At 58.8% G+C, this 57671-nt stretch carries 48 protein-coding genes and 10 pseudogenes (1 of these 58 running past the window's edge); 37 read left to right on the plus strand and 21 right to left on the minus strand.

Annotated elements, in window-relative coordinates; all coding sequences use genetic code 11:
• Window positions 1–164: 164 nt before the first annotated feature.
• On the minus strand, window positions 165–2231 hold the full coding sequence (locus NKH12_RS03685) for a carbamoyltransferase family protein (RefSeq protein ID WP_352951989.1): 2067 nt from the start codon (window positions 2229–2231) through the stop codon (window positions 165–167).
• A gap of 1013 nt (window positions 2232–3244) precedes the next feature.
• Between NKH12_RS03685 and nadE the strand changes: the two are divergent.
• The 4 genes and pseudogenes from nadE to NKH12_RS03705 all read left to right on the plus strand — a co-directional run.
• Window positions 3245–3576, plus strand: a pseudogene (gene nadE, locus NKH12_RS03690) (NAD(+) synthase); the annotation flags it as partial.
• 404 nt (window positions 3577–3980) lie between these two features.
• Window positions 3981–5063, plus strand: a complete 1083-nt coding sequence (locus NKH12_RS03695; protein ID WP_352951948.1) for a sensor histidine kinase — start codon at window positions 3981–3983, stop codon at window positions 5061–5063.
• Between the two features lie 503 nt (window positions 5064–5566).
• A complete protein-coding gene (locus tag NKH12_RS03700; RefSeq protein WP_352468513.1) occupies window positions 5567–5668 on the plus strand; it encodes a hypothetical protein in 102 nt (33 codons plus the stop codon).
• Between the two features lie 56 nt (window positions 5669–5724).
• Complete coding sequence (locus NKH12_RS03705; RefSeq protein WP_352951949.1) at window positions 5725–5982, plus strand: aminopeptidase; 258 nt, start codon at window positions 5725–5727, stop codon at window positions 5980–5982.
• Between the two features lie 2 nt (window positions 5983–5984).
• On the opposite strand, the pseudogene NKH12_RS03710 reads toward NKH12_RS03705, so the two are convergent.
• Window positions 5985–6294, minus strand: a pseudogene (locus NKH12_RS03710) (integrase); the annotation flags it as partial.
• A 191-nt stretch (window positions 6295–6485) separates the two neighbouring features.
• Between NKH12_RS03710 and NKH12_RS03715 the strand changes: the two are divergent.
• Complete coding sequence (locus NKH12_RS03715) at window positions 6486–8147, plus strand: tannase/feruloyl esterase family alpha/beta hydrolase (protein ID WP_352457362.1); 1662 nt, start codon at window positions 6486–6488, stop codon at window positions 8145–8147.
• A 246-nt stretch (window positions 8148–8393) separates the two neighbouring features.
• On the opposite strand, the pseudogene NKH12_RS03720 reads toward NKH12_RS03715, so the two are convergent.
• Window positions 8394–9517 (minus strand): annotated as a pseudogene (locus tag NKH12_RS03720) (site-specific integrase).
• A 536-nt stretch (window positions 9518–10053) separates the two neighbouring features.
• Here NKH12_RS03720 and NKH12_RS03725 point away from each other — a divergent pair.
• On the plus strand, window positions 10054–11022 hold the full coding sequence (locus tag NKH12_RS03725) for a glycosyltransferase family 10 domain-containing protein (protein WP_352453731.1): 969 nt from the start codon (window positions 10054–10056) through the stop codon (window positions 11020–11022).
• Window positions 11023–11160: 138 nt separating this feature from the next.
• Here NKH12_RS03725 and NKH12_RS03730 read toward each other — a convergent pair whose 3' ends face one another.
• The 8 genes and pseudogenes from NKH12_RS03730 to NKH12_RS03765 form a co-directional block, all read right to left on the minus strand.
• Complete coding sequence (locus NKH12_RS03730) at window positions 11161–11517, minus strand: hypothetical protein (RefSeq protein WP_352457361.1); 357 nt, start codon at window positions 11515–11517, stop codon at window positions 11161–11163.
• 266 nt (window positions 11518–11783) lie between these two features.
• Window positions 11784–11939, minus strand: a pseudogene (locus NKH12_RS03735) (ATP-binding protein); the annotation flags it as partial.
• Window positions 11940–12010: 71 nt separating this feature from the next.
• A pseudogene (locus tag NKH12_RS03740) lies at window positions 12011–12297 on the minus strand (transposase); the annotation flags it as partial.
• 106 nt (window positions 12298–12403) lie between these two features.
• The gene (locus NKH12_RS03745; protein WP_502895560.1) at window positions 12404–13426 is read right to left on the minus strand and encodes a transketolase family protein; all 1023 of its coding nucleotides are present in this window, start codon (window positions 13424–13426) and stop codon (window positions 12404–12406) included.
• Window positions 13423–14262 carry a transketolase gene (locus tag NKH12_RS03750; RefSeq protein ID WP_352453734.1) on the minus strand — a complete coding sequence of 280 codons (840 nt, stop codon included), beginning with the start codon at window positions 14260–14262 and terminating at the stop codon, window positions 13423–13425. Before NKH12_RS03750 ends, NKH12_RS03745 begins: the two co-directional genes overlap by 4 nt.
• 19 nt (window positions 14263–14281) lie before the next feature.
• Window positions 14282–15034, minus strand: a complete 753-nt coding sequence (locus NKH12_RS03755; RefSeq protein ID WP_352884914.1) for an SDR family NAD(P)-dependent oxidoreductase — start codon at window positions 15032–15034, stop codon at window positions 14282–14284.
• Between the two features lie 35 nt (window positions 15035–15069).
• Window positions 15070–15838 (minus strand): annotated as a pseudogene (locus NKH12_RS03760) (amidohydrolase family protein).
• Complete coding sequence (locus tag NKH12_RS03765; RefSeq protein ID WP_352951950.1) at window positions 15729–16196, minus strand: ATP-binding cassette domain-containing protein; 468 nt, start codon at window positions 16194–16196, stop codon at window positions 15729–15731. The pseudogene NKH12_RS03760 and the gene NKH12_RS03765 overlap by 110 nt, the downstream one beginning before the upstream one ends.
• A gap of 122 nt (window positions 16197–16318) precedes the next feature.
• Between NKH12_RS03765 and NKH12_RS03770 the strand changes: the two genes are divergently transcribed.
• A complete protein-coding gene (locus tag NKH12_RS03770) occupies window positions 16319–17290 on the plus strand; it encodes a LysR substrate-binding domain-containing protein (protein ID WP_352457357.1) in 972 nt (323 codons plus the stop codon).
• Window positions 17291–17492: 202 nt separating this feature from the next.
• Here the strand turns inward: NKH12_RS03770 and NKH12_RS03775 are convergent.
• Window positions 17493–18474, minus strand: a pseudogene (locus NKH12_RS03775) (IS5 family transposase).
• 12 nt (window positions 18475–18486) lie between these two features.
• Here NKH12_RS03775 and NKH12_RS30540 point away from each other — a divergent pair.
• The 6 genes and pseudogenes from NKH12_RS30540 (at window position 18487) to NKH12_RS03805 (ending at window position 24104) form a co-directional block, all read left to right on the plus strand.
• Window positions 18487–19056 (plus strand): hypothetical protein, encoded by a 570-nt coding sequence (locus tag NKH12_RS30540; RefSeq protein WP_502910753.1) that lies wholly within the window; start codon window positions 18487–18489, stop codon window positions 19054–19056.
• Between the two features lie 231 nt (window positions 19057–19287).
• Window positions 19288–19845 (plus strand): annotated as a pseudogene (locus NKH12_RS03785) (DUF1403 family protein); the annotation flags it as partial.
• 5 nt (window positions 19846–19850) lie between these two features.
• Window positions 19851–20536 (plus strand): annotated as a pseudogene (gene scpB, locus NKH12_RS03790) (SMC-Scp complex subunit ScpB).
• 504 nt (window positions 20537–21040) lie between these two features.
• Entirely contained in the window at window positions 21041–21187 is a 147-nt protein-coding gene (locus NKH12_RS03795) for a helix-turn-helix domain-containing protein (protein WP_352884855.1), read from the plus strand.
• Between the two features lie 985 nt (window positions 21188–22172).
• The gene (locus NKH12_RS03800) at window positions 22173–23315 is read left to right on the plus strand and encodes a hypothetical protein (protein ID WP_352884856.1); all 1143 of its coding nucleotides are present in this window, start codon (window positions 22173–22175) and stop codon (window positions 23313–23315) included.
• Window positions 23316–23393: 78 nt separating this feature from the next.
• Complete coding sequence (locus NKH12_RS03805) at window positions 23394–24104, plus strand: hypothetical protein (protein WP_352951951.1); 711 nt, start codon at window positions 23394–23396, stop codon at window positions 24102–24104.
• A gap of 7 nt (window positions 24105–24111) precedes the next feature.
• On the opposite strand, the gene NKH12_RS03810 is transcribed toward NKH12_RS03805, so the two are convergent.
• Together NKH12_RS03810 and NKH12_RS03815 are read right to left on the minus strand one after the other, a co-directional pair.
• Window positions 24112–24942 carry a hypothetical protein gene (locus NKH12_RS03810; protein ID WP_352951952.1) on the minus strand — a complete coding sequence of 277 codons (831 nt, stop codon included), beginning with the start codon at window positions 24940–24942 and terminating at the stop codon, window positions 24112–24114.
• An 81-nt stretch (window positions 24943–25023) separates the two neighbouring features.
• Window positions 25024–25401, minus strand: coding sequence for a hypothetical protein (locus tag NKH12_RS03815; protein ID WP_352951953.1), 378 nt, complete (start codon window positions 25399–25401; stop codon window positions 25024–25026).
• 133 nt (window positions 25402–25534) lie between these two features.
• On the opposite strand from NKH12_RS03815, the gene NKH12_RS03820 reads away from it, so the two are divergent.
• From NKH12_RS03820 to NKH12_RS03840, 5 genes are read left to right on the plus strand one after another with little or no spacing between them, the layout of a single operon-like run.
• Window positions 25535–25831: a hypothetical protein gene (locus NKH12_RS03820; protein WP_352951954.1), complete on the plus strand. Its 297-nt coding sequence runs from the start codon at window positions 25535–25537 to the stop codon at window positions 25829–25831.
• Window positions 25821–26411 (plus strand): type II toxin-antitoxin system VapC family toxin, encoded by a 591-nt coding sequence (locus NKH12_RS03825; RefSeq protein ID WP_352951955.1) that lies wholly within the window; start codon window positions 25821–25823, stop codon window positions 26409–26411. The genes NKH12_RS03820 and NKH12_RS03825 overlap by 11 nt, the downstream gene beginning before the upstream one ends.
• Window positions 26408–27787, plus strand: coding sequence for a hypothetical protein (locus tag NKH12_RS03830; protein WP_352951956.1), 1380 nt, complete (start codon window positions 26408–26410; stop codon window positions 27785–27787). Before NKH12_RS03825 ends, NKH12_RS03830 begins: the two co-directional genes overlap by 4 nt.
• Window positions 27777–29438 carry an AAA family ATPase gene (locus tag NKH12_RS03835; protein ID WP_352508300.1) on the plus strand — a complete coding sequence of 554 codons (1662 nt, stop codon included), beginning with the start codon at window positions 27777–27779 and terminating at the stop codon, window positions 29436–29438. The genes NKH12_RS03830 and NKH12_RS03835 overlap by 11 nt, the downstream gene beginning before the upstream one ends.
• A 44-nt stretch (window positions 29439–29482) precedes the next feature.
• Window positions 29483–30286: an HNH endonuclease gene (locus NKH12_RS03840; protein WP_352935546.1), complete on the plus strand. Its 804-nt coding sequence runs from the start codon at window positions 29483–29485 to the stop codon at window positions 30284–30286.
• Between the two features lie 622 nt (window positions 30287–30908).
• On the opposite strand, the gene NKH12_RS03845 is transcribed toward NKH12_RS03840, so the two are convergent.
• The 3 genes from NKH12_RS03845 to NKH12_RS03855 are packed head-to-tail and all read right to left on the minus strand — an operon-like array spanning window position 30909 to window position 34571.
• On the minus strand, window positions 30909–33518 hold the full coding sequence (locus NKH12_RS03845; protein ID WP_352951957.1) for a DEAD/DEAH box helicase: 2610 nt from the start codon (window positions 33516–33518) through the stop codon (window positions 30909–30911).
• Complete coding sequence (locus NKH12_RS03850; RefSeq protein WP_352951958.1) at window positions 33515–34150, minus strand: Hachiman antiphage defense system protein HamA; 636 nt, start codon at window positions 34148–34150, stop codon at window positions 33515–33517. The genes NKH12_RS03845 and NKH12_RS03850 overlap by 4 nt, the downstream gene beginning before the upstream one ends.
• 1 nt (window position 34151) lies before the next feature.
• Entirely contained in the window at window positions 34152–34571 is a 420-nt protein-coding gene (locus NKH12_RS03855; RefSeq protein WP_352951959.1) for a Hachiman antiphage defense system protein HamA, read from the minus strand.
• 253 nt (window positions 34572–34824) lie between these two features.
• Here NKH12_RS03855 and NKH12_RS03860 point away from each other — a divergent pair, with 253 nt between their 5' ends.
• Genes NKH12_RS03860 through NKH12_RS03870 form a run of 3 tightly spaced genes read left to right on the plus strand, consistent with a single transcriptional unit; the run spans window position 34825 to window position 39335 of the window.
• On the plus strand, window positions 34825–36033 hold the full coding sequence (locus NKH12_RS03860) for a T6SS phospholipase effector Tle1-like catalytic domain-containing protein (protein WP_352508305.1): 1209 nt from the start codon (window positions 34825–34827) through the stop codon (window positions 36031–36033).
• A 48-nt stretch (window positions 36034–36081) separates the two neighbouring features.
• Window positions 36082–38016 (plus strand): gluzincin family metallopeptidase, encoded by a 1935-nt coding sequence (locus NKH12_RS03865; RefSeq protein ID WP_352619023.1) that lies wholly within the window; start codon window positions 36082–36084, stop codon window positions 38014–38016.
• The gene (locus tag NKH12_RS03870; RefSeq protein WP_352951960.1) at window positions 37998–39335 is read left to right on the plus strand and encodes a ComEC/Rec2 family competence protein; all 1338 of its coding nucleotides are present in this window, start codon (window positions 37998–38000) and stop codon (window positions 39333–39335) included. Before NKH12_RS03865 ends, NKH12_RS03870 begins: the two co-directional genes overlap by 19 nt.
• A 155-nt stretch (window positions 39336–39490) precedes the next feature.
• On the opposite strand, the gene NKH12_RS03875 is transcribed toward NKH12_RS03870, so the two are convergent.
• Window positions 39491–41446, minus strand: coding sequence for a hypothetical protein (locus NKH12_RS03875; RefSeq protein ID WP_352619027.1), 1956 nt, complete (start codon window positions 41444–41446; stop codon window positions 39491–39493).
• A gap of 300 nt (window positions 41447–41746) precedes the next feature.
• Between NKH12_RS03875 and NKH12_RS03880 the strand changes: the two genes are divergently transcribed.
• Window positions 41747–42028 carry a hypothetical protein gene (locus tag NKH12_RS03880; protein ID WP_352686003.1) on the plus strand — a complete coding sequence of 94 codons (282 nt, stop codon included), beginning with the start codon at window positions 41747–41749 and terminating at the stop codon, window positions 42026–42028.
• A gap of 7 nt (window positions 42029–42035) precedes the next feature.
• Here NKH12_RS03880 and NKH12_RS03885 read toward each other — a convergent pair whose 3' ends face one another.
• Complete coding sequence (locus NKH12_RS03885; RefSeq protein WP_352457909.1) at window positions 42036–42287, minus strand: DUF6074 family protein; 252 nt, start codon at window positions 42285–42287, stop codon at window positions 42036–42038.
• A gap of 75 nt (window positions 42288–42362) precedes the next feature.
• Between NKH12_RS03885 and NKH12_RS03890 the strand changes: the two are divergent.
• From NKH12_RS03890 to NKH12_RS03935, 10 genes and pseudogenes are all read left to right on the plus strand, one after another.
• Window positions 42363–42560, plus strand: a pseudogene (locus NKH12_RS03890) (transposase); the annotation flags it as partial.
• Window positions 42561–43203: 643 nt separating this feature from the next.
• The gene (locus NKH12_RS03895; RefSeq protein WP_352643113.1) at window positions 43204–43401 is read left to right on the plus strand and encodes a hypothetical protein; all 198 of its coding nucleotides are present in this window, start codon (window positions 43204–43206) and stop codon (window positions 43399–43401) included.
• Window positions 43402–44066: 665 nt separating this feature from the next.
• Complete coding sequence (locus NKH12_RS03900; RefSeq protein WP_352457911.1) at window positions 44067–44294, plus strand: hypothetical protein; 228 nt, start codon at window positions 44067–44069, stop codon at window positions 44292–44294.
• Between the two features lie 274 nt (window positions 44295–44568).
• Window positions 44569–44787: a hypothetical protein gene (locus NKH12_RS03905; RefSeq protein WP_352457912.1), complete on the plus strand. Its 219-nt coding sequence runs from the start codon at window positions 44569–44571 to the stop codon at window positions 44785–44787.
• Between the two features lie 183 nt (window positions 44788–44970).
• Window positions 44971–45222, plus strand: coding sequence for a DUF982 domain-containing protein (locus NKH12_RS03910; protein WP_352884863.1), 252 nt, complete (start codon window positions 44971–44973; stop codon window positions 45220–45222).
• 223 nt (window positions 45223–45445) lie between these two features.
• Complete coding sequence (locus tag NKH12_RS03915; protein WP_352479083.1) at window positions 45446–45691, plus strand: DUF982 domain-containing protein; 246 nt, start codon at window positions 45446–45448, stop codon at window positions 45689–45691.
• A gap of 8 nt (window positions 45692–45699) precedes the next feature.
• Window positions 45700–45945: a DUF982 domain-containing protein gene (locus NKH12_RS03920; protein WP_352638187.1), complete on the plus strand. Its 246-nt coding sequence runs from the start codon at window positions 45700–45702 to the stop codon at window positions 45943–45945.
• Window positions 45946–46084: 139 nt separating this feature from the next.
• The gene (locus NKH12_RS03925; protein ID WP_352951990.1) at window positions 46085–46186 is read left to right on the plus strand and encodes a DUF982 domain-containing protein; all 102 of its coding nucleotides are present in this window, start codon (window positions 46085–46087) and stop codon (window positions 46184–46186) included.
• Between the two features lie 536 nt (window positions 46187–46722).
• A complete protein-coding gene (gene ligD / locus NKH12_RS03930; protein WP_352884865.1) occupies window positions 46723–48621 on the plus strand; it encodes a DNA ligase D in 1899 nt (632 codons plus the stop codon).
• A gap of 107 nt (window positions 48622–48728) precedes the next feature.
• Entirely contained in the window at window positions 48729–50393 is a 1665-nt protein-coding gene (locus NKH12_RS03935; protein WP_352951991.1) for a DNA polymerase/3'-5' exonuclease PolX, read from the plus strand.
• 21 nt (window positions 50394–50414) lie between these two features.
• On the opposite strand, the gene NKH12_RS03940 is transcribed toward NKH12_RS03935, so the two are convergent.
• Window positions 50415–51053, minus strand: coding sequence for a hypothetical protein (locus NKH12_RS03940; RefSeq protein ID WP_352884866.1), 639 nt, complete (start codon window positions 51051–51053; stop codon window positions 50415–50417).
• Between the two features lie 374 nt (window positions 51054–51427).
• On the opposite strand from NKH12_RS03940, the gene NKH12_RS03945 reads away from it, so the two are divergent.
• The 5 genes from NKH12_RS03945 (at window position 51428) to NKH12_RS03965 (ending at window position 56957) form a co-directional block, all read left to right on the plus strand.
• Window positions 51428–51742: an alpha/beta fold hydrolase gene (locus tag NKH12_RS03945; RefSeq protein ID WP_352467863.1), complete on the plus strand. Its 315-nt coding sequence runs from the start codon at window positions 51428–51430 to the stop codon at window positions 51740–51742.
• Between the two features lie 1170 nt (window positions 51743–52912).
• Window positions 52913–53782 carry an MBL fold metallo-hydrolase gene (locus tag NKH12_RS03950; RefSeq protein ID WP_352951961.1) on the plus strand — a complete coding sequence of 290 codons (870 nt, stop codon included), beginning with the start codon at window positions 52913–52915 and terminating at the stop codon, window positions 53780–53782.
• Window positions 53783–54136: 354 nt separating this feature from the next.
• Window positions 54137–54589 (plus strand): YidB family protein, encoded by a 453-nt coding sequence (locus tag NKH12_RS03955; RefSeq protein ID WP_352503351.1) that lies wholly within the window; start codon window positions 54137–54139, stop codon window positions 54587–54589.
• 526 nt (window positions 54590–55115) lie between these two features.
• Window positions 55116–55412, plus strand: coding sequence for a hypothetical protein (locus NKH12_RS03960; protein WP_352884868.1), 297 nt, complete (start codon window positions 55116–55118; stop codon window positions 55410–55412).
• Between the two features lie 624 nt (window positions 55413–56036).
• Window positions 56037–56957 (plus strand): ArsR/SmtB family transcription factor, encoded by a 921-nt coding sequence (locus NKH12_RS03965; protein ID WP_352884870.1) that lies wholly within the window; start codon window positions 56037–56039, stop codon window positions 56955–56957.
• A 233-nt stretch (window positions 56958–57190) separates the two neighbouring features.
• Here the strand turns inward: NKH12_RS03965 and NKH12_RS03970 are convergent, their stop codons facing one another.
• Window positions 57191–57671: the 3' portion of a glycoside hydrolase family protein gene (locus NKH12_RS03970; RefSeq protein ID WP_352884871.1), read on the minus strand. 443 nt of this gene lie beyond the right edge of the window; only the last 481 of its 924 coding nucleotides appear in the window; its start codon lies beyond the right edge, outside the window; it ends in the stop codon at window positions 57191–57193.

Raw genomic sequence — 57671 nt, forward strand, 5'->3', positions numbered from 1 at the left:
AAAAACCCGCCCCCCCCGGGGGTTTTTTGTGCGGGTGTGGGGGGCCCCAAAGTTTTATGCCTAAAAAAAACCGTTTTTTACAGGCGGCCCCCGGCCCGGGTTGTCGGGGCCCGGCGGCGTCGATGAACACCTTTATTCGCCGAGCTTGGATAGCGGCACCTCTATCACGCTGAGAGCCTGTTATGCTGGTCCAGCGTTTGATCCCAGTCTTGATCCATGCGAGCAGCTTGTGAGGGATGCAATCGAACGAGGCGCTGCTCCCACAGCCGTCGCAGGCCCTCCATCAGAGCTTCACGCTTAGCCTGATCCGGCGCAATTGTATTGAGGAGATCTCCCAACACGGCTTCGCCCTCAATCCGCATCAGCAGATTAAACAAGTCGTGTGAAATTCGTACACTGTCACTGCTGAAGTGGGTCGTGCTGATCTCGCAGTGAGTCTCCCGACGATCTGGCGCTTTGTAAGCGCGGGTTTGATGGAGGGACACATAGGGCGGCAACGAAACCGCAAGCGCAGTCCAATCCTGCAGCGTTGCAGCCCGCTTTTTTACCAGGAAGGGCCCGACCACAAGTCCATCCAGCTCTGTCGTCAGAAAGGTGGCAATCGCGTCTGCAACCGAATCCACGATCGGTTCGGCATTGTTGTTAAAGGACGTATTGAGCAGAATTGGAGTGCCTGTGCGCTTCTTGAACGCATTGATGACCTCCCAGTACGCGGGATTGGCGTTGCGCGATACTGTTTGCAGGCGAGCGGTACCGTCGACGTGCGTGATGGCACCGAGCAAGGCGCGCTTTGAGTCACGCACGCGAACGACGAAATTCATGAATGGAAATTCGTGCCTACCGTCCGGGAGGTCGAAAAATTCGCTCGCATCCTCCTCCAGCACAGATGGCGCGAAGGGCCGATAGCCTTCGCGCTTCTTGACCATCGCATTGATCCGGTCCTTGTTTGCGGCGGGCCGAGGGTCGGCAAGAATGCTGCGGTTGCCCAGCGCACGTGGCCCAAACTCCGAACGACCCTGCACCCAGCCGATCACGGCGCCGTTGGCGATCCAGTCGGCTGCACTGCTTGCCACGTCATCAGAGCGTTCAACCTCGAGATGTCCGGCCCATGCATTCAGTTCCTGTTGCACGGCGCGCTCGCTCCCGAGATCAGGACCCCAATAGACCTCCTGCAGTCGCTCACACGGCGCGGGGCGGCCCATCTCGTTAGAGACTATCAGCGCAGCTCCCAATGCGCAGCCAGCGTCGTGAGACGCGGGTTGCACGAAAATGTCTTCGAAAAGCCCTGAATACAGCAGCTTACCGTTCATCGTGCAGTTGTGGGCCACCCCCCCCGCCAGGCACAACCGCTTCATGCCGGTGGCCTCACGGTGATGCCGGAGAATGTGGAACACGATCCGCTCAAGCGCTTCCTGCAGTGACGCACTCACATCTCGATGCTGCTGGGTGAAGGGCATTCCCTTTCGCCTGACCTCGATATTGCGGAGCAACGCCGGACCGATGCGGTCGAGGTGAACACGGTAGCCACCGCCGTTGGCGGAGAGCTCGTAGAACTGCTCGAAGAGCTCGCGATAGGGAGCGGGGTCGCCGTAGGGCGCGAGTCCCATTACCTTATACTCGTCGAACAAGCCGTAGCCGAGATAGCGGATCGTCTCGAGATAAAACAGCCCAAGAGAATTGTTCTCGGGGAAAGCCTCGAGTTGCGTAATTTCTGTGCCAGACCCTACCGCCAAGAGGCCCGATAGGAAATCACCAGAGCCATCAATCGCTAGAATGAGACTTTGTTCGAAGCCCGACATTGCAAAGGCGCTCACGGCGTGCGCCTGATGATGACTTACGAATGAAATACGCGAACTGTCCAACTTAGTGCCGAACTCACGCGTTAACAGATCCTGCACCAACGTTTTAGCATCCAACGGAATGGAGAGAATGTCCGGGTGGGATGCGGACATACCTTCAAGCATGGCGTTGGCATAGGGCTCGCTGGCGTAGAGCGCGACACGATCAATGTCGTTGAGCTGAACCCCCGCCGCTGACAGACAGTATTGAATCGAACGAATTGGGAGCTTGTTGGAGTGTTTCATCCGATTGAGGCGTTCCTCTTCGACGGCTGCTATCACCCGTCCGTCTCGGACGAGCACCGCGGCGCCATCGTGCATAAAGGCGTTCCGAAGCTCGAATCGGTTTTCATGGACTTGGTCAAGTCCGCCGCTAATTCCTAGACACAGCATTTCTTTCTCCACATAGTGACGGGCAAGCCAAATTGGCCTGCCTCAGACCGTTTCCAACTAAATAGGCCGCGTTGTCGCTTGCAGCTGCAACCGCCTGTCAGGCATCACCGGCATCAAAGAACGCCTCATAAGGGTCCGCCTGAATCAACATGAGATGCTTCGATCGTGGCGCCTGCCGTTCCATGACGCCGAGAGCTTGGCTGGATCATCGAATCTTGAGCGGCTGCTGACTTGCATGCCGGCGATGCCGTTTTCATCTGCAGCACGAACTTGTGACGCGGGCTGCCTATATCCTTGCGAAGGGGCGGCTGTTGACGAATAATGCCGCGCCGTGAACTGGCCCGATTTCATTCCCCGAAAGACCGTCGCACAGGCGACTGACATGTGCTGCACTGTCCGCCTGCTTCCCGGTCGCACATCCGATAACGCCTTCGCTTGTGCAGGAGGCCGTATCGCGTCATTCGTCGGCCAAACATGGCACCGACTGGAAGCCCGGCAATACCGCGTAGATGTAAAGTGCGCTGATGTTGTATGGTAGCGCTGCCGGCCGGGTCTCCAATCCGCTGCCCAAACGAGCGGACTGCCTGCGGCAAAAAGCCCGCCACAAGCAGAATCGCGCTGGGCAGCTGGCTCGCCTGCAAGACTTCGCAGCTCAGGAACATTGGGGACGACTAGCGTCGAACCGCCGACATGATCGGCCAGTTGCAACTCACTTCTCGGCACGACCTCCACTGCACGTCAGGGCGCATGGAAGATTTTCTCCTTTGGATGGGTGACCGGTGCGGACGTGCTTTTGTCCATGCAAGATTTCCGAAGAGTTATGAAATCGTTTGTTTCGATCAAAGTCATCCACGCTATGAATAGCTGCCGGACATGCGCTTCAAAGGGGCTTCAGGCTTCCCGGATGGCTACTCCGATTCGAAGCGCGTGGCATTCCATGCGCTCTATGACAACATTTTTCAGCAAAGGGTATGAGAGCAAACCCACACTTCTTTTTCAGAAGTCGCTTCGAAGCAGCCGAGGCCTTGATGGGCTTCTTCACCAAGTTCGGCGATGGTGCCGCAGACATTCTTCCTCTTTCCGGGCTGAACAAGCGCAGAGTTCGCGCCTTGGCAGTGTGTCTGGGCGCTCCGTCTGATCTTGTTGAAAAGATCCCGACCGCCGACCTGGAGAACCTCGTGCCGGTCTCACATACGATGAGATTGACGACTTCCTCGAAGGCCAAGAGATCAACGAAGCGGCGCACAGGCGTATACTTCATGCGCATTCCAGCACAGCCCATAAGCGAGCGCTTCCCGTCACAACGATTGCCATGACGGGTTCGATATTTAGGCATCGGCAATAGCGTCTCAACATACACGATCGATGGGCTTGCCGCAGTTAGGCAGCTAGCGGCCTGAATTACCGCTGGAGCGAAGCGCTGCTCTTTCAGCCCGCATGCGGTCATGAGGTTGACAGTGTCGGCACGTATCGCCGAGGCCGGCACGCGAACTCATTCTCCCTGAATGCCTGCTCTATCGATCTTCCGCAGCGTACCCACTTGACCGGTCGCTTCGACATTCCAGGCACCTGGATTGTAGCCGATCCTTGCCGCTCTCCTTCGGCCGGTCGCAATGCTAGACGTGCGGCCGTTACGCTATGCAGAGCTGGTTGTCAGATGCGTGATGCGAAACGTGAGATGCAGCTCCAGTTTTGGCGATGGCGGGCTCGCCGCATTGTTGATATCATCCGCACAGAACAGGCGCGCAAATGACATCGGATTCAGAGAAGGCTGAGGCGGTCGAGCAGTTACTTGATACACCTGACCTTGCAACCGCACTGGAAAGCGAACAGTTCAAGAAATTCCTCGACCAGGTGCCGATCGCCATAGCCGTTTCGGACCTTGCCGGTGAAGAGCGCGTGGTCTACGCCAATCCGGAATTCGAGAAACTGTCAGGCCTGACAGCCGCCAGGCTCACACGAGCAAACTGGGCAGCCCTTTTGGGCAAAGGCCTCCATCAGCAAAAGGACAGGCCGCTTGCCGAGGCCGTGGTCGAGGGAACCGATTTGGTCGGCACCTTCAAGCTGGAGCGCGGAGAGGACAAACCCGCGATCGTCGACGTTTATTCGAACGTGATCGAAGACGACAACGGCAAGGTGTGCTTCCGACTGGTGGCCCTGGTCGACGTATCCGCCCATGGCGAGGCGGGAGATGAGCGCTCGGCGGAGGAGCGTGTCAGCGAGAAAGACACGCTGCTGCGCGAACTGCAGCACCGGGTGAAGAACAACCTGCAGATGATCACCGCGCTGATCCGGCTGGAAAGCCGCAACGCGACCGAGGCCGACCGGAGACGGTTTGAGCGGCTCGCCGGTCGCGTCGACGCTCTGGCGATCCTCTACCAGACGCTAACGGCCGACGAGCCGAAGGAGGAGGTCGACCTTGGCGTCTATCTCAGCCAGATCGCGTCCGCGGTCATGAGCTCGCATGCGGTCGAGGGAATCCGGCTGGATATGAAGGTGGATACATATCCGGTGTCAATAAACGTCGCCATGCCGGCCGGGCTGGTCGTAAACGAATTGCTGACCAATTCACTAAAGCATGCGTTCCGGGGCCGCGATGGCGGCACGATAACACTGCACAGCGTCGTCGATGGCGACGGCTGCCGGGTTATAGTGGCGGACGACGGAATCGGCCTGCCGGAAGGCGAGGTGTGGCCCAAGCCAGGCAAGCTCGGCGCGCTGATCGCGCGATCGCTGACCGAGAACGCCAGGGCGCAGCTAGCTGTCGAGTCCAGCGCCAACAAAGGGACGAAGGTGACCATCGTTTTCAAGCGGTCGGCGGCAGCAAGCTGAACGGTTGCTGTCGACTAGCAGGCTGGCGGCTGGCTTCATGTCGCGGCTTTGAGCAGGTGGCTGCAAATAGGCTAGGTCGCCCTTCACGGCCTGCTTCACATGGTCGAGGTCTTCCATTATGCTCCAGGCTTGCTGCTTCTGATTTCGGCGGCCAGTCCATCCCCACCTAGCGGAAGGCACTCCCGCCTGATTGCGTTGCGGCTTGAGTCTTGACGGCGGGGGCTACCTGACGCCTTCGCGCTCATCACGCGCGGGCCGGCAATTCAGCAGCGAGTCATCGCTTGGCCAATCTTGCCGAGGACGAAGGTCTAACCTACAAATAAAATTGGTCCGACTGTTCGTGGCCGGAGGTAACCGCGAATTTGCGCTATCGGGACAGGAGAGCAGTGCTGTAGGCAAACCGCGATGCGTGCATTCGTTCGATTGGTTCTACGATTATCCTGACGCCTGGGGTGACCAGTTGCACCAGTATTTCCTACTACGCGCAATCTTTGCAGGGTCATGTGCAGATCATCGCGGCCCGCCAAGACATCGGAAAACTGATCGACGATCCTTCAACCCCTGAGATATTGCGCGCCCGAATGGCATCGGCGGCCGCCATATAATAGTTTGCGGCAAAGACGGCCGCGATCGAACGGCTGAGGACGCGCTCGCCAACAGATTGCGCGACAGACGATGGGGTGGATACCGCGGATACGACGCCTGGTTCGATGCTCAGATCAACAACGCGAAGCTCGCCGCGACTTCCGTCTACAGCGATTCGGTTCAAAGGCTTGGCGCGTTGGACAAAGCTCGCCGCGCCGAAGCGCGATGCATAGAAGCCGGGATAGTCGCCCGAACACAAGTCGAACAAGCGGAGTGGTCGACCGTTTCGTCCTCCCCGGGGACCAGCCGGTTGCTCTGGCCTGGGGCGACCTGATGGGTCTTGCGGAGCACCGTCTCCAGCATGGCGATCAGGTCTTTGGGAAGTATGGCCTCATTCTGCACAGACGGTTTTGCGTGGCTGTTACGGATGCCGGCGGGCACGGTGGCGATATGGCGGTCCTTTCGATCGAGCGGCTCGCCACGCTGCGTATAATTCCACGCCAGGGAGGAGAGACGGCGCTCGATCGTCGCCACAGAGTTTGGTTTCTTGTCTCCTGTAACCTTTCTGGATGCACATGTAGAGGCCGACGGTCTGCGGATCAGGCGGCAACACCTCGAGGTGCTGCCGGCGCGCCCAGGCGCAAAAAATCCGCTCTCGACCGAGCGGCGTCAGACCGGTATTCTTATGGATGTTCATCCGGTCCCCCTGGAGTCACTGAAGCTTCGACAATCTCAGCTTTCCCGGTTCGGACCGGATGGACAACCTAGTGAAAGCTCACAACTAGCTACCAATGCGATCAGCTTTCGGGCTATCGGGCGCATCCAGGGAGGATGGGTATGTTCTTGGCTAACGGGCTCAAGCTGCGGGACCGCGGGTGCACGCTGGCACTGATGTTGGCGATCATATGTGTATGTGCGCCTGCACTGGCGGCAAACGCGTCGGATCAGGCGTGCCGGTCCATCGCCAAGCTCAAAATTCCAAGCGTGATCTTTACCGAGGCTAGCCTTCAAAAGCCGCAGGAGATCCCCGCAGATCCCTTCACTGCATTCACCGGCGCCTCGCCTCAGGCGGTAAAAGTGGGCGGGCACTGCCTTGTCCGAGGTGTTATCGGGAAACGCCAGGGGGTCGATGGTCAATCATATGGCACCCGGTTTGAGGTGCGTCTTCCGACGACCTGGAACGACATGTTCCTTTTCCAGGGCGGCGGCGCAGTTGATGGCTTCCTGGCGCCGGCCGTCGGGACCATTCCTTGCCGGAACTCGACCGCGGCTCCCGGGCTCTTGCGCGGCTACACTGTTGTAAGCATGGATGGCGGGCACCCAAGCCCCGATCCGGCTTTCGGGGTCGATCAAGCCGCACGCATTGATTTTGCGTACGCCTCCATTGGCAAAGTCACTTCGGTCTCGAAGCAGGTGATTGCCAAGTTCTATGGGGCGGCTCCGAAAAAGTCGGTGTTCATGGGATGCTCGAATGGCGGTCGTGAGGCGTTGATAGCGGCTCAGCGATATCCGCTCGAGTTCGACGGCATTGTTGCAGGTAGCCCGGGTTTTCGTCTCAGTGCCGCCAACATTGCCGAAGCCTGGGATACTCGCCAGTACATGAGCATCGCTCCCAAGGATGAGGCCGGCCATCCTATTCTATCCCGCGCCTTCTCCCAGCAGGATCTGAACATCGTCGCCAAGGCGGTTCTCGCTGCCTGTGATGCCCGCGATGGCATTGAGGATGGCGTCATCAACGCCTGGCAGCAGTGCCGGTTCGACCCAAAGGTCCTGTCCTGCCAAGGCGATAAGACGGACAGCTGCCTCACGGCTGGTCAAGTGCAGTCCATGAGCCGCGCGTTCGCGGGTCCGGAAAGCTCCGATGGCGAAAAGCTTTACAGCGATTGGCCATATGATACGGGCGTTGCGGGCGCGGACTGGAGAATGTGGAAGCTGGGCAATTCCCCCACTTCCCAGTCGGATGCAAATAACATCGTTCTGGGAGCCCGCTCGCTTCAATACTACTTCATGACGCCCCCGGCGCCGAATTTTGACCCCCTGAAGTTCGACTTCGACAAGGATCCGGCACGCGTTGCGGATACGGCCAAGCTCAATGATGCGACCGGCACGTATCTCGCCAGCTTCGCTGCCCACGGTGGAAAGCTGCTCTTGTTTCAGGGACTTTCCGATCCGGTCTTCTCAGCCAACGATCTGGTGCGCTGGTACAAGCAAGTCGTCGAGGTCACAAGCGGCGGCGATTTGGAAGCGACTCGCCGTTTCGTGCGCATGTTCATAATCCCGGGGATGACCCACTGCGGCGATGGCCAAGCCTTCGACGACTTTGATCCTTTGGCCGCCATCGAGGGCTGGATAAACCAAGACAAGGCTCCGGATTCTCTCGCGGCTGGCAGCAAGGCATTCCCCGGCAAGCACCAGCCGATCTGCGCTTATCCCACTCAAGCTGCCTATGGCGGTAAGGGAAATCCCGATGAGATCGCGAGCTATTCGTGTCGGGGATAAGAGACCTCGTCATTTGTTCGCTTCAATCTGCGCGCATTCCCGGAACAGGTCTCCCGGACCAAGGATCGGTTGGAAAAGCTAAACCCGGAATTTGTGGGCCGTGCCATAACGCAGTTGATGATCATGCCTGACTACGAAGCGTCGGCCGCCGATAGTCTGGACACAGCGCTCGCTGTGCTCGATGAGGTAATTGTTATCGCCTGAGATCTGACTGACCGCCTCATCCCAGCGGACAAAACGGGGGCATCAGAGCCCGGACGCCTTGGTGAGATTTACGCGGAAACGATCGCGCCGGCGCTGATAATTTCGCGTCATCTCCGCGGAGGCATGGCCGAGCTGTTTTTGCACATAGCGTTCGTCGACCTCGGCCGACGAGGCGAGGCCGGCGCGCAGTGAGTGGCCGGCGAATTTCTTGGCCCGTTCGCCCTCCGACAGATCGCCGCGCACGCCGGCGGCGAGCGCCGTGCGCTTGACCAGGCGTGCGACCTCCTGGTCGTTCAAGCGATCGGCACCGACGGCTCTGCCTTGACCAGCAACGCGCCGAAACAGCGGTCCGTGCGCAATGCGCGCCAGTCTTAGCCAGGTCTGCAGAGCGACCACAGGGCAGGTGACGTCGGAGGAGCCGCGGCCGATTTCGACCTCGCGCCAGCCGGTTTTGCCGCGCAATGTGACAAGCAGACCCTTATCGGCAAAAATCTCGACCCAGCCGCGGCCGTCCTCGGTCTGATCCCTGCCGACGTCGAGGCCCACGATTTCGGATCGGCGAAGGCCGCCGGCGAAACCCAAAAGCAGCATGGCGCGGTCGCGCAGACCACGCAGCGTGCCGCGATCGAGGGTCTCGAACATGCGATCAGATCCTCGGGCAGGATCGCTTCCTTCTGCCGGGGAGGGGAGGCGTGGGTGTTGCGAACGCCAGCCATCACCGTGGCGATATGCCGGTCCTTGCGGTCCAGCGGCTGGCCGCGCTGGGCAAAATTCCAGGAGAGCGACGAAAGCCGGCGCTCGATGGTTGAAACGGTGTTGGGCTTTTTGTCGCCAGTGGCCGTACCTGACGCGCAGGCGGCGATATAGAGCCCGACGACCTCAGGATCGGGCGGGAACATCTCGATGCCTTGGCGCCGGCACCAGCTCGAAAAATGCTTCCAGTCGGCTGCGTAGGCGCGGCGCGTGTTGGCCGAACTCGCCGCCTCGATATAATCGCGCGCGCGGCCGGCGAGCGCCTCAAGCTGCGCAGGCAGGCTGGGATTGGCAATGGCTGGAAGGGGAGGGGACGAGGCTAGGTCGGCATCGCCCATCTGCATGACGATATCGATGATGTCGGGCAAAGCCGCGGCGCTTTGTGTATGAAGCTTGTCCGAAATTCGTAGCATATTTCGGACATCTTGACCGTCACTTCGTCCGAAATCGGACCACAGATTTCGGACAAAGCCCCGGCATCAACCCGCCAATATCTCGATCTGCCGTCGCCGCTGCAAACGTCGCCTGTGAGAGGCGAGCCGCCTCTAAACTGGTCGTATATCCCGATTAATAATAAGAATGTAGTCAACTTCCATATTTTAGAGGGCACGCATGCTGCCACTCAACCGGCCTGATCACCACACAAAGTGAGGAAGAACCTGGTTAGGTGCAAAGCGACAATTGCCTCGACAGCGGGTCCCGGAAGGTTTATGCTCCCCAATCTTACCGCAATCCGAAATGGCGATTGAGTACCTTCACGAGTGAAGGGATTCCCGCGGTCTTAGAGATGAGTTGTCGAATGGCGCGAAGTCGCACAGAATCGCGAAGTCGCACAGAATCGTGTGTTTGATACCGATCAGGATCGCGAGCTATTTCAGGTGCAGAGAGGTCTTGCGCCCGATGCACGAGTTGCTCCCGGTCCAACGGAAGTGAATGGGGTGGAACTGCTTTGTCGACCAAATTGTTGACGGAACGTCCGGCGCCCATTGTTGCTACATGTCTGGATTCTTGGGGCGTTTTGGATGATGCAATCCACCATCTCACTCCAAAGGGCAGTGGAATCTGGAACAATGTCGCTTTTGTACGCAGGACATCCTTCGCGCCCGATTGGCATATTGTCTTTAACTCTGCTTCTATTTTTGGGCTCCCTGTTGATATCGAGGCGAGTCCAAACAGGACAATTTTTGCAATCGGCGAACCGCCGACGAAAGCTCATCGCGCATTTCATGAAGGGCAGGGGAAAAATACCATCGTCCTGACGTCTGACGCAGAGCTGGCTGCTCGGCAGAATGCAGAGCGCCGATTCGTTTTGTCTCCACCTATCACTCGGTCTTGGTCTGTAACAAAGACATATGACCAACTTCTGGTCAGCGAAGTCGTGGACAAGCCGCTTCGGCTCTCATGGATTACCAGTAACATCGCCCTGCTTAAAGGGCATCGATATCGGCTGGCGTTTCTGGAACGGCTGAGAGAGGAGCTCGACTTTGACCTGTTCGGCCGAGGTTTTCGGCTGATTGGAGATAAATGGGACGCACTCGCACCGTACCGTTACAGTATAGCTTTCGAGAATACTCGTGCTGATTACTATTTTACAGAGAAGCTTATGGACTGCTTCGTTGCTGAAACAATGCCGATCTATTACGGCAGCCCGGCAATCACGAGGTTCTTCCCTTCCGACTCAATGGTTCTGATTGACCCAGAGGACAAGAACGTAATCCAAAAAATTCAAGAAATCATCGACTCGGACCTCTGGAAGGAGCGTCGCGGCGCAATACAAGAGGCGAAGCGGTTGGTTCTTGAGAAATACAATACGTTTGCTTATCTCGCGGGCTTCATCGAAAGCGTTCACGATAAACCCTTACCGCCGGAAGTTATACACATCGGTTCGCCTGCGGTCGATTTTGGGACAGACGAATGAAGTACTCCAACGCTCGCTTCGCGTGCCCGGCGGTTGGTGGTCTGGCGAGATCGGTACGGAGCGCTCGGCGGAGAATGCCTACCTGCGCAGACGGGCCGGCACGGGCGCACGAGGTCATGCGCCCCCGGCTGCCGCTGATCAGACGAACTGGGGAAGGCCAGGAACGGAATTGAGGACCTCGTCCACGAGTTCGTCGCCGGCATGTTCCTTGGCGAAGGCGATCGTCTCGTTGGCGATGGCGGCGATCTTTAGAATGCTGAGACCATCACTCATCAATTGCTGGCCGAGCCCCATGAGGCCGCCTCCGCCCTCTGGGTCGTTGCCATGATACTTCGCCACTAATTCCGAAGCTCCGGGAATGGCCGCGATCATGCGCGCAACGGGACCGTCGGCCGCGTGGCGTTGCAGGAAACCCAGCATTAACCCAACGGCCTTCTCTGCGAGAGCCGGGCCGATGCCGGCACCAGTGGCGATGCGCGATAAGAATTCTTCCATGGCAGGGTTCGTCTCTCTTTAATGAGGTTTACACGGGGCCGGTCCGGCGCCCAAAGCGCCCTTGGCCGAACCACAATTGAACTCCACAAAAATAGGCCGGCGGAAGTGCTATTGCAACTGCGCGTGAAACCGCCTCTGTCAACGCAAGCTGCGTCGGACGTGCGTATTTCGCAAAAACGGGACAGTCGTTCCGCTAAATCGCGGACAGCAGTTTCACTAATTCGCGGACAGCAGGATGGGGTCGGCGCTCGGTTGCCTGGTTGAAGTCATTTGCGATTGATTTCGCCGTTTTCGGCGCCGGTCAAGGGCGGCGGTGTTTTTTGCTTTCTCATGCTGTCGCCTTCGAGGGTGATGCGATGGGCGTTGTGGATGATCCGGTCGAGAATGGCGTCGGCTATTGTCGGCTCCGCGAATGCTTCATGATGCACCTTTCCTTGATCGCCTGGTCCGTTGCAGTCGGCGTTGAAGTTGATCGATCTGGTCGCTGGAAAGGTTTCCGCTTGGCCGCGGGCGTCACCATTTCTTTCCCACAAGATCCTTCAACGCGGCATTGTCGAGCATGGCGTCGGCCAGAAGCCGCTTCAGCCGCGTGTTCTCGTCCTCCAGAGCCTTCAGTCGCCGAGCCTCGCAGACATCCATCCCGCCGAAGCGGGCCTTCCAGTTGTAAATCGAGGCGTCGCTGACCCCGTGCTTGCGGCACAGATCGGCAACCAATACCCCGGCCTCATGTTCCTTCAAAATTCCGATGATCTGCTCTTCAGAGAAGCGGCTACGTTTCATGTCCTGGTCCTCTCGATGGGCCAGAACGAACTTCAAACCGGATTAGATAAGAGGGGCAAGGTCAAGGTCGATGACTCAACTGTTGTGTGGGGAGAGCTCTTACTTCTCATTCGCTCCAAATTCGGACGCGGCGCACGAGCTCGGAAGTTGAGATCCCGTAGCGATCGTGAAGCGTCGGCAGCGCGCCAGCGTCGAGGAACTCGTCGGGCAGGGCGATCTGGCGAAAGACTGGGGTCACTCTCTCGCGCATCAGCAGCGCGGCAACGCCTTCGCCAAGGCCACCAATGATGGTGTGGTTCTCCGCCGCCACCACCAGCCGTCCCGAACGGCGCGCGGCAGCGAGTATCGCCTCCGTATCCAGAGGTTTGATCGTCGGAACGTGCAGAACGGCGCAGCCGATCCTGTCGGCTTCAAGCGCCTTCGCGGCCTCCAGCGCGCGCATGGTCATCAGGCCGCTGGAAATGAACAATACGTCCGCGCCCTCGCGCAGCATTCGCGCCTTGCCGATTTCAAATGTATAGTCGTCTTCGTCGAGCACGACAGGAACCTTACCGCGCGAAAGCCGCATGTAGACCGGCCCGTTGTAGTCCGCGATCGCCTCCGTGGCCTGTTCGATGTCGAGCGCGTCGCAAGGGTCGATGATCGTCAGGTTCGGCATCCCGCGGAAGATCGCGATGTCCTCCGTCGCCTGGTGGCTGGGGCCGTAGCCGGTCGTCAGCCCCGGTAAGGCGCAGACGATCTTCACATTGAGTTTCTCCTCGGCGATCGCCATGCAGATGAAATCGTAGGCACGTCGCGATGCGAAGACGGCGTAGGTGGTGGCGAAAGGCGTAAAACCCTCCCGCGCCAAGCCGGCGGCGGCGCTCATCAGCACCTGCTCCGCCATGCCCATCTGATAGAAGCGGTCCGGATGCTCCTGTGCGAAAACATGGAGATCGGTGTATTTCGCGAGGTCCGCCGTCAGGCCAACTATCCCGGGCCGCTGGTGCGCCAGTCTGGCCAGTGTGTGCCCGAACGGCGCATTGCGTGTCGGTACGCCATCGGGCGCGATCGACGCGATCATCGCCGATGTGGTCTTGCGCTCACCGGCATTGGCGGCGTGGCGCGGCGCGAACTTTGACAACCTCAACGCGGACGTCCCTTTTCCAAAGCTTCGAGCGCTAACGTCCATTCGTGCGGTTCGACGCGGATGAAATGCGTGATGTCGCGGGTTTCCAGGAATGGCACACCCTTGGCCATGCGCGTATCGCAAACGATCACACGCGGACGAGGTTCCTTCAGGCCGCGCGCCATGTCGAAGGCCTTGCGGACCGCCTCGATGTCGTTGCCGTCGACGCGCTGCGCATGCCAGCCGAACGCCTCGAACTTGTCGGTCACCGGTTCGGAGGAGAGCATGGCCGTCGACGGACCATCGGCCTGCTGATTGTTGAAGTCGACAATGGCAATGAGATTGTCGAGCTTGTGGTGGGCGGCCGACATCGCGGCTTCCCAGGTCGAGCCCTCACCGAGCTCGCCGTCGGACAAAAGATTGTAGACGAAACTGTCGCTTCGCTTGCGCGTCAGCCCCATGCACATGCCAACGGCAATGCCAAGGCCGTGACCGAGCGAGCCGCCGGTGATCTCCATGCCGGGCGTGTATGGCGCCATGCCCGACATCGGCATACGGCTTTCATCGCTGCCATAGGTTTCGAGCTCTTCCTCCGGCAGCACGCCCGCTTCGATCAGAGCCGCGTAGAGCGCGATCGCATAGTGTCCGATCGACAGCAGGAAGCGGTCGCGTCCCTCCCACAACGTGTCCTCCGGCCGGTAACGAAGCGCATGGAAATAGGCGACGGCAAGCACGTCGGCGACACCCAGCGCCTGTCCGACATAACCTTGGCCCTGGACTTGACCCATCCGCACGGCGTGTCGGCGGATACGATAGGCTCGTTCGGCCAGGCTGACATTGCTGCCAGCGCGAGGCATCTCAAGCTCCGTTGTCCACTCAGCCATGGATTAGCATCCCACCGTTGACATCGATCACGGCGCCGGTGATGTAGCTGGCCAGATCGGAAGCCAGGAAGAGATAGGCGCCGGCTACGTCGCGCGCCTCGCCCAGCCGGCTGAGCGGGATTCCCTTGATGATGTCGGCGCGCATGGCGTTGGTCAGTTTGCCGCCGGTGATGTCGGTCTGGATCAGGCCCGGTGTGATGCAGTTGACGCGGATGCCTTCGGGACCGAATTCGCGCGCCATGGCCTTGGCAAGCCCCAGAACACCCGCCTTGGCAGCCGAATAGTGCGGGCCACCGAAGATGCCGCCGCCGCGCTGGGCCGAAACTGACGACATGCAGATGATCGAGCCGCCGCCATTTTCGCGCATGTGCGGGATGAATGCCTGGCTGAGATGGAGCACGCCGCGTAGGTTGACATCGAGGATGCGGTCCCAGTCAGCCGCGCTGATCTCCAGCGTCTTGACCGGCTGCGTGACGCCCGCATTGTTGCAGAGCACATCGATCCTGCCCAAGGTTTCTGTCACTTGCGCCGCCGCCCTCTTGCAGGCGTCGAGGTCCGCGACGTTGCACGCAAGGCCGATATGGTCGGGTCCAAGCGACGCAGCGGCATCACGCGCTTGCCCGTCATCGAGGTCGAGTATTGCAACGCGAGCCCCGTGCTGTACCATCAGCGCTGCCGTGGAGCGGCCAATTCCCCGGGGGCCCGCGGCCCCCGAAATCACCACGGCCTTGCCCTTCAGCAACAAGTCGAACTCTCCTGCTATTTCTGTTTGCCGGTGATCTAAAGTCGGTAGAACCGGGCGGCGTTGTCATGGAACAGCGCGAGCCGCTCCTCGTGCGGGTGGGCGATCGTAATTTCCTTGAAGGCGTTCAAAATGGCGTCGAAGCTCGAGAACAGCTTGTCGACGGGGAAGTTCGTCGCGAACATCGAGCGGCCGACGCCGAAGGCTGCGATCGCCTCCTCGATGCTCGGCGCCGTCGACCTGCATGCCGGTGTGATTGAGAATGATCTGCACGTCGGGAAAGTCGCGCGCCAGTTCGAGGAACTCGCTCATCTGCGGATAGTAGAGCTGCGGGTCGAAGCTCAGCCCGCGCTTCGCCAGCTCCCGGAAGCCGCGCCGCCATTCGGGCGTACGACTGACCTCCGGCCGCGCCAGATAGGTCTCGGCGGGGTCGGGATGATAATTCATCGGCTGCCGCATGCCGCGGAAGTTCGGATATTCCATGTGGCGGTCGAGGAGGTCGCCGACGTCGGGTTGGGACAGGTCGGCATAGCCGACGATGCCATGGGGAAAGCCTCGCTTATTGGCGATCTCCTGCAGCCAGCGCGTTTCCCCAACCGGATCGCCGGGATCGAGAAGCAGCACTTCGGCTCCGGTGGAAGGGCACGAGCGATCCGGACGATCTGGCCTTCGTGGAGGGACAATTTGCGTGCCGGCATTATCGATGATCGCTTCGCCGATCGCTGGGTCGATCAGCTGGAGCGCTCCGAGCGCAGTTTCGCGCGTGCGGCGACGGCTGATCTGCGACCAGCCCGACCTCGCATGCACAATGCCGATGTTTTCCGCGACCGGACAGCTCGGGCAACAGCGCCAGCTCCTGATGCACCACCGCGATGATCGGGCTGTTGTGGTCGGCCTCCGACGAGGCGAAGCCAATCTCGCCGGCTTCGCGTGAGGTCAGCCCTGTGACGATGCGGATGAGAGTGCTTTTGCCGGCGCCGTTGCCGCCCAGGAGCGCGTGGATTTCGTCGGCCCGGACCTGAAAACTCACACCCCGCAGGACACGGGTTGCGTCATAACTCTTCTCGATATTGGCAGCTTCGATCAGGGGCTTCCTGGTCAATACCTGTCCAACTCCCGGCACGTTGCCGGCGCTACCCAAGCTTTGGGTTGAACTCGGCTCCATCCTGTATCTCCTTCCGGGACCACTGTGCGACCGATTGACATTCGGCTCAATTTTCGTTTCTTAACATTCTGTGTAGCTGAGCTTAACTGACGAGGACGAGGTCAGACATCAAGTTCAATTCGATGACGCATTTCGAGGCAGTCGCGCGGCTCGGCGGCGTGGCAAAGGCCGCTCAGGAATTGCAGGTGACACCTTCGGCGGTTAGCCAGCAGCTGCGGCTGCTCGAACACCAACTCGGGGTGCGGCTTTTTCAGCGCGAAAAGCGCCATCTCTCGCTCACGATCGACGGTGAGCGGCTCTTCCAGACCACGACCCAGGCTTTCGAATCCATACGCGAGGTGCGTAATGCCATTGTGCGGCAGCGCGAAAGCTTCCAGCTTAGCCTGCGCGTCAGTCCTTCCTTCGGCGAGAAATGGCTGGCGCCGCGGTTGGCCGAGTTCAGCAAGGGCTATCCGAGCTGGAATTTGCGCGTCGACGCCACGCCCAATTTCTCGGATTTCGAAACGGAGGTCATCGATCTCGATCTTCGTTATGGCGACGGCGGCTGGGCCGGCCTTTATTCGGATTGCGTCGTCAACGATCTGATCCTGCCGATGTGCTCGCCTTCCTATCTTGCCGAACTGCGCGCGATCTCACCGGATCCGCGGGAGCAGCTTCGCCATGCGCGGTTGATCGACAGTGTGAAGGCCTATTTCCGGTGGGATTATTGGCTGCCGTGCAACGGTATCCAGGGCGCCCGCATGACGTATCCCTATCGTTTCGACCGTTCGTCAATGTCAGTTCAACTGGCGAAGGACGGTGCAGGTGTGGTCCTGGAAAGCACATCCATCGCATTCGAGGACCTGGTGTCGGGTTCTCTGGTTCCGGTCTCGATAGAGTTCGAGGTCATCGAGTTTCCGGGATACTGGCTGGTCTGTCCTTCGCGGCATATGAACCGGCGCGCGGTTCGCCTGTTTTCGGACTGGGTGTCACGCGTGGGTAAGCGCGACACCGATCTGGCTCGCCGGTTTCTGGCGGATAAGCAACTGCGCATATCGTTCGAACGACGGCCTCATTTCGGGGCACGGGATGACAAAGCGGCGCCAATGGCGTGAACAGTTCGGCGTTCAAGACATGGCAAGACGAAGATTGACAGCACGTTGCGGTTGAGGAGCTGGCAAAACCCAGGCTGTGTGCAAGCGAATGGGTTGGCCCCGCTTTTCATTTTCCGCGTAGCCTGTGCCTGTGGCTGCCCGCGCCACAAGGCATTGGTGCAAAATGTGGCATTAGGCACAATCAGCTCTTTGATGCCGCCTGCTATGTCGGCCTTGCCGGGCAGCGAACGGACTCCGGGCGTGCGCACGCCGTCATGCGGTTGAGAACGGCGCAGCCGATGGCGACCTCGGTCTGCTGAGCCGAAAAGGAGCGGGCTCGCAGGCGACGTCCGATCAGCCCCTTGTAGCGCCCGACGGCGGTCTCGATCAGGGCGCGCTTGCCATAGCCGGTGGACGCCTGCCAATTCAGCCTTCCATCATTGGCGATCGCCGTGATGTGACCGTCCCTTTGACCGGGTGGTCCGGTGTCATCACTCTCCACGGCCGTTGAACGTGGCGGGATGACTATCCTTGCGGGGACGCTGTGTTGCAGCACCGCGCAGTAGGTGGGACCGCCATCATATGCTCCGTCGGCCGTGAATTGGTCGATCTCTGCGTCGATCCGGTCGAGCAGCGGCTTCACCTGCGTGGGATCGTCGCCGTCCTGGTCGGTCAGACAATGGGCGATGATCTCGCCGCTGTCGGCATTGAGAACCAAATGCAGCTTGCGCCAGGTCCGGCGTGATCTGGCACCGTGCTTGTCTTCCAGCCATTGGCCGGCGCCGTAGACTTTCATCCGGTGCTATCGATCAGCACATGCAGCGGACCGTCCTCGGATGCCGCTGCCGCTTGGCCGATGGTTCCCATATCTGCGCCCGGCGGCTTAGCGTCGTGTGATCGGGAACCGGTAGATCAAGCCCCATCAGATCGAGCAGCGAGGTCGCCAATCCCTCGCTCTGGCGCAGACGAAGCCCGAAGACGCATCCCAGTGTCAAGACCGCCTCGATGGCGAGATCGGAATAGCGGGGCTGGCCGCCGCGGGTCGTTCTTCGCGGCGCATGCCACCTGGCCAAGGCTTCTTCTGTCAACCACAGCGTCAGACTGCCGCGCCGCCGAAGGCCCGCCTCGTATTCCGGCCAGTTTGTCACCTTGAATTTCATCTTCGCGACTCGGTGACGGCGGCTGGCATTGTGTTTGTAGGGTATCGGGCGAAGATCATGTCGTTGGCGATCTCGCCTGCCTATCGGCAAACCCTTGAAAAATGTTCCACGCACCAACGCCTCGACAAACACCTTTCTTCATACATTTCCCGAACGACCCCCAGCGCAAAGCCTCCCGATGAGAAAAGAGCATCCCATGTCTTTCACGCCATTGATTGCCCCGAGATCAAGGCCCGCTACCGGGATTTTCATCTGATCAGCATTGTGGTGCGGAACGCTGGAATCGACGTGCCGGATGCACAGGCGTTGAACGACACGATTGCGGCGGCGGAACAGGCGGCGCTTCGCGATGACGCCCAAAGGGACGCGCATCTTGCGGCGTGGGCCGTTGCCTACGAGGCTTTCGGCACAAAGGCCAATCGAACGCCGTGCTCGGCCGCCGCGCTTCTCAAGCGGGTGCGGAAAGATGGCTCTCTCCGCGGATTTCCCCACTGGTTGATGCCTACAATGCCGTCAGCGTGTTGTATGGCCTTCCGATTGGCGGGGAAGATCTCGATCTCTACCAGGGGTCCCGAGACTTTTAATTGCGAAGGGAGCGGAGCCATTCGACACGATCGAGCAAGGTGAAATGGTAACCGAGCATCCCGAACCGGGCGAAGTCATCTGGTGCGAGGTGTCACGTGCCGCCGCTGGAACTGGCGGCAGGGGCGGCGCACCATGGGTCACGGTCGATAGCCGCGCCATGTGGCTCGTGCTGGAAGCCCTCGGCCCAATGTCAGCTATACAGATGACGGGCACCGGAGAGCATTTGATGGGACTTATCCAAGCGTTGTGCCCGGGTGCGCGAATCGAAACCGCGCGGTCCGCGATCTGGCGGATGACCTTCGACAGCTTTCTGCCAGCATCGGAATTGTCGGCATGCTGACTGGCGCATTCATGGCCGCCAAACGACATGGCTTCGGACGCACCTTCGGATGCTGGCTCGCCGACGTCCTGCTGGCGCAGCGGTTGGGCTGGGCCCATGCGGTGCCGTTGCTGGGCGCGGAGGTGGCTTTGGGCTCAGGACCCGGCCGCTCCCGCCGCTCGACAATTGCCATTGCGGCGAGCACCGGGGATGAAGCCGATCGAGCGAAAGGACTGCTTGCCGCCCAGGCGCGCGCTGCGTTGCGCGCAATTGATCTTCACGCCGAACTCGGGCGCCGCGCGGACCGGCTGCTTGCCGTCGCCCCGAAACTCAGGGCCAAGGCGGCAGACGCCGTTGTCGGAAAGCTCCTGTCCGACGATGCGATCGTCGCGTCCGAAAAGATCGCCGGCATGAGTGATCGCGGCCTGCGCCGACTGTTCGACCGGCTGGTCGAACTCGGCGCCGTGCGTGAACTGTCCGGCCGCCCAACCTTCCGCATCTACGGACTGTGAAGACCATGGTGGAAGCGGCGCGCAGACGAGGGAAGGGCCGGTCAGATGACGGTCGATCAGGCGACCGCCTGTTTGATAAGGAACTGGATCACCTACCGCCGGAGGCGCGCTGGCGCGAATGGATGCACCGCGTCGAGGCGACCATTTTTGCGGCCAGCGAGCCGGTCAACCACGAAACGCTCGCCCGCATCGTCGGCAAAAGCTGCAGCATTGATCTCCTCATCGGCGACATCCGCGAAGAACTGCGCGGTCGGCCCTATGACCTCGTCGCCGTCGCCGGCGGCTGGAAGCATCTGACGCGGCCGGCCTATGCCGATGCCATCGCGCGGCAGACCTCACGCAGTCAGAGGTGCTCGTGCTGATGTGCATCGGCTACTTCCAGCCGATCACCCGCGCCGAGTTGTCTTCGTTCTTCGGCAAGGAGATCAGCCGCGATCTCATCGGTCATCTGCGCGGCGCGAAGCTGATTGCGTCCGGTCCGCGCAGCCCAACGCCCGGCGCGCCTTACACCTATGTCACGACCAAACAATTCCTACTGGAGTTCGGGCTCGACACACTGCGCGACCTGCCGGATTTCGAGGCGCTTGAGGATGCAGGACTGCTAAGCAAGGAAAAGCTGCTGGCTGGCGATATCATGCCAGGGTTTGCCGATGACCGCGATCCTGGCGCTAGCGCCGTAGGGGACAAATAGTCCCCGCGCCAAGACAGGAGGGGCCGCCGTCAATCCGTCAGGCTTGTGCAACTCCAACGTTGTGGTGTGGCTTTGACGTGGTTCGATCGGCGACCACGCGCAGATAGGCCCTCAGCACGTCGGCGGGAGTCGGCGAAGCGAGCAATTAATTCATCATGGCCGCTCGCTGCCAGGATCACTCGGCGCCGTTGCGAGTGTGGGTGCCGTCGGTCCCTGTGGACCTGCGATGCGATACTTCCCAAAAGGGCGTGGGCTAGACCTGTTCGGTCGTGAGTATCCACCAAGACCACATCGATGCGTTTTGTTCATCGACCACGATGCGAACCAGGTCTCCTGCGTCGCCACAGCGGGATCGGTCGATCCGGCTCGTCGATTTTTCCTCGATGCCATATCCGCGACAGCAGATAGCGGCTTGCGGAAGCTTGTCCGGCTTCAGCAAGCGCGTCTACAGATGGAACGAGAGCGTTGTCGCGGCGAGTCGTATCCGCGACTATGGTGTCGACGATGGCGAAGGTGACCCAACGTGGCGCGCTCAATCTTATTGCCGATTTGGGGGTGCGGGAGATGACCGGGAGAGGGCGGTATCGAGCATGGGCAATTATCTGGACTCTCCCTCGTTTGACGATAGACCGAGAAATACTCGCCGCGTAAAGTTGCATTCAGTGGGGGATAATAAATGCCATCGTTGAAGACAAATCTCGTCAAAAGAATTGATCGGCTTCCCAAGCCGACCAACGCTGCAGACGCCATGCAACCACTTTCGAAGCGGTCAGTAATTCGATTCACAGCACACAGGACCGGTTCAAGGAAAACGTCGCAACCAAAGGGAAAATCATTGTCACCCTCACCATGGCGCGCCGACAGGCGCCCGCAAAGATTGTGGTCGAAGACAATGGCATGGGGCTCGACGGCAGAAACTATGACGCTTTCACCACTACCGATACGGACAATAAGATTGCGCGCGGAGGCAAGGGCGTAGGGCGTCTATTGTGGCTGGATTGCTTTGACGCGATCAGCGTGTCCAGCACTTCGGTAGAAGATGGCGACCCGAAGCGCCGGAAGTTTCGCTTTGTCCTATCGCAATCCGACCAGATTCAAGACTACGAAGAGAGCAAACTCGACGCCACGGCACCGGACACCGGGGTAATGGTCGAGTTTGATGGGCTCCGTGACAATGGCTATCGTGCCAAATTCCCGGGTCGCCCAGCGTACGTCTTTCAGCATTTCACGTCGCATTTCTTGCCGACCTTCATCGGGTCGCGCTCGCCTCGCATCACGGTGCACTGCGGTGACGAAACCCGCCACTATCCGGATGAGATCAATTCGATCATCTATCGTCGGGAGACCATCGAGGACATTCCAACCGCTGACTATGGGCCGCTCACACTCACGTTGATGGAGTGCGATAAGGTTGCGAGCGCGGATCTGCAGAGGTCGCACTTCGTCCATTTCATAGCGCACGACCGAACGGTTCATTCCCAAAAGATCGACGGCAAGCTCGGCCTAAAGTACTTTGGGGTAAACGAGGACCGGGTCTTTCACGCTGTGCTCACCGGCAAATTCCTGGACGACAACGTCAATCAGGATCGCACGAAGTTCCAGTTCGAGGACGCGATCCTCGATCGCATCGTGAGCGATGTCTGCACACCACACATCGAGAAGGTCCTGGCAGAACCGCTGCAAGCACTGCGCCAGGATCAGCGAACCAGGGTCAAGGCAATTACCGAATCCCTACCCATCTGTTGCATTCGGCGACGTCGATGAACTGCAAGAAAAGCTCCCTTCGGGGGAGCTAAACGATGATGCGATCTTCGGACATCTGTCGCGTGAGCGCTATCGCCGGGATCAGCGCCAAGCGGAGAAAATTCGCGCGGTGCTGGAGCGATTGAAGGAGCCGTCCGTCGATGTCAATTCGTTTGCGAGCGCAATCGAGGCCGCCGGCAAGGCAATCGAAGAGGCGGAGCAGAAGAGTCTCACCGAGTACATCGTTCGCCGAAAGGTCGTGCTCGATTTCATCGAGATCCTGCTGGAGAAGGTCCGCGACGATACGCGTGACAGCAGCTATCAGCGCGAAGACATTTTGCACTCGTTCATCTGTCCTCTGCGGGTCAACACCCTAGCCGATGGCGCCAGAAAGGTAGTGCCGGCGGCGTCGCACGACCTCTGGATCATCGATGAGCGATTGACCTTCGCCCAGTATTTCAGCTCGGATGAGGAATTCCAGAATCTCTCTGATGCAGTCGCCAGCGACGAGCGGCCGGATGTTCTGATTTTCGATCACGTACACGGCCTGCGCCAGACCGAGGATCCCTCGCGCGTGCTGCTCGTTGAGTTCAAGCGCCCGGGACGAACCAGCTATGCCGCGGACGAGAACCCCCAGCATCAGGTCGAGCGCTATGTGCGCCGGCTGCTTGAAGGGGGGAAGCTTGACGTCAAGGGGCGCCCCATAAAGCTGAAGGAGGACACGGTTTTCTATTGCTTCATAGTTGCCGACATCGTGGGCAAAATGGACGACTGGACCTATTCGTGGGACCGCACTGCCGACGGGAGAGGGCGCTACTACCAGCCCCGTTCGGGTTTTAAAGGGTCGATCGAGCTCATCGGGTGGGACACACTCCTCAGTGACGCCAGAGAGCGGAATCAGGCATTCTTCGATCGCGCCGGCATTTCTGGAAAGAGCTTCTTTGTGGAAACGCAGGAAACATCCCATCAGCGTCTTCGGGCCGAGGACGAACACGCTGCAAACGCGATCTCACTAGCTGACGCGGCAACGGTTTGATCGTCGTCTCTCCACCGTGCTGCCAGATAGCTCGAGTCCGATGAACGCTGCGGGATTTTGTGTTTGAGGGGAGACAAGATGGGCTTGATGAATCTCAGTGACCGCGAGAAACAGGCTATTGGAGCCATCGACAGCGGGGCGCTTCACGACCTGGTTGACCAGGCCATCAGGTCAGAGCAACTCGGAAAACTCAGCAATCTACCGCTCTACAACTGCGGAGAATACGTGGCCACCAAGCTCCGATACTTCGATCAAGCGCTTGCGGCATACAGGATCGCGAAATCTGCGAAGAAGCGGGAAGAAATGCTACATTCTGCTCGTAAAGCCGGCAGTGATCTGACTTTTGCATTCGGTCAGATGAAGCAGCGCTTGGAGGTCGAGGAACGCGAAAGCCAGTTGTTCTTCATCGACGATCCGACGATTGCTCCGTTTCGTCTGACCCAGGACATGCAGGTTCGTGTCAGCTACAGGTGGCGCCGAACGATCGAGGATGAGTGGACTGCCGGTTCCATCATCTTCAAACACAAGGTCCAGCCCCGTTTCGACTATCGTGCGATCGCTCAGCCCAAGCCTAAGCGCAGCGCCAGGAAGCTTGCGGAGGACCGCGAGACCGACCTGCTACGCGAATGGGAGCACCTCGAGCAGCTGGCTCATTGGTCGGTGCGCGACTATTTTCGGGCGGGTCATGACGGGGCGGGTATCCCCGGTGAGTTTGAGGTCAGGCTCGGTGACGGTGACCACCTGAACAATTTCAGCGCTAATTTCTGGGGGCGCAAAGCCAACACTTGAAGCTTAGTCAGCTCTCCATGGCCTTTTCTGCCGCAAATTTGCCAGCTCTCCACGTGCTGTGGACGAGCCAGTCTTCGGCAAGAAAGAACTCTCCACCCAGCACCTCAGCCCCCTCGGTCACAAGGCGCCGCTTCATTGCATCCTCGCCTACGATCGCCGTCTTGGCGTTAGAATACGGTGCGGCATCTGGGACGGGATGAGGGTACTTTATCACCCACTTGAATTGCCCCTGTGGGTAGGCGCTTTGGATCTGGTCGCGACGGGCCGCAGGGCTGCGGGAGAAACCGACCTTAATGATGGCGCGGCCATCAACGTCGGCGGGTGAACGCCCGAGATAGGCCGATGTATCGCCGCTGAGCTCCAATATATAGAGATGCTTGGGGCCATCGGTTTCGCCAACCCAGTACGGTTCGGTCGCGGGTGGGATCGCGCGACTTGGCGACAAAGCGGACTCGAGCGTCTGGATTGTGCCGTTGACGCGGCTCCCCTGGCCATACACGGGCACCTCATAGACATCGAGTTGCATGAGATGCTCGGCTTCAACTGCGTCAACCTGGACACCACTAGATCCGATGTATTCGGCGTGCGCGCTCGCATACGCGGCTGGAAACAACTGCTCGACAGGTTTCCAATCCTCCTGGACGATCCGCCATGCGCGGGTTGCCTGCACGGCGAACAGCCATTTGCCTCTCGAGGCAGGGTCCATTTCCTTCTCGGCCCAGCGGTCGCCGGCGATGAACTGACTGGCATGGCCGGCGTTGTGGGAAACCTCGAGGAGGCCCACGACCTTGCCCCGCATCTCCTCGGGCCCCTTGCCCTTGGTGACGTAGATCGCCACCAATGCTTGGGACTGGATAATCTCAAATAGCGGTTGCGCTTGGCCTCGTCGGCAAAGCCGATGCAGCCCCAACTCGCGGGGTCAAACCCCCAAAAAGAGGTCAAGCCAAATATCACGGCCGCTCGGAAGTCTGTCGACGTCAGGAGCCAAGTCTGGAATCGATCGCCAGTCGAAGGCGAACACCTCACGTTGTGCGGCATCGATGTCGATATCGCCCAAGGCTCCGCGGATATACGCCATGGCGTCGGGCGCCGGATGCCTCTCGCCGCGCTTGACTAGAATCGTCGTGAGCGGCGGCAGTCCGCGATCATGCAAAGCGTGCAGGACGACCTCCAGATTCTTGCCCAGACCGCGACCTGTCGGATGGTTCCAACCGACGGCGTCTCCCACCTGCTGATATGTCGCACGCGTTTGCCGCACCGCTTTTTCCGCAAGGAAGCGTGCAATTTCGGCTTGCATAGAATCCATCGATCCCCCAATCGATCACTATGGTAAGTGTGCTTCAGGTGCCTACGTCCCGACGGCCAGCGGCTACTAAGCCTTGCCTATGCGTTCAACGCAATCTATATTCTGTTCAACACAGGAGGTTCTCATGGCCGCGCAAACACGGACCGCTTCAGAAAGCGAAGCAAAGGTCGCATCGACCCGCAACAAGCTCGTACTCGAGCAAGCGAAAGCCGCCGGACTGCTCGGCGCGGCGAAGAATACCCGCCTTTCGGGGCGAGTGCCTTTGGAGTTGATCGAGGCGGCCAAGAAGCGCGCTCATGTCACCTCGGACACGGAGCTGTTGGAACTGGCGCTGTCGCGCCTGGCTCTCGAAGATGACTTTGGCGCCCGCTTGGTCGGACGCAAGGGCAGTATCCCGGCGGACATAGATCTTGGGGTTTGATCTTTCCGAGACCCTCCGATCACTCAAGCCGCAAAAGTACACCGGAACGCTGGAGCGTAGGGCCGACGATGATCTCCCATGGGTCGCAAACGAACCCGCGATCGGGGGACCGGTGTTTCTGGATACGAGCGTCTATCTGGATGTCCTGCAAGGACGAGCACCGGTTGAAGTCGATACGCTGCTTACCTATCGCCGATGCCACCATTCCGCGGTCTGCCTTTCTGAGCTGACCCACGCCTTTGGCCGGCTCGACCCAAAGCATGCCTCCACAAAAGCTGTCCTCGAGACAATCAAAGCCACGGTGGAGGACATTCCGGACCACCGTCTTCATGCCCCGGATGCAGCGATGTGGGGACAGGCCGGTGTGTTGGCTGGCTTGCTCTTCCGGCTGAGCAATCTGCCCAAGGGGGAGGGGCACGAGCGCCGCTTCGTAAATGACGCCCTCGTATTCCTTCAGGCGCGTCAGTTGGGGGCGGGCGTGCTGACCGGCAACATCCGCGATTTTGATTTCCTCACCCAGATTCTGCCGACCGGACGGATCATTCTCTATCGAGCTCCGCCGGGACCGCAGACATCATGAACGTCACGGTCGGCCCTGCTGTCGATATTCTTCACGAACTGGAACAACTGGGTCGGGCGCCGGCGACTGACGTTAATCACCTGCAGAACACGCCGGCGTTTCTGCGTTTTGCGGAGTTATGTCAAACTCGATACCCCCAGATTAGATCTGGCTCCATGCTGCGATTTTCGCTTGCCTCAGCATTGCGGCAGCTCGGCTTGGCCTGTCTCGTCGGTGGCCAGGGTTCTGGGTTGGCAGCGGGTGCGGCCGAAATATCGGATGGCCTCGACAAAGCCATCCGGAGCACGGCATCGAGGCGACTGCACCTGTGCCCGCTCGATCTGGCATCGCGCCTTCCGACGATCTCCTTCGGTCCAAATCAGGTGCGGTGCTTTTCGGCGACGGAGCTTGAGGAGCTTTTCGACGTTTTGCGTCTTCATCGGGCGAACCAGAACTGGTCGTTCGATAGCAAACGCTTCTCCGAGTTCAATTGGCTCGTCGTCGACGAGAAGGTTTCCCACGACGACATGGGTCCCGACGGGAGAACACTGCCCGGCCTGTTCGTGAATCTTAGCCAGGATTTTGGACGAATCGAACCGCACAAAACTAGCCTCCCTTCATCTGTCGAAGCTGCGCTTTTTGGACTCCTCACAATCCCCTGGGAGCAGATCGCTGAATACAAGGACATGGAATGGCGTGGTTTTAGAGTTCCTTGGGTCTACACCGTCGACTCTGACGTGTTTGCTCGTCGGGTTCCGCCACCTTCTCCAGACAGCCTGAGCTGGGAGCCTGCATGGCAGTTCGATGTCAATGGCGACGAGCATGAATATGAAGCGCCGGTCGCCTATCCGCTAAATGATGACAGCGACAGCGCAATTACCTGGCTGACCGACGACGCGTGGAGTGACATTGTAGCGGCGCGCCGGACGACGTTGTTCGACCGTCCTGTTGCGCACTTCTTTGTCCGTGGATTTCAATCAGAAGCCATCGACGAGTTTCTTGCCCATATTTCAACGATCGAGGCGGCGCTCGGCTTGCCTTTGGACCATGACCCACGCGCCCGAAAAAAGATCGAAGGAAAGAATCCCGGCGCGACGCGCCGGGCCACGCTTCGCATTTCCGGACTGCTCAACGATGGTTCGTTTGGGAACGCCTATTCCAAGCTTTTCGGGCTTAGGAGCGATTTCCTACACGGGAGGCCGATGGCGGACATATCCGGGAACGATAGACGAAGTGCCAGAGAACTCGCTCGCAAGGTGGTGTGCGGGCTTATTGGCGCCGTATCGTCGGATCCGATGGTGAACCGCGAACAACTCCTTGATGGCTTCCTGGATAGGGGGAGCCAGCTAAGCCAGCACGGCGGACCGCCCGCAAGTGAGGCTGCCCATGGCCATTAGCGTCTTGCCCCCGAGCCGCCAGGGCGTGCAGAGTTTTGCAACAAAGTTCGCGCTGCAGCAGGACAGATGGAACGATTTTTCCTTCATGACGCTGTATCACCTCTACTATCAGGTCGAGGGAAGCCCTCCTACTTTGATCGGGCCGGTCAAGATTCTACGGCGAGGCCAAACCACGCAAGACGGCATCCTGATCACCGAACCATTCGACCGGCTTCCGCCTGACTTCGGCTCTGTTGGCAGCTCACTCGACTATTACCAGCGGCTCAATGAGATTGCTGGGGAGGACCGAGATGAGATTCTGGGCTCGTTGAACGACGTCGTTGCCAACTCGCAACTAGAGCCGCTATTCAGCCAGGAGGAAGGCTGGCGAATATCTCTGTTCCGCGACAATCCGGAACCCGAGGGCTTCCTTTCCGATGCTAGACAGATTCACTCTCGCAATGCCAGCGAGGTTCCAGACCTCCATCTGTCGTTCACATTCCATCCGGCCGGATGGGCGGCGCCGATCCAGCTCTATTTCGATGCGCCGAGCCCACTGTTTTATTTCGGCCCGACACGCGAACTTGGCCCCAGCAAGCGCAAGGTCTTGCTCCCACGGCGAGTGATGGTGCTGATTGGACGCAACGGATCGGGCAAGAGCACCTTCCTATCGCGCATCGCACGGGTCGCGTTTGCGTCGCCATCGGACAGAACGTGGCCTCAGTTGACCGCCGTCGGCGTGTTCGATCCACCGTCAATTGGCTTCATGCGCATTATCGCGGTTTCGTACAGCGCGTTCGAGAACTTCTCCGTGCCCGGGTTGTATGAGACTGAGCTCGAGCAGATCGCATCGGACATGGAGAGGGGAGGCGGTCGCTACGTCTACGCCGGCCTTCGCGACGTCGTTGCCGAAGTGCGAGAGCAATTGTCATCCGCACGGGCCAAGCCGACGGACGTGGATGAAAGAACTGTCCTGGACATCGAGGATCGACGATCGAGTACGAAACTGAAGTCGCTCGAGCAGCTCGCTGACGAGTTTGTTCGCCTAATCGGGCAGATCGCGGAGCATGGAGATGATGCGCTGTTCGATGCTGCTCTTGCGCTGGTGCTCGCCGACGCCTCGTTTGCCGATGTTGCCGGGACGGATCGACAGGCTCTGCTTGGTGCCAATCCCCGTTCAAGCTTTCTCGGATGGAGCACAGGCCACAAAATCACGATGCATGCGATCGCCTCGCTGGTGGCACATACGACGAGAAAATCCCTCGTGCTCTTCGACGAGCCTGAGACACACCTTCATCCCCCGCTCATTGCAGCGGTCATGCACGCCTTGAGATTGGTACTGGAAGAAAAGAACGCGTTCGCAATCGTGGCAACGCATTCACCGGTGATCCTCCAGGAGACGTTGGCACTGCACGTGAGGGTCATAAGGCGGATCGGATCGGAATTTGAGGTCTTTATCCCGCCACGAGAGACATTCGGCGAGAACGTGGGAACCTTAACCCACGATACCTTCGGTCTGACTTCTGCCGCGACAGACTTTCATGGGATTCTTGATCTACTCATTCAGGCACACAATACAATCGAGGACGTGAACCAGCATTTTCGGCCGGGCCTTAGCGGGCAGGCGCTCGCATACGTGCTTGCGGGCCTCGCCCGGAAGGCTCGCCAGTGAGAACCCTGCCATGTCCTTCTCGCGAGGAGGCGCAAGCCTACCTCGTGCGCGCTATCGAGACCTACGTTCACGCCGGTATTGCGAAAGGCTATGCTGCGACCCAAGCTGAGATCGACAGCGTGATTGCCATCTACGACGCTTATGACGCGGGTTTGGGGGGCCCCGCGGAAATCCTAAAGGGCGGCGCGCTTCTTCAGCAGTTTCGCGACGCGATCTATAGCGGGTATGACTTCACCCAAGCGGGTGGCAAGTTAGCGTCGGTTCGAGCGTCGCTAATGGCAGGAATTGAGCTGTGCCCGATATGTGGAATTGCACCGCCGCGCCAACTGGATCACCATCTTCCGCGGTCAGATTACCATCCGTTGGCTGTTTATCCTCGCAATTTGGTGCCCCTTTGCCAAGAGTGTAATCAGTCGAAGAGCAAATCGGCTGCCCTAGAGCCTGCCCAGCAGTTCTTTCACCCCTATTTCGAAGCGGTTCCGGATACGTCATTCTTGCGAGCCGGCGTCACAATTGAAGGGGGCGGCCTGGTTGCTACGTTTGACATTGATCCAGCCGCTCCAATCGAAGCGCTAGTTAGCTCGCGCCTCTCATTTGTCTTGCAGCGCCTGAAACTCAACGAACGCTATGCGCGGGAGATCAATATCTATCTGACCAGTCAGGCGACCGCAGTTAGAATCCTGTTTGATAGTGCTGGCGCTGAGGGTGTCCGCAGCTATCTTCTTGCACAGGCAGATGTGGAGAGCCGAGAGTTTCACCTCAATCACTGGCGGCCCGTTCTGCTCCGAGCACTTGCAGCCCATGTCGGGTTCTGCGGTGGGGAATTTGCAGAGGTATTGCCAGCTTGATCCAAACAGTTCCCTTTTCGATCATGTCCGGCTTCCCGCGACGGCTGACCAGATCAGTTAGCTCACGTGCCACCCGGCGATCGGAGATCGAGCGAACACTTCGGCTTCTGACGGCCGCAACGGCGAGGTCGGAGCGTGGCGCTTCTCTACCGTCCGACTGGAACGACTTGGTGGTGTAAGATCAACGGGCGCAGTTCACCTCTCCTGTGATAGGTCTCTCGGCAATTGCTGTCATACGGCCGATTGGAAGATTGCTTCATCTCGCCCGGCGCATCCATGTCTAGGTCCGCGAGACGCGTTCCGATTGCAGCCGTGATCGCAGCGAATGCCGAAGCGAAGTTGCCATCAAATACGTATCCGAGCATACCGCCATGCTTGACGCGCTTGCCATACTGGCCCGTATGAATCGCATCATTCCCCGGGTGACTGCCAACCTTAAGCCTTAAGCCACACCTTCCCTCATAGGCACAGGAGCCGCCCCGGCACTTCTTGACGGGTGGCCCAGACAGGCCCCGGTGGCGGTAAGCGTCGAATTCCGATACGCCCGTTTCTGGCCTCTGCAATGAGACCGCCAGGCAAGTTGGATGAGGGGCTGACAAGGCCTTTGGCCAAATAAGGCTGCCTAAGCGAAATTCTCCAATTCTATCAGCCCCAAGCTGAGCATCTCGTCGACGATCACCGAACTGATTTGGAGTTGAGTCACGTCTAGTTTGCGCAACCAGTCCCGCGCGTGCTGGACGCTCAAATCGGAGTTTGGGAAATGAGGCTCAAGCGCAGCGGCAGCGATCCGCGAAAGTCCAAGTTCCATGAAAGACCAACCAGACCTCGTACATACACCGAGCTCAAGCGCCAGTGAGAAGTCAAAGATTTCTCTGATCCGCGCTTCGAATCCGCAGTGCCGCAATGCCAAGGCCAGGACATCAATGTAGGCTTTTCCGAGTTGCACATACCGGAAGCGGATGACGTCCTCAATGAGGTCGAACTCCTTACGGATCACATCATTGATGTCGATCGGTTTCGGCCGACGTTTGCGTGACTTCGCATTCGATGCAATTTCATCCTCATAGGCCTTGATCTTTTTCGCAAGGGTTCGCTCTTCGCGCCGGATAGCGTCGGCAAGAAGAACGGGGTAGGGCGTGCCCTGCATCCATTTGACCGCGACGCCGGCGACCAATGCGGGGAACCTGCTGGCGGACAGATTCACCAGCCTCTGTGCACGCATGAAAATCGACTCATACGCTTTACGCGCCGGTAGATAGTCGTGCGGGTTGACCGGGATCAATCCGTCGATTTCGCCGGCTACGATCTTGCTGACCAATTCATTGAACAGGCGTTTCAACCCGAAAGGATCTACGGTCCAGTTTGTGGACAGCAGCGTCGCGGGCAGGCCGATCCCATCGCTCGCAGCTTGGGCCGCGACGACTAGGGCGTCGCGATCTTTTGCCGCGAACGAGGACAGGGATCGTGACGCAAAAAGAGCCACGTCGCCTCTGGCGGCTCTTGCTATGAGCAGGCCCGCAGCGGCGCGAACCTTCCCCGCCACCTCATCGCCAGGTACCATCCTTGGCAGTTCGCCGGCCAGAGCTTGTAGTATGGCGGATCCATGGTCGGCGGCGGCCTTTCCGAATGCAGGTTCGATCCGGTAGCCGACGAAGCTGTTCATCGGCTTATCCGGCCACTCGTCGTAGTCAACGAGAAAAACATTTCCAACGATGTCGGCCTTCATCCGACCTGCGCGTCCCGCAAAATTCCATAGAGCTGCCGGATCCAGCCGCGAGTTAGTCCCCCGCGTAGGCGTGTCGATGAAAACGTTGCGGGCGGGAAGGTTTACGCCTTGAAAAAGGGTCGTGGTACAAGCAAGGAATTTCAGCGCGCCGGACTTGAAGGCACTCTCAATAGACTCCCGCAGCAGCGTGGGCATCTTACCGTAGTGAAAGGCTACGCCACGCCGGACCAAGGCGGCGAGAGCATATCGGGGATGGATGTGCTTTTCAATGAACTGCGCCAAATCTTCGAGCACCTTATCGCCGCTATCTCGGCAATCTTGGTGTAGCTGTAGTGCGACTGTTTCGGCGTCCTTGGGTCCCGTCGCATACACCAGAGAACCGCCTGTGCGTCCGAGCTCCAGCGCGACCGCTGCGAGACGGCTGGCGGGGTGGTCAAACCCTCGATGGCTCTGAACCACGCCTAACGATGTCGAGCCAAGAGCGGTTAGGAGTCGCAGACTGAGGGTCCTCGGCTCGGCCGCCCGGCTCACGAGGATGCGGTTCTGTATGACGGACGGCAGAAGCGAAACAGATGCTTTCAGTCCCTTCAGGCCGATGGAATCGGCGACGGTTTCGAAACCTTCCGCACCCGGCGCCAACAGGACCAGACGAGTGTCAGCCCGTCGGGCAATTGCCTGTTCGAGGCATTCCTGCAGGATCATTCCCCGGGCGCCGTCCGAAAAATTCTGCGCCTCATCGACGATCACCAAGTCGAAATCTATAGTTGAGACCGCCAGCAGAACTTGCAATCTTTCCTGGGTCAGAACGAATATTTGACGCTCGGGGGCCGCAGGGTCGATCGTTGGCACCGTCGAAACGCGAATGCCGACTTCATCGTTTAGCCGGCGCTGGATCGAGGCATAGACTTCCGAGAGAAGCGCACGTGTGGGCGCGACATAGACCGCCCGGAAGATGGCGGACCGTTCTGCGGTCCTGCAAAGGTGCTCGATGACTAGAAAGGACTTACCGGCCGATGTCGGCGCGGAAATAGCCAGCGCCGTATCCTGGCCAAGCCGATCCCCAGCACGTTTCTGGAAATCGGTAAGGGCAATTCGCTCGCTGCCGACGTCGATGCCATTTACCTCGCGTGAGATCGCCGCCCGTAGGGCCTGCCGAATTGTGGCGACTGGCTCATGCCGGGCTTCCGCGTACGTTAGGGCGGGGAAATTGCCTAGATCGGTCAAAAGGCGAAGGCTGGCGTCCACTGGAATGTCGTCGCGACCGATAAGAAGGGCGCCCAACGAGATCGCCTGGGCAAGCGCCCGCAGGGTCTCGTCGTCGGTCTGGGCGAACACCCCGGCGCAGTACATCAGGCGTAGTACATCCTGCCGATCCATCCCGCCACGGCGCGACTCTATCGTGTGGGGAAGTGTGGCAAAGGCGGCTTCCGCCTGAAGACGGTCGAAGTCGGATCGGAAGGCCTGGTGGGTCTCAAGCCGACGGGAAAGGTCCAGGGCGAAGGTCATGCGTCGGTGCTCTCGACCGGCGCGACGACGTCGAGATCCTCCGCCGACCCGGGTGCGTTCTCCTCCTCATCTTCAGACGCGGCTGGAATATCTTCGTGAGGAGGCTCCACTCCCATCGCCCGGTAAAAGGCTTTGCGAAGCACATTGACGTCCGGAACCGCCACAAGGAACAAAAGGGTCTTCGCGGTGTCAGCTCCTGACGCCTTGATATGCTTATTCGCCGCGCTGCGATGCCGTTTGTGATCTGTTCGGTAGAGGCCCGCGAAATGCTCCTCGTGCGCGTCCACGGGACCATCGGAGACGGGCAATTTGGCATTGAACCGGCGTTCGGAATAGCAGATCACTCCGACAGAACGTTCGCGTCTCGGTAGATCGGGTTTGCCGACGATGTCGAAGAAATCGAGCGCCGCTTCTCGGGCCGCGCCCTCCAGAGAGTCCAAATGCCCAAGGTCCGATACTAATTCATATTCGCGAAGGTACTGTTTCCGGTTGGCGAGAAATCCCGCGGCGGATTTGGCATAGTCCTTAAGGCCGGCGTTGGCGCTCCCGGCGAGCTTCGATTCCAGGAAAAAGATTGTCAGGGCGTCGCCTTCAAAAGTTGCGTGGATCCCGTCTAGGCCGTGGACCGGCATATTAGCGGAGGTTTTTAAGCGCCATCTTTGCCGCGACCTGTGCCGCTGAAAGATGATGCTGAACGACGCAATAGGCGAGCACCTCGCCCAGTTCGCTAGCGCGCGACGGGCTGGTGGCGTTGAAGGTGATGAAGACGTCCCGCACGGCCTGATGCACCCGGGCGATCAATGTGAAATCCTTCTCGATCGCCGCCGTGTACTCGAGCCGCCGCTTTCGCGGCAGGGCATAGTACATGCACTGGCCCCACAGAAACTCCGCAAGGGCATCGATCTGCGGTTCGTCTTCGTTGAAACGCACATGAAGTAGTGCAGTCCGTGGCCCGTCGCCCTCGCATGGCGCGTCGTGCGCGACGGCGCAGGCGACATGCGCGCCTAACTTCGATGGATTGAGGAGGCTAGAGATCGCCTTTTGGATGTTCATGCCGGTGTTGCTGTCCAGGAAATAACTTGCACGCAGTGATTCGGATTACAGAATTCTAAAGGAGCGCAACAATTATCGCACTTCTATTCGCGATATGCTTCCGACCTGAGGCCTGTATTCGCAGGAAATGCGAGCCCCAAACGGAGTTTAGACTGCTTCGGGGAGGGCCCGACTCGAAAAACCGTGCTAGATGAAAGAAGTTCGAAGTCGTCCAGTTTAGTCTAGATACATCAGTGCGGGAGCGTAAAACAAGGTGGGGAAAAACATTGTCGTCTGCTGCGACGGTACGGGCAACCAGATCGAGCGCAATCTCTCGAACGTTTTGAAACTGTTCCGCATCCTGAAGAAGAATGAGGAACAGCGCGTCTATTACGACGCTGGCGTAGGCACGATCGGCGCCAGCAACGCATGGGCCCGTTGGCGGCAAAACACCAAATCGGTGTTTGAACTGGCCACGGGATATGGGCTCGACGCTGAAATCGCGGGCGCCTACGCATTCATCTGCCGGCACTACGTCGAAGGGGACGCAATTTTCCTCTTTGGCTTCAGCCGCGGTGCCTACACAGTCCGCGCCGTTGGGGGCCTGATCCACATGATCGGCCTGCTGCAGCCGGATCAGCTTAACATCGTTCGATATGCTGTAAGCTCCTATAAGCAGGCCAGCGACGAGAACGACCTAAACGTCGCCTGGCACTTCTCCAAAGTCTCTGGAGCCCGAGACGCTCGTATCAAATTTCTTGGTGTCTGGGATACGGTTGCGTCGGTCATCGTGCCGCGAAGGGACCGACTTCTGCCCCAGCTCCAGACACTGCCACATACAAGGACCAACCCGAGCGTCGAGGTCTTTCGCCACGCGATTGCGATCGATGAGCATCGTCGCATGTTCCGGCTGAACCGGTGGGTCGAACCACAGCCGTTTGTCGAAGATCCTTTCGACAAAACTGCGCCAGCAAAAGAGCAAGATATCAGGCAAGTCTGGTTCGCCGGGTGTCATTCGGATGTTGGTGGTGGCTATCCTGAAGAGGACGGCGCTATCTCTAAGTTTCCGCTCGACTGGATGATTGATGAAGCCACGGCGTTTGGACTGCAGATCAACTCTCGGATGCGGGAGCGCCTCGTCTTCGGAACAGGGGAGGGCGAGGGGAAGATGAACTTCGTGGGCCCGAATCCACTTGGGGCCGTGCACGATTCAGTGACGTGGGGCTGGAAGCCGCTCGAGTGGATTCCAAAATCGGTCAAATTGCGTGAATGGAAGCGAAAATCCGCCCTCGGTTTCTATCTTCCGCAGGCCGAGCCTCGCATGATCGAGAAACAGGAGCCGCGGCCGTTTGTTCATCAGTCGGTTCTGGATCGGAAGGCAGCCATCTTGGGATATAAGCCAGAGAATTTTCCAACGGCGTTCGATGTTGAGCCTTATGGTGACCTTATGAAAGATCGCCTGGCAAAAGAAGCCGGCAGTTAGGGTAGAGAGTCGTAACGTCTCCAAGTTCACGATTGCAGGGGGATGCAGATGGCGAAAAAGAGCAGTCCCGTTAAGAAGGGTGAAAAGGCTGTCGCGGTGGCCCTGTCACCTGCTGAGACGCGAGACGTCTACGCCTCTCGACGGTTCCTGGATGGGGTGACGCAGAAGAAGCTCGGCCTCAAGGTCCGCTTCGACACATATTACAAGGACCCCCTTGTCGCGAAGAATAATCCCGGCCTGGAAATCGATGACGATTTTTATGTGCCTTGGGAGCCACGCATTGGCGACGGCCCCACAAGTGCGAGGTTCGCTATTGTCGATTACGACAGCACCAGAAATACGTTGGAAGAACCGGCCAAATGGAGCGTCGGCGAGAAGGTTTTTCTCGATCCGAAGGGGCGTAGGATCGATCGAGCGTTAAAAGAAACCGCTCACTTCCGCCAGGTCAGCACTTGGGCAATTCTGCAAAGCACACTTGATTTCTTCGAGAGCCCAAGCGGCCTCGGCCGGCGCATCTCTTGGGCGTTCGAAGGCAATCGGCTTCTGGTCACGCCAAATGCCGGTTACGGCGCAAATGCCTATTATGATCGCCAGAGCAAATCGCTCCAGTTCTACTATTTTGACGACGACAACGGTCAGCGTATTCACACCTGCTTGTCCAGCGATATCGTCAATCACGAGTTTGGTCATGCACTGCTGGATGGCATTCGGCCTTATCTTCTGGAAGCGGTCTCACCACAGACAGGTGCCTTTCACGAATTCCTGGGGGACTTGACCGCAATCTTGATGACGCTGCGGAACAATTCGTTCCGTAAGGAGCTTGCGGCCAGGACCAAGGGCCACTTGAAGACGAAATCCGGTGACGAACTCATCGCATCTGTCGCCACAGAGTTCGGCAACGCCGTGTCAGGACAACCATACCTTCGTAGTGCGGGTAACGAGCATTTTCTGGGCGAATACAAGGATGAGATCGAACCTCACGCGCTCTCGGAGGTGATGACCGGAGCGATGTTCGACATCTTCGTTGCCTTGACCGAGCAATATCTCAAACGAGAGCGCAGCGACGGGGAGACACACACTCCGGCTCAATCGCTACAATATGCGGTCGCTCAGATGCAGATAATTGCCATCCAGGCGCTTGATCTTTTGCCGCCAGTCGAGGTTACGTTCAACGACTACGCGCGCGCTGTCTTGCGCAACCTCGCGATCGCAAACCCAACTGATCCCACCAACTATCGCGAGATGATCGCGGACATTTTCGTCCACCGCGAGATCATGACCGCAGAGGAGAGAACCGACCTACTGGTGCGCGCGCCCTTGTACGATCGGATGCCAGGAACAATTTCGCACGACCCGGAGCTTATCGGGAGTTCGCGTGCAGCGGCCTATCGCTATCTCGATGACAACCGCGACAAGCTCTTCATTCCCGACCATGTCGACATCATGGTCGATGAGGTCTTCACCTCCGAGAAGATGGTCGGTCCAGGCCTCTTCCAGCCCAAACAGATCATCCTCCAATATCTGTGGCGCGAGAACTTGGCGTTAGCGGGGACGCAGTTTGGCTCCTTTAGTGGCAAGACGACCAGCCTGCTCTGTGGCGGGACGATGGTCTTCGACGTCAATGGCAGCCTGCTTTATTGGGCGCGCAAGCCAGGCAGCGAACCCTTTGCCACCGCAAGCGTGGCGATGGAGAAGATAAAATCGCGCAAAAAACTCTTTGGCACCGAGCAGGTAGCCTTGGCTGAACTCGAGGCTGGCAAGCAGCGCAGGCAGGAGTATCTCGATGCACTTGCCAGACGCATCGAGGAGGGGATGGTTGGTGAAGAACTTGCCGGCCCCGAAGGTCTTGTTGGAAGCCTTACACCGCCACTGATCGCGCGCGAAGTTGACGGCTCAGTTCGGTTTGAGCTCTCGCCGCACTTTCATGTTTACGATGCCGATGATTCCAGCCTGGGAGCGCTTAGATGGCAAATGAGCTCCTGATCCGCCTTTATGATGTCGGTCTGGGCGACTGCATCTATGTTCGCATCCCCGGCAAAACCGACAAGAAGGAAGATGCATTCCATATGCTGATCGACTGCGGCACCTGGAGCGAAGGGAAGCTTCTTGCCGCAGCGATGAAACAGCTCGAGAGCGAGTTGCCAGACGCACAGGACGGAAAAAAGCGGCTCGATCTTGTCGTTGTCACGCACGAGCACAAGGATCACATAGCGGGCTTCGATCCCAAGCTATTCGAGAACATGAAGGTCGGCACGGTTTGGATGAACTGCGCCATGGATCCCAAACATCCGCAGGCGGGAAAGACCCGAAAAATTAGAGGGGTCGCTGAGCAGGCCATGCGGGGGCTTGCCGCGCTTGGGCCGAGTCTGAGCCCTCGCGCAAGCGAGCTCTTGTCAGTTTTCCAGATTGACAACAAAGGCGCCATGCAGACCTTGCGCAAGACGCTGCTCGATGGCGGAGAGCCGACCTATGTGCATGCCGGCGAAACCAACGAAACACATGGCATTGAACTCCATAAAGCGAAAATCAACATCCTTGGCCCGGAGGCTGATTTCGATCGTTATTATCTCGGCGCGACCGCTCAGCGAACATTGAAGGGCGTGCTGGGAGCGGCCGCGTTCGACGCGGAAAAAGAGTTTGATGCCACTGCAAAAGCGCAAGAGCCGCCTTTGCCCCGCAATATCAGCCCGGCCTCTTTTCGCGCCCTTCGTGCCCGCATGCAGTCGAACGCTTTGGCATTCGCGGAACTGGATGGCACTTTGAAAAACAATTCCAGCATCGTTCTGCTGATCGAATGGAACAAGAAGCGCCTGCTGTTTATCGGGGACGCCGAATGGCACGGCGACTTCAAAGAGGGCAAGATGAATGGCTCATGGAACGTGATGTGGAACGAGCGCCGAGATCTGCTCGGCAAAACAGTCGACTTCCTCAAGATCGGCCATCATGGCAGTGAAAACAGCACACCCTGGGACATGGGCAAAGGAAAGCCCAGCGAAGCGACTGCGATCCTGGATGCAATCCTGCCGGTACCGGCGGCCGGCCAGCAGTCGAAAGCGACAGCGGTCGTGTCGACCGAACGAGGGAAATACCGCACGATTCCGCGTGGCCTGTTAATGACGGAAATTGCTCGGCGGGTTGGCGATACCCGAATTTACAAGCCTGATCTCGAACACTTCAAACCGAAGGATCCCGCGGACTTTGAGACCTATGAGAGGGAATGGCTGGATAAAGCTCAGCCATTACGCACTGACTTCGAGCGGATTAGGGAAGGAAAGGGCTTTATCGACGTGGTTTTGAGCTGACAATTACGGCGTGCACGCTGGTCAATTTTGTCAGCTATTGCACATGAACATAGGACATTTCGGTACCCATTGGCAGCTTCGCGCGTGAACTCGACTGAAGCCGATGTGCCGGCTGAAGATGCATCTCAGAACGGGCGATTGAACCCGTCATGGCTCTATCGATTATCGACTAGATTGAGCTTGTCGAAGAAAATACGATTACGCTTTTTGGCGTCGCTGAGCATCTTCGTGTAGTCCATAACCTCGTAGTAGACCCTGTGATTGGCGTGATAGCCGTAGAATCCCTGCTTGTCCGGCGTCATTGTGGCATTGAAGTCAGTGAGAACTTGCCTGAGTTTTGGCGTTAAGTCTGCCACCACGAAAATCGTGGCCGGAATATCTGCGTTCGCGATTGGGATCGCTCGACCCTTATGTAGGTACTTACCGCCGCGGATCGCGTTGATCACTTTTGCGGCCTGAAGAACGGGGTTCTCATCACCCGCATACTTGTTGCGCCCCGGTTGCTTGAACTCAATCACAATGATTGAGTTCAGCGGATGCTCGTCGTCGGGCCGCTCACCGCTGAAAATAATTTTTTCATCAAAGATGACGATGTCGCCTCTCTGCTTATCCTTCGAATCTACGACTGACAGCGCGTTGTTTCGCTTATCGGACGAAATGAACGAATGGAATGTGAGGCGCTCGTCGATCATCCAGAGATTCTGCTCGCTGGAGGGGATATCTTCAGAGCTATGCTGCATTGGAAATACGAGCTGATGCACGACCTTTTCGAGCGGGTAGTTCTTCTTGTCCTCAGGCAACTTGACTGCGCGTTCGAGGAAATCAAGGATGATCCGTCTGTGCTGAACGTACTGGGCTAAGGCTGACACTCCAAGCTCATTGTACCGGTCCAGGAATTCGGTGAACTCCTTGTGGTATGACTCGTAATCGGTGATCTTGCTCGCCTCGCGAATGATGCGAGTGCTGTCTTTCTTGAGTTCAGTCTCCCGCAAGAACAGTTCCCGGTGGAGTATGCCTTCCATCTCAGACCGAGACGGTGTCGGAGTGATCTTGTTTAAGAAGCTGCCGGCGTGCTTGAGAAGCATCCGATATTGTGGCGCCTCTTCTTGCACGTACCGACGAATCCTATCGAGCTTGACAGAGTTGATGGTCTCGATGACATCCTTCAGATCGTCCTCCACGAACGCTAGTGCCGAAGCGCGTATATCCGTTTTTGGAATGAGCTTGTGATCCGAGAGGGGAAGTTCAAGCTCGGCATCATCAGGATTGCCGAACTCGAAATCGGTACGATTGGTGTTGACGTGTTCGGTGAGGTAAGGGCTCTGGACGATGCCAAGGTAGAAAAACGCCTTGCCGTCGTAGTCCTCAAGCCGGGATGTCAGATTTGGAAGATGGTCTGCTAGGCGGTCGCTGAGGACTGACCGTTGATCCGCAGCGTAGACAAGCTTGTGCTTGGTCGCCCGTGAGGTGGGAAGTCGGAAACCATGTAAAGTGAATGAGTATCCACCGACTTCGAAGGGATAAGCCGAAGCCGTGGCCTTATAGTCTCTTTCAAAAATTTCTTTGAGGTTATGCTTGAGCCCAAGGTCGTTAACCTGAACCGCCGGACACTCCTCGTCCATCAGTACAAGGATGAAGTGTTCGATGAGTTTCTGGATAAGCACTTCCGAGGTGCGGGGGCACTGCCCGTGATATTCCGGCCTTAGTTCCACAAGCTCGATTGTTGTGCCTGTCGCATGTCGCGTGACAGATTTGGGGAGGCCGCGCAGGTCGTCTACATCGTAGTTCTCGTCAAAGGTGAAAGCTCGAGTGAGCAATGCGCCGTCGTCATCCTTGAACGTGCTTTCGATGCGCGCAAATGCAAAGGCCTTGAGCCAGGTGAAGCGACCCAAGCCCTTGCCGCCTCGGCTCAGTTTGTGTGGCGAGAACGCAGTATTAAAAGAGTCGTAGTTGGCATCGTCGAGACCGATGCCGTTATCAATGACTTTGAACCCGCTGATCGGCGGAACTTCCAGGTCGAGTTGACGGCCGTCGCGAACGACCTCGACCGTCATGCGTCCGGGCGTACCCGTCGGCAGTTTCGCTTCCTTGATTGCCTGAAACGAGTTCATGACTGCTTCGAACAATGGCAGCAATGGGCGCCACTGCAGTACGGTGGTCTGCCGTACCTGGTTAGCGATATTTACACGGATAGACATTAGCCGCCGTTGCCCCTTGCGCCGTATCCTACCACTAGATGAACATTCAGGCCGCGCAAGTGATACCAGGTTCTCCTTTTACACACAGCGGTGTCATCAAGACAGAACCGGGCGGAAAGACCTCGGACCCTTATAGGCATCTCAGTGCGAGAATGACGCGAACCATACTCGATGTTCATGCTTCGTGCTTCGAAAGTCGCATAAGATTGCAGTGTGGAACTCAACGGCGGCTCATTGGTTTTGCGGGTTCAGCTCGTGGAAAAGGTCCGTCGGCCTTCCGTGAATGCGGGTTTCCGCATCGCCTACCTCGATTTGGTCGATGACCGCCGGACAGGCGAGGCGGAGCCGTATCTCGCCCGAGAGTACATTCGCGCGCATGATTTCGACGAACGCGCCTATCTTTTCATCCGCAGTGAGAAACCTGCGTTTGACGGATGCAGTGGTGCTACGCTTGTGGAGCCCGGGGCGTCTCTATGCGGCAATCCTTCATCGTGAGCCGATGCTATTGTGCAAGTTTCGCAGCACTGCGGGTGGCGATATCGCCCAAGACAGCATGAAGAAGCGTTCCAACTTCCTGTTCGGCGACCCCGGGTGCAATTCCTGATTCGGACAGTTGAACGAGAATTGCCTTGGCGGTGTTGCGCCAGAAGGCGTTCGCGTCCTTCCCGTTCTTGGATTCCAGGACCCGGGCGATCCCTTCGACCAACTTCCGCCGCCGATGCAGCGGAAACGCGCTTATGTTTGAATCACACATCGATCACCTCACCCCTTCAGTCGCGCGAATAAGCATTGGCGGGTGAGAAAATTTGGTTAACAGCGCTTTTGGACAATGGTCAGCAATGGAATAAAGCGTCTACCCAACAAGCCAAGAGGTGTGCCACGTGTTGATGATCGGCGCGTGCTGAACGGCATCTTCTGGGTGCTGCGCTCCGGTGCTCCATGGCGCGACCTGCCTCAGCGCTATGGCCCGCGCACCACCTGTTGCAACCGCTTCGTCCGATGGCGAAAAGCAGGTGTGTGGCTGCGCAGTAACGAGTCTACGGCCTAAGGTTTGCGGAGCCTCACGCCGGCGCGGCTGCCGTTCTCCGGGATGAACTCGACGCCGGCGGCCTAGAGGGCGATGCGCAAGGCAGCAACGGTTCGCTCTTGTGTGGAGCCCTGTCGGGCCGCGACATCTACTTAATGTCTATTTTAGACAGTCGCCGCGACCATAACTTTTGATAACAGGTCAGGGTCGCGGGATGCCGAGCCGCTTGAAATACCGGGTTACGTCCGGATGCTCGCGATCGTCCCGCCTCAACCGCGCAAGCGCGTCATCATCGCCGGCGAGCGCCATAGCCAAACCGGGAGCGCTTATTCTCCACGGAGCACCGGGCATTGTCTGGTTGTGAAGACGGTGCTTGATCACCAGCCGCCTGAGTGTGTCTTCGCTTACGTTGTAGTCGTACCTGAACAGATCAATGGCCCTCTGGACCGTGATCCCTCTGCCCGTGGGATGTAGAGCGGCCGAAGCCGTTCGCCTGTTGCCGGCGCTGTTTTGACACGGCGCGCATTGGTCATTCGGCCCATCGCGCTTTTCTGCGGCCCGCCGTTTCGCCCGACATCAGGGAACGATATCGCGCCCCATGTATTAGAAACCCATGGACACTATGGAACCCCACGGCCACGGGATGGCGGCCGATCTTTTGACATCGGAAGTTGCCAATGCCAGGCAGCGCATCCGCCAGACCGAGCTCGCGCTTCAACGCACTGAAGAAATGCTGGCCGAAAATCTCGCGCTGTGCAGCAGGATACGAACTGCGGTCGAGGCTGCAGACGGCTTGGTGAAGATCGATCCCGCCAGGTTTGAAGGACGTCGCGCGGGTTGAACTGGGCCGGCGTTCATTCGCCTTGCGGCACCCTGCCGCAAGAGCCTGCCCGTTGGCATCACAGCGTGAGCAAACATTGGACAGAAGCATTCCAACGTTCACGATGTGCAACGCCGACGCTAGATAGACACGAATTTCAGTTCAAAGAGCGAGGTTAATGCTGCGGCAAACGAAGGGGGCACGGGGGGGTCTTCGCGCGAGCCAGTTATCCGATCTCCCGCTCAGAAATCTCAGCCAAAATGTTCCGACCTCCTGATGGAACCCGTTCGTTGCGGGCGAGTTACGGCTCATTGGGGACGGACTTCCCGAACATGACAACGAGCAACAAAGCAGACCATCAGTCTGTCTCCGGAGCGTTTCGGAAACTGATCCGTTCCGAAGGCTATCGTCATAACGTACAAACGTTCTTAAATCTGGAGATCGAACCAGAACTGCCGCCAGCCCTACAGTCATTACTTGCGGCTATTGATGGGGCCAAACAGGGGCCGACGGAAGAAGGTCCCTAGCCGGCTGGCTGAGCGCCAAAGCGGAAGAGTACAGAGGCTCGCTCCGTACTTGTTTCTCTGGTTCCCGCTCAGAAATTCCGGCAAACATTTCTTCTTGATTTTTCCCGACAGAGGATCATGAATGTCCCCTTGGGTTCTCGCTGAGGTGGGAGGCCTTGTATGAACGTTTGGACGAACTGCCGACCCGACAAAGTGACTGCCAAACACCTTGTTCACGAGCTGATCCTACAAGCCCGTCGCGGCCAAATCATCTCCGTCAAAGAGACTATCGCAGCGGTGCGCCGAGACGGGCCACATCTGGCGGAAACTGACTGCGAGCTGGTGGAGTTTATTGTCAATGTTGCCCCAGCCTTTGGCCTGTTCGTCGGGTTCGATCTTCGCGAATAGCCTCATGGCAACCCATTGGTTCTCGCCTGCGGTGTACGTCAGGACAGACCGACCTGGGATTGTGGGAGAAAGGCGGCTCGAGGCGCGTCAATAGGATCGAGGAGGAGCATGAGGGTCTTCGCGAGCTGGTGTCCGATTCCCACCACAGAAATTCTACAGACATTCCTGACTGTCGCGGCCTAGCACCGTGCCAATTTGTACGATTCGTACATGGCGTTGATGTCCGTCAGGAAGTGAGTAGATTCCCCTTCGGCGTGTCCCTGGGGAGGGCTGGATGAGCGTCGCGCAAAGGGTCGGTCCGCTTCTAGAGCAAGCAATCACTGTACTCCTCAACAGGGCGGACCGTCGCGATACGGTCTCGATCAAAGCGGCACTACGCGAAGCGCGGGAGGCTGCGCCTTATTTGGTGGCCTCCGACGAAGAACTAACCGAGGCAATCGTCGAGGCAGCAACTGCCATGGGCCTCTGCGTGGCTTTCGACGCCCAGGAGTAGCTGTCAGCCAACTTCAGTCACTGTGGCATCGCAACGGAAGCGCGCAGTCCTGCGTCATTTTCAATAGTCAGAGGTAATCCGCAATTACCGTCGCAACCTGCTCACTCTGCCTGTAGAACGGGAACTGGGCTGAGCAAAAGTATTTGCTGGAGGAACTTGATCGGGCCGACAAAGAGTGACCGCATGGCTCTCCACTGGTTCAACCCTCCGGTCCCGGTCAAGACCGAACGTCCCGGGATCATCCACAACGTCAACAACGCCGAGACTGCCGGCGAGGAGCTGATGAAGTGGACCAAGCGTGGCCCTTGCTGGGACCTCGCGGTGCGCGTTTGCATGGCCGTGATTTTCGACGAGATGGAACCTGAGGAGGCCCGCAAGGCATTCCTGGCTGCTGCAAAAGAGGAGGGGACATTACTCCCCCCAATGACAAACTAACTAAATTGGATGCGGTATAAAATTCTAGGTGTCTCTTACCAACACCGCCTTCGGGAAAGGAGCCCGCCGCCGGTGAGGGAGAGGCGACGGACCCCCCACAGCGGCTGCACATCCACGAAGAATCCCGCTGCCACCTCTAAACCCGCGAGGGCCTACATCGTTCCCTTAGCTGCGGCTAAAGCGGGGTTGGTCGGCGGGCTCTTGCCGCTCTAAGTTCCCCCTTATGGGTCCTCTCTGGTTCTCTCCACCGGTCTACGTGAAGACGAAACGTCCGGGCATTCGCAATGGGGTCAGCCACGTCGAGGGAGCCGCCGAGGAACTCATGGCGTGGGACACAAACGGCCCCAAGTGGACCAAGGCGGTCCAATCCTGCGTGGATGCGTTCGAGGGCAGAGCCTCCCCCCATGAGGTCCGTGAAGCCTTTGAGGCGGCTGCCAAGGAGGCCAACGTGTATCTCTCCCCTGAGTAGGAGGTATCATGGCGCCCATCTGGTTCGTCCCTCCGGTGTTCGTGAAGACTGAAACCGGTGTCAGGCATGGCTGCGACAATGCGAAGGAAGCCCTTGAGCACCTCAAAATGTGGACCCGCCGGGGGCCTCGCTGGCATAAGGCGGTGACCCTCTGCCTGTCAGCCTTGGAGGGCGATTCGATTGACCCCCACATAATACGAAAGGCCTTTGAGGCTGCCGCTAAGGAGGCCAACGTGTATCTCTCCCCTGAGTAGGAGGTGTCGTGGTAACCCATTGGTTCTCCCCTCCGGTGTACGTTAAGACCGACCGACCTGGGGTCACCTACGGGTGCAACAACGTCGAGGGTGCCGCCGAGGAACTCATGAAGTGGACGGACCTAAGTGGAGGAAGGCTGTGCAACTGTGCGCCGACGCCCTTCAGGACCGTGTGACTCCGGAAGAGGTCCGTCAGGCTTTCGAGGCTGCTGCCAAGGAGGAGAGGGTGCTGCGTGAGTAGCAGGCCGGTGCCCATGGCTATGTTGGGAAGGACCCGTTAGGCTGTCTAATGCTGACCAAGTCCGCGCTGCTCGAAATAGACCCGGATACGAGAGCATTCACTCTGGTCGGCGCATTCATGGGCATTTTGCACTTCTTGAAACTGGCATCGGAGCTGCTCTGGGCGAGGTACTTGGCCTCAATGGGGCACGTCGAGTAATCATCAATCGTAACATGGGGTTCGACGAGAAGATCAAACCGTACCCACAGGGGACCGGAACCGGAATGTCAGGCTTCTAAAGCCGATGGCAGAAACCGGATACGCTGTGGCGGCATTTGAGGGCACGTTCCTGCTCTTGATTATTGCCTGTGAGCTGTGCGCGAAAATCGGGAATGGAAGGGCCGGAGGCAGGAAGCACGGCCTCAGGCCGAGGCGATAATCAAGCGGGTCGGCAATGATCGCGAAAGCTCAACTCGGCCGGCAGCGAAACTAAAGAAGTAGTCGCGCGTTGGACGGCGGATAACGCTGTTTCGTCTCTGAGCATGGTTTAAGTCAGAGTGGTCAAGCCAACATCGCATAAGGCAATCAATGCGTCGAGCGCTAGTCAAGCGAAGTCGCCCGCTCGTGACGAGGTCACTTTAGCGACGCCCGCTTTCCGGCCGGTCCAACTCGCAACGCTCGTGGACACGGTCCCTGCCGGCGATCGTTGGATCCATGAAATGAAATACGACGGCTATCGTATTCTCGTTGCCGTCGGCGGTGGCGAGGCGCGAGCCTACACACGATCTGGTCTGGACTGGTCTAGCCGTTTTCCCTCGGTCCTCTCCGAGGCTCGCAACCTCAAGGTGCGCTCCGCCCTGATTGACGGCGAGGCCGTGGTTGTCGATGCGGAAGGAAGATCTAACTTCCAGGCGCTTCAGAATGCATTGAAGGGTGCCCCGGCGACTATCGACTTTTATGCGTTCGATCTGCTTCAGCTCGACGGCGAAGATCTGACAAGGCTTCCTCTTCTTGAGCGCAAGGCGAAGCTGGAGGCGATCTTGCCTGCGAAAAATCCGGTCCTTCGTTACTCCGACCATATCCTCGGCCGCGGAGAAGAGCTGCTCGATCGCTTCTGCGCAGCCGGCCTTGAGGGCGTCATCTCAAAACTCGCGGATTCGAGTTATGTGGCGGCCCGCGGCGCAAGCTGGCTGAAGATCAAATGCATCAGGCGGCAGGAATTTGTGATTGTCGGCTGGACGCCGTCCGACAAGGTCCGCGCGTTTCGGTCCTTGATCCTTGGCGTTCATGACGGCGGCAAGCTGCGTTACGCCGGGAAAGTCGGCACCGGCTTCGATACCGCTGAACTTCTTCGTCTCTTGAAGATCATGGCGCCTCTCGAGCAGAAGGCCGCCACCGTCGACGCACCACGCGCCGAAGTGCGCGGCGCACACTGGCTCCGTCCGAAACTGGTCGCTGAGATTGCCTTCACCGAAATGACAAATGAAGGGACGTTACGACATCCGAGCTATCTTGGTCTTCGCGAAGACAAGAAGCCGGAGGCGGTCGTGCTCGAGACGGAACGTCATGCAGCCGATCTCGCCGCGTCTGCGACAACCGCCATCGCGATAAGTAACCGTGACCGCGTCATCTATCCGGAGTCCAGCATCACCAAGGGACAGCTCGCCGACCATTACGCAGCGGTCGCGGCGATCATGCTTCCTTGGGTTGGCAGCCGGCCGATCAGTCTGGTTCGATGCCCACAGGGCCGCGCGAAGAAGTGCTTCTTCCAAAAACACGACGCCGGCAGCTTTGGCGACAAAGTCCACCACGTCGGCATCACGGAGAAGGACGGGCACGAGGAACCATATCTCTATGTCGACGATGCCGACGGACTGATGACTTGCGTCCAGATGGGAACGATTGAGCTGCATGGATGGGGGGCTCGGATCGAGGATGTCGAAAAGGCCGACCGCCTCGTGTTCGACCTCGACCCCGATGAAGGCCTCGATTTTGAGGCCGTCCGCGCCGCTGCCTTTCAGTTCCGCGCTATCCTTAAATCGCTGGGACTTACGACTTTTCCGATGCTGACGGGAGGCAAAGGAGTGCACGTCATCGCGCCGCTCACCCCTGACGCCGAGTGGCCAGAGGTGAAGGACTTCGCGTCTCGCCTGGCGCAGGCGGTCGCCCGGAGCGATCCGGCCCATTTCACGGCCGTGTTGTCAAAGGCGCGCCGCAAGGGTCGCATCTTTGTGGACTATCTACGCAATCAGCGCGGGGCGACCGCGATCATGCCCTACAGCGCAAGATCACGTCCGGGCGCTCCTGTCGCGGCACCGATCACGTGGGCGGAGATGAAGACAATAGATGCGCCCTCTCATTTCCACGTGGGCGATGCTCCTGAATTGAAGAAACGCGCAGCCTCCAAAGCTCTGGCTGGATGGGGTCGCGCTGACCAATCCTTGCCCAATCTGTAGCGTCCGACGCGTGGACAGGCAGTAAAGCCGGGGTTCAAAGGGCAACGCGGCGCTCATGGCCTTGCCTGATTGGAACCTGCGGAGATCGGCCTCGTTTGGCTGAAGCCATGGCAAAAATCGATCCGAGGACCGTCGCCAGTCTTTTGAGGGAATACGCACAACGGGCGTCTATGCGCGGCGACAATCCCTATCGGACAAAGGCATACTTGCGCGCGGCAGACAGTCTCACGGCGCTGTCGCAGCCGCTTGATCGGATCATCGCCGCCGGCGCCCTCACCAAGATCCCGGGGATCGGTGACGCGATCGCAGACATCGTGACCAAGCTTTACCAAACCGGCACGCACCCGAGCCTTGAGAAGCTGCGCGAGGATGTTCCAGCGGGCGTGATGGAGCTGTTTGCCATACCCGGGCTTCGTCCCGATAAGATACTGAAGCTTCATCAGGCGCTCGGCGTGAACTCGCTGGCGGAGCTCGAGGCCGCAGCAAGAGAAGACCGCATACGCCCAGTCAAAGGCCTCGGCGCCGCGCTTCAGACAAAGCTCCTGCAGAACCTGGCCATCGTGCGAAGTGGCGAAACGCAACTTCACCTGCACAAGGCCGCCGCCCTTCTCGAACATGCGGTCATATCGGTGAAGCAAGAGCATCCAGAGTTTTCGCGCGTCGAAATTGCAGGCGACTTCCGGCGCGGTTGCGAGCTCGTTTCCGACTTCGCCCTGGTAGCGCAGGGCAGAAAGTCGACGACTGGAATCGAGGATACGACGCTCAGGCTTGTTGTCACGGACAGGAAGCACTTTGGCGCGAGCCTGCTCGAAGCAACCGGTTCGGCAGACCACTTTGAGCAACTGAAGACGTTCGCGGCCGACAAGGGATTCACCCTAAACGCCGACGGGCTTCATCGCGGGAGAAAGCTGATCGCGTCAGCGACAGAAGAAGAAATCTACCAAGCTCTAGACTTGCAGTTTATCGAGCCTGAATTGCGCGAAGGCAGGGACGAGATTGAGCGGGCGGCAAAGCAGAAGCTACCCGCCCTCGTTCGGGATGAAGATCTGCATGGCATCCTGCATTCTCACACGACCGCATCCGATGGCACCGAAACGCTTGAGGCAATGGCGGAAGCCACGCGCAAGCGCGGTTTCGAATACTATGGTGTCGCCGATCATTCGCAGTCCGCTCACTACGCAGGCGGCCTTTCGGTGCAGGAGATTGCTGAACAGCACCGCGAAGCTGACCGGCTGAACAAGGCATACAATGGAAAATTTCGCATACTGAAGGGCATCGAAGCGGACATCCTGGCGGATGGCTCGCTCGATTACCCGGATCATATCTTGGAGCAGTTCGATTTCGTCGTCGCGAGCGTGCACAGCCGCTTCAAGTTGCCGAAGAAGGAGCAGACGGAGCGTATCATTGAGGCGGTCGGAAATCCTCGGACGACAATCATCGGGCACATGACCGGTCGCCAGCTGTTGCGCCGGCCCGGTTATGATCTCGACGTCGAAAAAGTCCTCAAAGCGTGTGCGAAACACGGCGTCGCTGTCGAAATCAACGCACATCCGTGGCGACTCGACCTCGACTGGCGCTGGCATCAAAAGGCACTCGATCAGGGCTGCATCTTCAGCATCAATCCGGACGCTCATTCGATCCGCGAGCTCGATCACATGCATTGGGGTGTCGAGATGGCGCGCAAGGGCGGTGTCCCTGCGAAGCGGGTCCTGAACGCGATGCGTTTGACGGCCCTCCTTGCGCATCTCGCACGGCGCAGGCAAACGTCCTAACCTGCTTGTGCGCCCGGCCTATCAGCGCAGGAGTCCGTCCTTCTCAAAATCTTCCCAGCCGCGCAAACTGGCGTGCGAGTTTTCATCGGGGCCATAGCCAGCTGAAGCTGCAGTTCCGCGACCGCTTCTTTGAGCGCGTTTCATAGCGGCCTTGCCCGCGGCTCGCCGCCTATTCTCTGCAGCTGTCGCTGCGTCCTGTTCGCGCCAGACCGTAACCAGGTCGCGGTCAAGCACATCCTCCACGTACTGCGGGTCGAACACGTGAAAGGTGATGTTCCTTGCCCGCCCGCGCAGTTTCACCGTTTTCGTCCCGGCGCTCTGCAAGCGACCATCTTTCAGCCAGCGGTGCCGTTCGGCCGTCGAGATCGTCAGAATGTCCTCGATTTCACGGGGGATTACGGGCAGGTCTTCGATATTCTGCAGTGCTTTGGATATGATCCCGAATACCACCTGCCCATCATTCTCGGCGCCCTCAGACAGGCGCAGGGTAAGCACGCGGGACTCGATATTGAGCAATTTCCTGAACTCCGTTGGAAGGCGGGCGCGTATTTCGAGAAAAATACCCCTCGCTCTGACCGACGATCCAAACGTTGCAGCCGGGGTTAAAGGCCACTCTCCAATCAGCTTCGCTGTTGCATTGATTTTACGGCGCGTGGACATGCCCCTTTATATAGGTCCCCGATAGTCGGCAGCGATGAGCCGATCGCAAAGCCAATATGAGTTCTAATCCGCCAGCGGTCTGAACCACGATGCCCAAAGGGGCAACCACGATTGTGAGCGGGGCCGTTTGCAACTTCGGCTAACAGGAAACGGCAGAGTTGATCTCGAAGTGCGATATCAGGCGCGTCGCCGCCTGGCGGCTTTTTGGGGGCCGTTTGCTGTCCGTCCGGTTATTGCCGAGGGACCAGTTAAAGCCGCCGTTCGGCTCACGACCTCTTCGCGGAATACAAGGCAAGTTCAGATCCCGCGGAAGCCGACATTGAACTGCCTCTCCGTTTACACGTTTGGCAAATGTTGCGAATGGAGGGAGTTGCATGTTTGAAGGTTTCTCGCTGGAGCAGATCAAACTTCCGGAAGCGACGCTCAGAGTGCGGGTTGGTGGAAGGGGCCACCGCTTCCTGATGCTGCACGGTCATCCTCGCACCCATGCCACTTGGCATCGCGTGGCGCCGATTTTGGCTGAGGAATACACCGTAATTTGCCCTGGTCTTCGGTGCTCGCCCTTGCGGTGTGTCGCAACACAATCAGCGCGTCCGGTTTGCCGTGAACAGATCTTGCTGATGCACCAGTTCGTCCGCGACGGGCTGACGGAGGCGGCGTGTGCCATTCGGGTGGATGGCCGAAAATAACCCCACCTCTGCATGACGCGAATTGTCCCAGCCCGGGTAGGCCGTTATCGGGTACAGGCAAATACCCTCGAATCGATGCTCCGACACCCATAGCGGCACGCACCTCGTCGCGGCATACATAGTGGAGCCAAGCCGGCCCGCCGGATCCCTCTGATCCGGTCTCGGCAATGAACATCGGCTTACCGCACCGATGAGCAACCTCGAGCAACATTTCCGACAAAGCGCGGTACTCATGGTGTCCCATCGATATCGTCGGCCCGTTTATTTACCATTGATTGTGCGGCTAGAAATTCAGGCCCACGACAATCGACAACATCTTCGCTCCCGCCCAACTCAGGTTCGACGCGGCCCAGCAACATGTCGTAAGCTTCGAACTGCCCCTGACGGGCGTTTTCGGCCCGACCCCGTTCGCTGCGGGTCCGGTCACGAGGAGCGATTTGGATAAGGGGCTCGGCCCAGACAAATCTGCAGGCGGGGTCGATCTCCCGCATTGCACGAACACCCGCGATGGCAGCCTTCACGAGATGCCGCTTGAACCAGCACGTTTGTTCGGCCCCACGCGGGAAATAGCCGACCTCAACAGCCCATGCGAAAAAGGAGATCTAGTTGATGGGACACAACAGAGGCGGTGTTCCGGCGATCGAACGCTGTACCCTCACGGCTTCTGCCGCGAACGAGGCATAGGCATCGATGAAATGCAGCGATCGCTGATCGACATGGTCTGGAGATCCGTAATGGAAGATGTCCCAGATAACCTGGACACCTGCCGATCGGGCCGCCTTGACCATTGGCGCCCAACTTGACCAGTCATAGGCGAAGCTTGCGGAACCGGAGCCTCCACCTGGTGCTCGTCCATACGCCCCACTTCGCTCATTCGAAGTCTTCTTTCAGCACTCGGCTTCGAACTCGGCCGCCTTGTTAGGACCGGGAACCGCGTTGGCGAAATACCGCATCCAATGGGGCGCGCCATCTTCGTTGCTCAGTCCAGCTCGTCCTGGCGCGACCGGGTAATGCCGAACCGATTTGGTCGAGCCTTTGTTCCTGTGGTGGACTGTCCGGAGCTGGGTGGCGAAGGAGGAACAAGGAGGGCCGTGCCAAGTTCGGGGCGATATACCACCGCCGCCGATCGACTCGAGCGGCTGCTCAGCAACAAGAGAGGCACGGGATCACATGACCGTTCAGATTCGACTTTCCGAGATCGACCACGCCAGGCGCGAGGATCGTGGCGACGGCGCTTGGAGCATCGCACCGGACTTGGGCTATTTGCGCCTAGCAATCGTCAATGTCGTGTTCTTCGGCGCACCGGGCAGCGGAGATCGGAACTGGATGCTGATCGATACCGGGTTGCCGACGTCCCGCGGCAGCATTCTTGCGGTCGCGGAAAAGCGGTTTGGCACGAACGCACGGCCGGCCGCGATCATCCTGACCCACGGCCATTTCGACCATGTGGGAACGGTTCTAGACCTCGCGAATAGGTGGGACGTGCCTGTCTTCGCGCATCCACTCGAGCGCCCCTATCTGGACGGAACCGCGTCCTATCCGCCACCGGATCCCTGGGTCGGGGGTGGACTGATGGCGCTGCTTTCGCCGCTTTTTCCACGGGGGCCAATTGATCTTGGCAACCGTTTGGAACTCCTACCTGCCGACGGATCGATCCCCGGAATGCCCGGATGGCGATGGCTACACACACCCGGGCACGCTCCTGGGCATATCTCGCTCTGGCGCGAGGAGGACCGCTCGCTGATCGTAGGGGACGCTTTCATCACCACCGGTCAGGAGTCAGTCTATGAGGTCGCCGTTCAGGATCTTGAGATGCACGGTCCGCCGCGCTACTTCACGCCGGACTGGGATGCGGCGGAAAGATCCGTGAAGCACCTGGCTGCCCTGAACCCGCAGATGGTCATCAGTGGACACGGTGCGGCTGCTGCGGGAGTGGGCATGCGTCAAGCTCTTGACAGCCTGGCTGAGCGGTTCAGGGTGTTCGCCGTCCCGCCGAAATTGAAATTCGTGCGCGAGCCGGCGGCAGTCCTAGGTAGCTGAGGCTAACTGAGCCGCCGTCGTTCTGAAGTATGATCAAGTTGGGCAGACTCTATCTCTCGAGCCGGTAGAGTTACCCGTCGGGTCGCGCTTTCCATCGTCGCGACAAACTCTGACAAGCGGAACAAACCCGGGAGGCGCCGGGTTAGGGTCGCTCGATCGGCGCAGGGCGACTGCGGCCAAGCGCCCCGAAGTTCTGCGTCAGGAGAAGACGTCAGATGGAAAACGAGTACCCGAAGGACGCGTCCTCTCCGCCCGCGAGCCGACCGGCAATAAGTTGTTCGAGTCCACACGCGTCGGCATCCGCCAAGACTTGGCTTTGATTCGCTCATCGGCCAAAACCGTGGAGGAGACCAAATGGCAAATCTGGGAAGATTGGCGATCGCGATGCTTGGCGTTCTGGCATACCAAAACCGCGACAAGCTCTGTGAATTGATTCCGGGAGCGGGGTATCTTAACCCAAACGACCCGCAACGCAGAATTCTGGCTCAGATAACGAATGGCGTGTCGAGGGCTGACCTTGGTGAGATCCTCGACCGGTTCCGGGAGGTGGGGGCAGGATCGAAGGTCGACTCGTGGGTTGGCAGCGGGCCAAACCAACCGATTGAGCCAAGGGACGTCCAAGCGGCAATGGACGAAGGTACACTCACGTCCATTTCGATGCAGACGGGTCTTTCGCGCGAGGAGCTAATCAGAAGGATTGCGCGGGATCTACCCGAGACAGTCAACGAGATGACGCCGAATGGTGAATGGCCGCCTGAGCCGACACATGGCTTGGATAAGTCGACCCTGCTCGACAATGTATCCTAGGGGACACAGCCAGGAATGCAGCCGGCCAAGGCGAGATCCAGGGTGGCAACTCTACACGGGGGACGCTCCTGCGCGATCGCCTTCATCCGCTCGCGAACCAAGGGTCTGTTTCGAGCGCGCCGAACGCTCAACTGGCCGCCATCCTGAAAATGCGGCACCGCTGCATCGCGGCGCCCTCGCTCGCGTATATCGGTGAGCGGAAGAAGGCGCGTTCCTGGCTGGCCAGAGCGCTGGCGATCGATCCGGACGACTTCGTGACGCAGTACAACGCCGCTTGCATGTATTCCGTGCTCGGGGAAGTGGAGGAAGCGGTGCGGTACCTGGAAAGAGCCGTCGGAGGAAGCGTGAGTCAGAACGTACTGGAACGAATCCGTCACGAAGTCATTTCGACGCCATTCGCGATCACCCGCGGTTCGTGCAGCTTCTTAGTTCACTTGCCTTGTGACGCCACGACGATTCGATCGGGAGTCTTCATCGGTCCGTTCTTGCCGCCGCGCCTGGGCCTTGCACTGGCGGGCTGCCGGCCTTGCCTGCCGCCGGTGGTGTTTTCCCCCACATTTTGCTGCCGCTGCTTGTGCTGCTCACCTGGCCGCTCGCCATGGGCAAGTATTTCGCCCCGGCATCGTCTCTGCAGGGTTTGCTTCGTCGGCAAAGGACATCGCCAGCGGCCTCACAGCTGCGGTCGATCGCGGCCGAATCGGGATTGATGCTGGCCGACGCGCTGGCCGGCGGCCGCTTCACCCTGTTGATGCCTGCCGGCATTATTGCCGGCGCCGGCGACCGGTTGTTCGATGCGAAAGCCGAGGCTCTTAGACTACAATAGGAGATTCCTGGTTCCTTTGTCGATATCATCCCGCAGGCCGGCCACATGGTCCACCACACCGCACCGCTAGCTGTTCTCGCCATGGTGGACAGGGTCGCTGCCGCGGCCAGCATGAAGTAGGCCGGCACTGGCGCGATCCCGAAGAAGTGGAATCGCGATTTTCGGAAAAGATCATGCTCAAAAGCAATAGGTAGAACCCCGTCCCGACTCTATCGGGTGGCGAATCCGATGATTTACTTCACGGCGGCACGCACTTCAGCGAACCGCATCCTGTGCATCCATCCGCGCCGGTTCGGCTAACATCGACGTCGAGGTCCCGTATCTTGGGGATTTGGCCAGGGGAACGGCCCCAATTCCGTGTTCGGCTTCTGCCTCTCTTTGTGGCTGCCAGCATCTAGTCGTCTGCAAATCGAGGCCACGGACTGACAAGCACCCCCGCACTACAAGGAGCTGGCGGTCGGAGAACAAATGTAGACATGTCGCACCATCCTTGCGGGTACGGCTTGCGATGCATACTGACGGTCGAGGGCTTAATGTAACCAAATCAACGGCTCGGCGTTTCGGTCAGCGCCGTTGCAATGAGCGAAGCCATAACCTCTGTCACGAGCATAGACTGGCGATTTCATGAATCGCAATTTTCTGGTGATCGAACCTGAGGAAGGCATTGCCGTGCTCAAGGGGCTTGCCTCCTCGGCGCGGATCTCGATGCTGAAACTGCTGCATGAGAAGGGGCCGATGAATGTCAACGAAATCGCCGCCGTGCTGTCGCTTCCGCAGTCGACCGTCTCGACCAACATCCAGGTGCTGGAGGATGCGGGGCTGATCCGCACCGAGAGAGCGAAGAAAGGCAACCGGAAAATCTGCTATCCGACCGCCGAAAAAGTGCTCGTCGTGTTCAAGAGCGAATATCGTGCGGTCAAGAACGACGCGATCGAAGTGTCGATGCCGATCGGGCTTTACACCGGCTTCGAGGTTACCGCGCCCTGCGGCCTTTGTTCGCCGGACGGCATCATCGGCTTGCTCGATGTACCGAACACTTTCCTCGATCCGGATCGTATGAAAGCCGGGCTGTTGTGGTTCACCCGCGGTTTTGTCGAATACCAGTTTCCCAATAATGCCAAGCTCGCCGATGCCGAGATCACCGAGCTCGAAGTGGCGATAGAGCTGTCTTCGGAAGTGCCGGGCACCAGCGCCGATTGGCCCTCGGACATCACGCTGACGATCAATGGCGTCGATGTCGGCACCTGGACGTCGCCGGGGGATTTCGGCGACAAGCGCGGCGTCTTCACGCCGTCCTGGTGGAAACTCAAGGGTTCGCAATACGGCAAGCTCAAGAACTGGCGAATTGCCAATGACGGCACCTATGTCGACGGCCTCAGGATTTCCGAAACCGGCCTCGCCGCACTCGATCTGAAGAGCCATCATTCAATCCGCGTCCGTATCGGCGTCAAGGACGACGCCAAGCGCCCCGGCGGGATCAACATTTTCGGCAAGGGCTTTGGAAATTACGATCAGGACATTGTGCTCAGGATCAAAACCGCGTGAATCGACTGGCCGCGTTGCTGCGCTCAGTTACAGTTCATTGCTAGGCTAGGCTTGCAGCTGGCACCGCCGTCCATGAGGCGACCGGCTTGCCTGACGTGTATAGATCCCTCGTCGCAAGCTTTGCCCACTGGCTGCGAATCCCCTGCTACCCTCAATCACCAGTACAAAGGGATCCGTCCCACCAACCAACAGCCAGATTATCCTCCGTTCCGGCAAATGCCGGAACTTACCATCTAGGCAACTCTCGAAAGTATATGCCGATCCAGGTCACACTTAGCCAACCCGAACCGCCAGCGATGGTTCGTAGCCTCACGCCTGCTCTGGTAGAACAAGGTCAGTTGCCGGCCGTCGATCATCACCGTCGAATGGCCATTCTCGCCGGGCTCACCAGGGTCGAGAACGGGGCCAACGGAAACGTAGGGACCCTTGACATCATCGGCGATGGCGAAGAAGACGCGCTGCCGGCTGCCGCGCGGACCTTCGGGGAGGAAGCAGGTGGCGTTGAGAAGCACGCGACCGTCCGGCAGTTCGACGATCTGGGCGCCTTCGATCCCCCATTCGTAATCTGGGTGCTCGCGCGCATTGTGATGCGGCACGTCGAGATGATCGAGTATCTTGCCGAGACGTTTCCATGGCCCGAACCAGGAATCGGATTGGCTGCGCGCCAGATAGACATCAGGCTGAGGCACCCTGGTGAATTTGGGCATGCCTGAA

The sequence above is a fragment of the Mesorhizobium sp. M1322 genome (assembly GCF_040318085.1).
In the GTDB taxonomy this organism is placed as follows: domain Bacteria; phylum Pseudomonadota; class Alphaproteobacteria; order Rhizobiales; family Rhizobiaceae; genus Mesorhizobium.

Coding starts and splice junctions, on each gene's coding strand:
- NKH12_RS03730 (WP_352457361.1), bottom strand. CDS start 11,517: ATGGAAGAATTCTTATCGCGCATCGCCACTGGTGCCGGCATCGGCCCG.
- NKH12_RS03910 (WP_352884863.1), top strand. CDS start 44,971: ATGGCTCTCCACTGGTTCAACCCTCCGGTCCCGGTCAAGACCGAACGT.
- NKH12_RS03875 (WP_352619027.1), bottom strand. CDS start 41,446: ATGAACTCGTTTCAGGCAATCAAGGAAGCGAAACTGCCGACGGGTACG.
- NKH12_RS03715 (WP_352457362.1), top strand. CDS start 6,486: ATGTTCTTGGCTAACGGGCTCAAGCTGCGGGACCGCGGGTGCACGCTG.
- NKH12_RS03945 (WP_352467863.1), top strand. CDS start 51,428: ATGTTTGAAGGTTTCTCGCTGGAGCAGATCAAACTTCCGGAAGCGACG.
- NKH12_RS03765 (WP_352951950.1), bottom strand. CDS start 16,196: ATGGAGCCGAGTTCAACCCAAAGCTTGGGTAGCGCCGGCAACGTGCCG.
- NKH12_RS30540 (WP_502910753.1), top strand. CDS start 18,487: ATGTCGTTGGCGATCTCGCCTGCCTATCGGCAAACCCTTGAAAAATGT.
- NKH12_RS03905 (WP_352457912.1), top strand. CDS start 44,569: ATGAGCGTCGCGCAAAGGGTCGGTCCGCTTCTAGAGCAAGCAATCACT.
- NKH12_RS03695 (WP_352951948.1), top strand. CDS start 3,981: ATGACATCGGATTCAGAGAAGGCTGAGGCGGTCGAGCAGTTACTTGAT.
- NKH12_RS03955 (WP_352503351.1), top strand. CDS start 54,137: ATGGCAAATCTGGGAAGATTGGCGATCGCGATGCTTGGCGTTCTGGCA.
- NKH12_RS03855 (WP_352951959.1), bottom strand. CDS start 34,571: ATGAACATCCAAAAGGCGATCTCTAGCCTCCTCAATCCATCGAAGTTA.
- NKH12_RS03830 (WP_352951956.1), top strand. CDS start 26,408: ATGAACGTCACGGTCGGCCCTGCTGTCGATATTCTTCACGAACTGGAA.
- NKH12_RS03885 (WP_352457909.1), bottom strand. CDS start 42,287: ATGTGTGATTCAAACATAAGCGCGTTTCCGCTGCATCGGCGGCGGAAG.
- NKH12_RS03805 (WP_352951951.1), top strand. CDS start 23,394: ATGGGCTTGATGAATCTCAGTGACCGCGAGAAACAGGCTATTGGAGCC.
- NKH12_RS03935 (WP_352951991.1), top strand. CDS start 48,729: ATGGCAAAAATCGATCCGAGGACCGTCGCCAGTCTTTTGAGGGAATAC.
- NKH12_RS03950 (WP_352951961.1), top strand. CDS start 52,913: ATGACCGTTCAGATTCGACTTTCCGAGATCGACCACGCCAGGCGCGAG.
- NKH12_RS03770 (WP_352457357.1), top strand. CDS start 16,319: ATGACGCATTTCGAGGCAGTCGCGCGGCTCGGCGGCGTGGCAAAGGCC.
- NKH12_RS03800 (WP_352884856.1), top strand. CDS start 22,173: ATGTCTGCACACCACACATCGAGAAGGTCCTGGCAGAACCGCTGCAAG.
- NKH12_RS03870 (WP_352951960.1), top strand. CDS start 37,998: ATGGCAAATGAGCTCCTGATCCGCCTTTATGATGTCGGTCTGGGCGAC.
- NKH12_RS03900 (WP_352457911.1), top strand. CDS start 44,067: ATGAACGTTTGGACGAACTGCCGACCCGACAAAGTGACTGCCAAACAC.
- NKH12_RS03865 (WP_352619023.1), top strand. CDS start 36,082: ATGGCGAAAAAGAGCAGTCCCGTTAAGAAGGGTGAAAAGGCTGTCGCG.
- NKH12_RS03820 (WP_352951954.1), top strand. CDS start 25,535: ATGGCCGCGCAAACACGGACCGCTTCAGAAAGCGAAGCAAAGGTCGCA.
- NKH12_RS03895 (WP_352643113.1), top strand. CDS start 43,204: ATGGCGGCCGATCTTTTGACATCGGAAGTTGCCAATGCCAGGCAGCGC.
- NKH12_RS03965 (WP_352884870.1), top strand. CDS start 56,037: ATGAATCGCAATTTTCTGGTGATCGAACCTGAGGAAGGCATTGCCGTG.
- NKH12_RS03915 (WP_352479083.1), top strand. CDS start 45,446: ATGGGTCCTCTCTGGTTCTCTCCACCGGTCTACGTGAAGACGAAACGT.
- NKH12_RS03685 (WP_352951989.1), bottom strand. CDS start 2,231: ATGCTGTGTCTAGGAATTAGCGGCGGACTTGACCAAGTCCATGAAAAC.
- NKH12_RS03795 (WP_352884855.1), top strand. CDS start 21,041: ATGGCGAAGGTGACCCAACGTGGCGCGCTCAATCTTATTGCCGATTTG.
- NKH12_RS03850 (WP_352951958.1), bottom strand. CDS start 34,150: ATGCCGGTCCACGGCCTAGACGGGATCCACGCAACTTTTGAAGGCGAC.
- NKH12_RS03835 (WP_352508300.1), top strand. CDS start 27,777: ATGGCCATTAGCGTCTTGCCCCCGAGCCGCCAGGGCGTGCAGAGTTTT.
- NKH12_RS03845 (WP_352951957.1), bottom strand. CDS start 33,518: ATGACCTTCGCCCTGGACCTTTCCCGTCGGCTTGAGACCCACCAGGCC.
- NKH12_RS03940 (WP_352884866.1), bottom strand. CDS start 51,053: ATGTCCACGCGCCGTAAAATCAATGCAACAGCGAAGCTGATTGGAGAG.
- NKH12_RS03750 (WP_352453734.1), bottom strand. CDS start 14,262: ATGCCTCGCGCTGGCAGCAATGTCAGCCTGGCCGAACGAGCCTATCGT.
- NKH12_RS03815 (WP_352951953.1), bottom strand. CDS start 25,401: ATGCAAGCCGAAATTGCACGCTTCCTTGCGGAAAAAGCGGTGCGGCAA.
- NKH12_RS03920 (WP_352638187.1), top strand. CDS start 45,700: ATGGCGCCCATCTGGTTCGTCCCTCCGGTGTTCGTGAAGACTGAAACC.